We start from the raw sequence: 57,671 nt of genomic DNA on the forward strand, positions 1-57,671 counted from the left end.
GGCCGGCTTCACTTCACAGGCATAGTTGCTGTGGAAGTCGGTTGCGTCGAAGCGGGTGATGGTGGCGGGGCCAGACTTGCTGGCGATGATGTTCTTCCAGGCCGTTTCGACATCGGCACCCAGCGGGGTGACGAGGCCGAGCCCGGTCACGACTACGCGGCGCATGGCAACTCTCCGTCTGTGCTCTCAAATGCGAACGGCCCCCCGCCCCTCGCTTGTCGCGGCGGGACGGAGGGCCGTTCCTGATCGGCGTCAGCCGCGGCCCTGTCGCATCACTGCGACCGGACCGGCAGGGCTCAGCCCTTGTGCTCGTCGATGTAGGCGATCGCGTCCTTGACGGTCGTGATCTTCTCGGCGGCATCGTCCGGAATCTCGACACCGAACTCTTCCTCGAACGCCATGACCAGCTCGACGATGTCGAGGCTGTCCGCGCCCAGGTCGTCGATGAAGCTGGCGTCCTCGGTCACCTTCTCGGCTTCGACGCCCAGATGCTCGACGACGATCTTCTTCACGCGATCGGCGGTCTCGCTCATTCCCTGTTCCTCTTTCAAAATGCTGTAACGCGTATTCCTGAACGCACCTAGAACGGCGTCCGTTCGCTTGCAAGGGCCCCGGCGCGCCGGAGCGTGCTGGACGTCAGATCATCGCCATGCCGCCGTTGACGTGCAGGGTCTGGCCCGTGACGTAGCCCGCTTCCCGGCTGGCGAGATAGACGACGGCCGCACCGATGTCCTCGCCGGTGCCGAGGTCGCCCGCCGGGATCTTGCCCAGCAGCCCCTGCTTCTGAGCCTCGGGCAGCACGTCCGTCATGGCCGAACGGATGAAGCCCGGAGCCACGCAGTTGACGGTGATCCCGCGGCTCGCCAGTTCTTGTGCCAGCGCCTTCGACATGCCGACCAAGCCCGCCTTGGACGCGGCGTAGTTTACCTGGCCCGGGTTGCCGGTCTGCCCCACCACCGACGTGATCGAGACGATGCGTCCAAAACGGGCCTTCATCATCGGCTTCGCGGCAGCGCGCGCGAGGCGGAATGCCGCCTCCAGGTTGACGCGGATCACCTGATCCCACTCGTCGTCCTTCATCCGCATCGCCAGATTGTCACGGGTGACGCCGGCATTGTTGACGAGAATGTCGAGCTTGCCGAGCGCCTGCACCGCCTGCGGCACCAGTTGGTCCACCGCGGCGCCATCGGAGAGATTGCACGGCAGCGCCACGTGATCGCCACCCAGCTCCGCCTTGAACGCCTCGAGCTTGTCGAGGTTGGAGCCCGAGAGCGCGAGGCGCGCACCCTGCCCCGCCAGGGCCTTGGCGATTGCGGAACCGATGCCGCCCGACGCGCCGGTCACCAGCGCGGTCATGCCTGTAAGATCGAACATATTCTGATCCCTGTTCAAAGGCGCGCTACGAGCGCCTCGATATCGTCCATCGTCACGACGCTGGTCGTGGTAGCGTCGGGTGCGATCCGCTTGACCATCGGCCCCAGCACCTTGCCGCCAAGCTCCACGAAGTCGCTCACGCCGGCATCCTGCATCGCCAGCACGGATTCGCGCCAGCGCACCATGCCGGTAACCTGCTGTACCAGCGCCACGCGGATCGCACCCGGATCGGCGATCGCCACCGCATCGACATTGGCATAGACCGGCACCAGCGGTGCCCGCAGGTCGGCGTCGAGCAGCGCATTCTCCATCGCCTCTGCTGCCGGCTGCATCAGCGGGCAGTGGAACGGCGCCGAGACCGGCAGCAGCAACGCACGCTTGGCGCCCATTTCCTTGGCGAGCGCCACCGCGCGCTCGATCGCTTGGCGGTGGCCGGAGATCACCACCTGGCTCGGGTCGTTGTCGTTCGCGACGGTGGAGACGAGCTGCGGCCCACCCTCGGCCAGGATCGAATCGGCGGCAGCGCCGGCAATCGTCTGCGCCTTCTCCAGATCCACACCCAACAGCGCAGCCATGGCGCCTTCGCCCACCGGCACCGCCGCCTGCATCGCCTGTCCACGCAGCTTGAGAAGCCGGGCGGTGGTTGGGAGGTCGAACGCGCCGGCTGCACAAAGGGCGGTGTATTCGCCGAGCGAATGGCCGGCGACGAAGTCGGCCTTCTCGGCCAGGCGGACGCCGCCTTCCTTTTCCAGCACGCGCAACACCGCGATCGCGTTCGCCATGATCGCCGGCTGCGCGTTCTCGGTCAGCGTCAGTTCGTCGGCCGGGCCTTCGCTCATCAGCCGGAAGAGGTTCTGGCCGAGCGCGTCGTCGACCTCCCCGAACACCTCGCGGGCATGGGGCGAGGCGGCGGCGATCGCCGCCCCCATGCCGACAGACTGGCTCCCCTGGCCAGGAAAGATGAAAGCGCGCACGTGCCTCTCCTTGAAACGTGAGGCGCCGTTAGGCCGAGCACGAAGATGAACGCAAGCCCATGGGCCGCGACAGGTTGCGACCATTTTGCCGCACCAACGACAAACGCTTGCGACAGCCAACCCCCAGATTGCCTTCATCGCCACTGAGGGTGATGAAGGAGTAGGTTCCCATGAAGAAGTTCGTTCTCGCCGCCGTCGCTGCTTCGCTGCTCGCGACGCCCGCCATGGCCGCGCCGCAGCGTTCGGACCATGGACCGCACCGGACCGTGGAGCGGACCACCGTCGTCAACAAGCAGGTGACCCGCACGCCTCAGCGCTATTATCAGCAGCCCAGCCGCCAGCAGTATCAGAACGTCCGCAACTGGCAGCGCGGCGAACGGTTCGACAGCCGCTATGCCCGCAACTATCGCCAGATCGACTATCGCGGCAGCAGCCGGCTCTATGCTCCGCCCCGCGGCTACCAGTGGGTGCAGTCGGGCAACGATGCGGTGCTGGTCGCATTGACGAGCGGGTTGATCGGAGCCGTGATCGGCGGCGTACTTGCCAACTGATCGCAGGCGGGTTCGCCAACTAAACACCTTGCCTTTCGCCGCTTTTGCGGTACAGGCACGGGTCCTCGGGGGTGGAAGGCACGTCCTTCCGCCCTCGTTTGATTTTGGGACGACAGCCGGAGGGGCGCCGCACGGGGCGGCGTCAGCGATCGGCCAACATAGGTAAGCAGCATGGCTCTGTACGAGCATGTGTTCCTTGCGCGCCAGGATCTGGCACAGGCGCAGGTGGACCAGCTGGCGGAAACCGCCACGAAGATCATCGAAGACAACAACGGCAAGGTCGTGAAGACCGAGACCTGGGGGCTGCGTTCGCTGGCCTACCGGATCGCCAAGAACCGCAAGGCGCACTACGTCATGCTCGAGATCGACGCGCCCGCAGGCGTGGTCGCCGAGCTGGAGCGCCAGACCCAGATCAACGAGGACGTGATCCGCTTCATGACCGTCAAGGTCGACAAGCTGGAAGACGGCCCGACCGTGATGATGCGCAAGAGCGAGCGTTCGGAGCGTGGCGACCGTGGTGGTCGCGGCCGCGACCGCGACGATCGTGGTCCCCGCGAAGACCGCGGCCCGCGCCGCGAAGAAGCGTAAAGGAGCATCATCATGGCACGACCGTTTTTCCGCCGCCGCAAGAGCTGCCCCTTTTCGGGCAAGGACGCTCCCCGGATCGACTATAAGGACGTCCGTCTGCTCCAGGGCTTCGTGTCCGAGCGTGGCAAGATCGTCCCGTCGCGCATCACCTCGGTGAGCGCAAAGAAGCAGCGCGAGCTGGCCCAGGCCATCAAGCGCGCACGCCATCTGGGCCTGCTGCCCTACATCGTGAAGTAAGGAGCGCCCGACATGGACGTCATTCTGCTGGAGCGGGTCGAGAAGCTCGGCCACATCGGCGACGTGGTGAAGGTGAAGGACGGCTTTGCCCGTAACTTCCTCCTCCCGCGCAAGAAGGCGCTGCGCGCCAACGAAGCCAACCGCAAGGTCTTCGAGGCCAACCGTGAGCGCATCGAGGCCGAGAACGCCTCGCGTCGCACCGACGCACAGGCCGAAGCCAAGACGCTCGAGGGCGTTTCGGTGACCCTGATCCGCCAGGCGTCGAACACCGGCCAGCTGTACGGCTCGGTCGCGGTGCGCGACCTGGTCGAGGCGCTGGTCGCCGACGGCCACAAGGTCAACAAGGCACAGGTCGTGCTCGATCGCCCGATCAAGGCGATCGGTCTGCACGAAGTCCGCGTCGCGCTGCACCCGGAAGTCGCGGTGACCGTCAAGGTCAACGTCGCACGTTCGCCGGAAGAGGCCGACATGCAGGCGCAGGGCGTCGACGTGATGGCTGCGATGTTCGAGCAGGACACCGCCGGTTTCACCGAGGACTATGACCCCAACGCCGAGCCGGGCGAGATCGCGCGCGACGAAGCGCCGGTCGAGGGCGAAGAAGCCTAAGCCACTCGCGGCAACGCAAAACAGGAAGGGCCGCTGGGATCACCCCGGCGGCCCTTTCTTTTTGCCTTCTCCGCTGGAGCGAGCGGTCCAGGGCTCGATCAGTGCACCATCACATAGGCACTGACCACCGCCACCAGGGGCACCGAAGCGAAGACCACGGGAACGAACTTGAACATCACATCACCTACAAGGTTGTTGCTGCTTCAATGCGCGACCGAGGGAAAGGTTGCCAAAGGATGAACGGGGAGTCAGGGCTCCGCACCGGTGCAAGTTCGGCGGGACGGACCTACAAGTCACATTTTCCGCGGCCATCCCAAGTGGTTACGAAAAAGAGCTGGTGGAGCGAATTGGTTGCTTGACGTGCTCAGCCTCCGACCGTAAACGGCCACCTCACCAAGCGATTGGCCCCTTCGTCTAGCGGTTAGGACGTCGCCCTCTCACGGCGAAAACACGAGTTCGATTCTCGTAGGGGTCACCATCTTCGGCGCAAACGCCACTGCGGGTGACAAGTCTCACTAGAGGCACCAGCATCCAGCTCTCCTGACCGGATACGCGACACCCGCCGCACGGCAGGTGCCTACGGGATCATCCCATGGGCTAACGCGGACGGATTATACCCGGCACCTACCGCACCTATATCAAAGCTGGCAGACGGCGGTGGCCTGGCGAAGGTCGCGGCGCGATGAACACGCCTCTCGGCGGCCCCTGCTCAGGCGCTCACCCGCTTCCTGATCTCGCTGCGCACACGCCCTGCCCCGTCAGGCCTCTTTCTCCAGCAGCTGCTTCACTCCTGCTGCCAGGGTCTCTAGCTTGTAGGGCTTGCGGAGGATTGGAAACTCGCGCTCGTCGGCAGGGATGAACTGCTTGCTGCTGTAGCCGCTCGCGAGCAGCACCGGCAGCGAGTAGCCCAGTTCCCTGGCGCGTTGCGCCAGGTCGAGCCCGCTGAGCCTGGGCATCACGATGTCCGAGAAGATGATGTCGAACGTATCCGACTGGAGGAGCCCCAGTGCTTCCTCGCCATCGGACGCCTGGGTGACCACGCAGCCGAGGTCCTCGAGCAGCTGGCGGGCGAAATAGCGGACGTGCTCGCTGTCCTCGACCAGCAGAACCCGAAGCCCATGTGGGATCGAGATATCTCCGGCGTCACTGACGTCTTCGCGAGCGGCCTTCTCCGTACGCGGCAGAAGCATGTGCACCGCGGTTCCCACGCCCACCTGCGACTCGATGTCGACCGCGCCGCCGGACTGCGTGGCGAACCCGTGGATCTGCGAGAGGCCGAGGCCAGTCCCCTTGCCCGTAGGCTTGGTGGTGAAGAACGGCTCGAAGACGCGCTCCAACCGCTCGGGGGGAATACCCTCGCCCGTGTCGCTGATCGACAGCCGGACCATGTCGCCGCTGGGCGTCGACCAGTTGCGGGTCGAGATGGTGATGCGCCCGCCGTTCGGCATCGCGTCGCGCGCGTTCAGCACCGCGTTGAGAAGCGCCGTTTCGAGGCCCGTGGGATCGATCTCGACCCGCCAAAGCGCCGGAAACAGGTCCAGCTGCAGGTCGTACTGGCTCCCCAGCGTGCGCTGGAGCATCTCGCCCAGCGCATCCAGGCGCACGCTCAGGTCGATCACCTCCGGCTCCAGCGGCTGGCGCCGGGCAAAGGCAAGAAGCTGCGAGGTGAGGCTCGTCGCCCGCTCGGCGGTTTCCAGCATCACATGCAAATAGCGGCTGCGCTTTCCGACGGGCAGATCCGGCTGCCGCAAGAGGAAGTCGGCGGCGCCGCGCATGACGGTCATCAGATTGTTGAAGTCGTGCGCGATGCCCCCTGCCAGCTCCCCCAGCGCCTGAAGCTTCTGCGACTGGAGCAGGGCAGCCTGGGTCTGTCGCAGTTCGTCGCTTGCACGAACCTTCTCGCTGATGTCGCGCGTGATCTTCGCGAAGCCGACGTGCTGGCCGGCACCGTTGTAGATCGGATCGATCACCACGTGCGCCCAGAACAGCGAACCGTCCTTCCGGACCCGCTGCGCCTCGGCCTCGAACTTGCCTTCGCCCAGAGCGGTGGCCAAGGCTGCCGCCGGCGCACCGCGGGCGCGGTCCTCTTCGGTGTAGAAGCGTGAGAAATGCTGGCCCAGCACTTCCGCTTCCTCATACCCCTTGATCGCCCGTGCACCCGAATTCCAGCTCGTGATCCGGCCGCTGCGATCCAGCATGTAGATCGCATAGTCGCGCACGCCCTGGACGAGCAGGCGGAACTGGAGTTCACTGTCGTACGTCGCGCGCTCTAGCCGGCGCTTTTCGGTGATGTCGCGCGTGATCTTGGCATAGCCGAGCAACGTCCCGTTCTCGGCTCGGATCGGATCGAGCACGGCATGCGCCCAGAATTGCCCGCCGTCCTTGCGGACGCGCCATCCTTCGGCTTCGAACCGGCCTTCGCGGGCAGCGATCCGAAGCGCCCGCCCCGGCAGATCCGCCTTGCGATCCTCCGAGGTGAAGAAGCGCGAGAAATGCTGGCCGACGATCTCGTCGGGGGAATAGCCCTTGAAGCGTTCGGCACCGGCGTTCCAGGTGACGATATGGCCTTCCGGATCGAGCATGTAGATCGCGTAGTCGGTGACGGACTGTACCAGCAGCTCGAACCGGCGGTTCGCAACATGATCCTCAAACGCCGATGCGGCCATTCCAAATCCTAAGCATCACCACCGCCCCCGAACCCGAGTGCTTGCAGCCAAATCGGTCACGAAATCAAGCTCGTTACGCAGCCGCATGCATCCGTGGTTCGGCAGGATTTGCAAATGGCGTCGGACTACGCAGTCATGCGGCTTCTTCATTTTGCCAGCCCCCGCCCAGGGCGCGGAAGAGATCGACCTGGGCGTCGGCGATGAAGGCGTCGGCGTTCGCCAGCGCGGCTTCCGCATCGGCAAAGGTGCGTTCCGCATCGAGGAGTGCGAGAGAGTCGATGTCGCCCTCGCGCTGCCGCGCCCGCGCGATGTTTACGGCGGCTTCCGCTTCATTGCGCGCGGCCTGGAGTGCCGTCCGCCGGTCCAGCGCATTGGCGTAGGCCGAGAGCGCCGTCTCCGTCTCTTGCAGTGCCCGGAGGACGGAGCCGTCGAAGTCTGCTAGGGCCTCCCGGCTTTCCGCCTCGGCGGCCGCCACACGGGCCCGCGCGGGTCCCGGGTTCACCGCCCAGTTCAGCAAGCCTCCCACCAGCCACCGCAACGGCCCCGCACCGAAGACGTCGCCGATATCCGTGCCGGTCGAACCTCCGGACGCTCCGAGGGTGATCCGCGGATACAGGTCCGCGGTCGCCACGCCGATCCGCGCGGTCGCGGCGGCGAGCCTTCGCTCTGCTGCGCGGACGTCCGGACGCCTGGCGAGCAGTGCAGCTCCGTCGCCCACCGGGATCGGCTGGTTCAGCCGCAGCGTGGACGTCCGCGCCGCAGCCACCGGCGGAAGATCGGCGGGGGCGCGGCCAGTCAGCAGGGCCAGACGGAACAGCGCGGCGTCGCGCTCGGCACGGAGCGTGGGAACCTGCGCCTGACGCTCATTCCGCAGAGCGCCGATCCGCGCTGTGTCGAGCCGCGTTCCTTCGCCGACGCTGCGACGCCGTTCGGTCAGGTCGAGCGACTGGTCGAGCAGTCGCACGATGTGCTCGGCAACCTTCATCCGTTCCGCGGCAGACGCGGCATCGGCATAGGCACGGGTGGTCTCGGCAACCACCGCCACGCGGACCGCTTCTGCATCGGCAACTGCGGCGCCGACATCGCCTCTCGATGCCTCCACATTGCGCGAGAGGCGTCCGAACAAGTCGGCCTCATAGCTCACGTTCAGACCCGCATCGATTTGCCAGTTCTCGCGGGACATTCCGGGGACCCGCTGCATTTCGGGCGTCCGTCCGTAGTTCGCGCCCGCACCCAGGGTGGCCTGGGGAAGCTGGTTCGCGCGGGCCCCGCGCAAGAGCGCCCGCGCACGCTCCACGCGGGCGGCGGCGGCTCGAACATCCGTGTTGGCCGCCAGGGCGTCCGCGACGAGCTGGTCCAGCACGGGATCATCGTAGAGCCGCCACCAATCGCCCTTCACCGGCTCCGGCGTGACGACGGCGCTTGCGGCGACAAAGCTGCCGCCTGCACTTTGCGGATGATTGGGTGCCGCATGGTCGGGACCTGCGGCGCAGGCGGCAAGCGCCAGCGCCGAGGTGGTGATCAGGATCGAACGCATCGGGCCCTCCTTATTCAGCGGGCTGGAAGTGAGGTGCGGCGTCACGGTCGGCAGCCTTGCGAGAGCGAAGGCGGGCGATGCGATCGCCCAGCGCGCGGCACACGACGTAGAAGGTCGGGGTGAACAGCAGGCCGAAGGCAGTCACGCCCATCATCCCGAAGAACACCGCCGTCCCCAGCGCCTGGCGGAGCTCCGCGCCGGCCCCGCTCGCGATCAGCAACGGCACGGCTCCCAGGATGAAGGCGAACGAGGTCATCAGGATCGGCCGCAGGCGGTCATGTGCGGCGCGAACCGCTGCCTCCACGGTCGAGAGGCCGTCCTGCTCCTCCGCCTGCTTTGCGAACTCCACCACCAGGATGGCGTTCTTGGCGGCCAGCGCGATCAGCACCACCAACCCGATCTGGGTCAGGACGTTATTGTCCATTCCTCGCAGATTGACGCCCGCCATGGCGGCCAGAAGGCACATGGGCACGATCAGGATGATCGCCAGCGGCATCGTCAGGCTTTCATACTGCGCCGCGAGCGCCAGGAAGACGAACAGCACGGCCAGCGCAAACACCAGGCCTGCTGTGCTGCCGGCCATCTTCTGCTGGAACGCAATGCCGGTCCACTCGGCTTCGTAGCCCGGTGGCAACTCGCTCGCGAGCTTCTCCATCGTGAGCAGCGACCGGCCGGAACTGTATCCCGGTGCGGTGTCGCCATCGACCTCCACCGCGGGGAAGAGGTTGTAGCGCGTCACCCGATACGGGCCGGTCTTGTTCTCGAAGGTGGAGACGGAGCCGATCGGCACCATCGCCCCGGAGTTCGAGCGCGTCTTCAGGTTGGCGATGTCCGCTTCGGTGGTGCGGAACGGTGCATCGGCCTGAGCGGTGACGCGATATGTGCGACCCAACATGTTGAAGTCGTTGACGAAGGCCGAACCGAGATAGACGTTCAGCGCCTCGAACACCCGCTCCGGTGGCACGCCCAGCAGGTCCGCCTTCCGCCGATCAATATCGGCGAAAACGCGCGGGGTGGCCGTGTTGAAGAAGGTATAGACCTGCTGCAGGCCCTCGGTCTGATTCGCCTTGCCGATCAGATCGAACGCCGTCTTGCCCAGTTCGGCATAGCCGTGCTCGCCACGATCCTCGATCATCATGCGATAGCCACCGGCCGATCCGATACCCTGGATGAGCGGCGGCGGCACGACGAGCAGCATCGCCTCATTGATGTCGGCCGTACGCTTGCGCGCCTCGTCCATGATGCCGGCGTAGGTGACGCCCAGCTTCTTGCGCTCTTCGAAGGACTGCAGCGGGACATAGGCGGCCGCGCTGTTCGGCGCGAGCGTCTGCGACGGTCCATCGAATCCGGCGAGCATCACCGATCCCTTCACGCCCTTGATGGGCAGGATGCGGGCCACGACCTTGCGCATCACCTCATCCGTGCGCTCAAGCGAGGAGCCCGGCGGCAGCTGGATGACCGTCAGGAAGTAGCCCTGGTCCTGCGCCGGGATGAAGCCGACCGGCGTCACCCAGAACATGGCGACCGTTGCCGCGATCAGTCCCGCATAGGTCACCATCATGCGCTTCGGACGCGTGACCAGCACCCGGGTCAGGCGGCTGTAGCCGTGGCTCAAGCGATCGAAGCCCCGGTTGAAGGCGTCCGCCGCGCGGCTGGTGATCCGCCCGATGCGACCCTTGGGCTCTCCCTCATGCCCGGTCAGCAGCACCGCGGCGAGGGCGGGTGAAAGGGTGAGCGACACCAGCAGCGAGATTGCCGTCGCGACGGAGATCGTGACCGCGAACTGCTTGTAGAAGGCACCCGAAAGCCCGTTGAGGAACAGCGTCGGCAGGAACACCGCCAGCAGCACCAGCACGATGGCAACCAGCGCGCCGGACACTTCGTCCATGGACGTGCGCGCCGCCTCGAGCGGGGACATGCCGCGCGACAGGTTGCGCTCGACATTCTCCACGACGACGATCGCGTCGTCCACGACGATGCCGATCGCCAGCACCAGGCCGAACAGCGAAAGATTGTTGAGCGAGTAGCCGAGCGGCAGCAGCACCGCCATCGTGCCGATCAGCGACACGGGGATGGCAACCACCGGGATGATCGCCGCGCGCCACTTCTGCAGGAACACGATCACGACCAGCACGACCAGCAACACCGCCTCGCCGAGCGTGTGGTAGACCGCGTCGATCGACTGGGAGATGAACTCAGTCGGATTGTAGATGACGCGGTATTCCAAACCCTTGGGGAAGTCCTTTGACATCGCCTCGAGCTCGTCCTGCACCGCCGTTGCGGCGGCAAGGGCGTTCGATCCCGGACGCTGGAACACGCCGAGAATGACGGTCGGCTGGTTCGACAGGTAGGTGTTGGACGAATAGTCGGCGGCGCCGAGCTCGACCCGCGCCACGTCGCTCACGCGCACCTGGCGCCCATCGTTGTCGGTGCGGATGACCACCCGCCCGAACTCTGCCGGGTCCTTCAGGCGACCCTGCGTCTCGATGTTGAGCTGGAACGCGTTGCCAGTGGGAGTAGAGCCGGGCTGACCAAGCGTCCCGGCGGCGACCTGGATGTTCTGCGCGCGCAACGCCTGGACGATGTCGCCCGCCGTCAGGTTCAGCGCCGCGGCCCGGCCCGGATCGATCCAGACGCGCATCGCGAAGTCGCGTGCGCCGAACATCCGCACATCGCCCACGCCCTCAATACGCGCCAGCCGGTCCTTGACCTGGGTAAGCGCGTAGTTGGAGATATAGCTGCGATCGACCGAATTGTCGGGGGAGATCAGGTTGACGACCATCAGGAAGTCCGGCGTGGTCTTCCGCGTCACGACACCAAGGCGCTGCACTTCTTCGGGCAGACGCGGCACGGCGACTGCGACGCGGTTCTGCACCAGCACCTGCGCGGCATCGAGGTTGGTGCCGGACTTGAAGGTGACGGTAATCGTCACATTGCCGTCGCCGGTCGACTGCGACGACTGGTACAGCATGTCGTCGACGCCGTTGATCTCCTGCTCGATGGGCGCAGCAACGGTTTCGGCGACGGTCTCGGCCGAGGCGCCAGGATAGCTCGCCGTGACCGTGACGGTCGGCGGCACGATGTCCGGGTACTGGGAAATCGGAAGCGCCAGATAGGCGATCGCACCGATGATCGTGATCACGATCGCGATGACGGCCGCGAAGATCGGGCGCGTGATGAAGAACCGCGAGAGGCGCATGGGGCCACTCCTCGTGCAAGAGATCAGAAACTGGGGGTGTCAGCCGCCGGGTGTTGGGGGCGTCCCGGCGGCTGACGGGTCACCGGGCGAAGGTTGCCTCGCCCGTGACCGGTGCCGTGAAGGTGGGTTGCTGCGCGGATGCATCGGGCGCGATCCTGCCGGGCTTCGGCTGAACCTTGGCACCAGGCATGGCCATTTGCGTGCCTGCGATCACCACCTTGTCCTGAGGCGTGAGGCCGGAGCGGATGATGCGCAGGCCGTCGACCACCGGTCCGAGCACAACCGGCTTGGGAGCAACCGTTCCGTCCGCGCCCACGGTGAGCACGAGCTTGCGCGCCTGGTCGGTCTGGATCGCCGCATCCGGGACCATCAACGCGCGCGTCGTTCCGCCGGCAGACAGCCGCATGTTGCCGAACATCCCAGGCGTCAGGAACAGCCCCGGGTTGCTCAGAACCGCACGCCCCCGGATCGTGCCCGATCGTGGATCGAGCCCGTTGTCGGTGAAGTCCAGCCGCCCCTTCCACTTATAGTCCGCCTCGTCCTGAAGCCGGATCTCGACCGGCGACGCGGCCGCACCCGCCTCCCGTGCGCGTTTGGTCTTGAGGAACAGCGCCTCGGAACCGTCAAACGTGAAGTAGATCGGGTCCAGCGCGTTGATCGTCGTCAGAAGCGAGCCGCCCTGCCCCTCTCCGGCCGCGACCAGATTACCCGGATCGACGCGGCGGTCCGAAATGCGACCTGAGATCGGGGCTCGTACCTGCGTGAATTCCACGTCCAGAGCGCGGCTTCGCACCCGAGCCTGTCCTGCGGCGACGGCGGCAGTCGCAGCGCGAACGCGCGCCTGCAACCGCTCGAGATCGCTTCTGGAGACGGCGTCCACGGTGACCAGCCGCTCTGCGCGGCCGAGATCCGCACGCGCGAGCGCAAGGTCGCTCTCCGCACTGGCGAGGCCGGCGCGTGCCTCCGCAAGCGCGGCGGTGAAGGGCCGAGGATCGATGGTGAAGAGCAGTTGCCCCTTGTGAACGACGGCCCCATCCGTGAAGTGCACGCCCGTGATCGCCCCGGCGACGCGCGGCCGGACCTCGACCGCGCGGCTCGCCTCGAACCGGCCGACGTAGTCGTCCCACTCGTTGATGTCGCGGACCAACGGCGCGGCCACGGTGACCACCGGCGGCGGTGGAGCAGCGGGCGCGGCAGGCGCGCCCTTGAAGGCGATGCCGGTGCTGCCGACCACCAGCGCGATCGGAAGGGCTATGACGCCCGCGCGCTGCCAGAAGGGCAAGCGGCGGAAGCGCTTCGCGAGACCTGCTCGCGAAGCTTCTTCGGTCTCAACTCGGGAAATCATGTTCATCGGGTACGCCTTCCCTGGTTCAGGGCTGAGCGGCCGCGGCTGATGCTGTCGAGCAGGGTTTCGTACTGCTCGTGCGTGAAGCCGGCCTGGTGGAATGCACGAATTTCATGGCGGGGAACGGCATCGCCGTGATGCCACGCAAGTACGGACATCCGACGCAGCGCCTCCAGGCGCGGATCCGCGAGCCGGGCGCTTCCGCTCTGGTTGCCGAAGACGGTGCCGAAGGCGATCGACAGCCGGCCCGGTGTCGCCAGGCTGGACAATCGGTCCTTCTGCGCGATCGCCACGACCGACCACTCGAGTGCCGAGAAGCCGACGTCGCCCACGACGGCGGGCACATCGACCGGCGCAGCAACGGGAGCACCCTGCAATTCGGTGAAGTTCATATACGCCATCACTCGTCTCCTCCTGCCGGACCGAGCTAGGGCGCACGCCCTCGCGCCGCGCGGAACGCCTCCGCCGGCCTGCCGGTCTTTGTCATTCAAGGGCACGACCCGGCCTGTCGCGCAGGAGGGGTCCTGCGGCGTCGCGTCCGGTTCGTTGGTTTAATTTGCTGAAGTCGCCGTCGGGGTTGGTCCCCGCTCGACGCTGCCTTTATCTTCTATACCGCCCAGTATAGAAACGCGGAGGCGACGGTCAAGAGCCTTTTCATACCGTACGGTATTTTTTGCAAGCGCGTAATGAGAACTCGACCGGCTTACGCCTCCGGCCACATCGCGAGACTGGTATCGATCAGCGCCTTCAGGTCCTGGCACGAGGCACCAGCCCCGCCCTGAACCGCCAATCCCTGCATGATCGCGGTGAGATAGCTGGTCAGCCCGACGGCATCGGTATCCGGTGGCAAGTCGCCTTCTGCCTTCGCCCGCTCGAACCGATCGATCAGTCCCTGTTTGGCGACTCGGCCGCGATGGATCACCTCCGCCCGGATCGACTCGGCCTCCGCACCGCAGGCGACGGCGTTGATCACGCCCATGCAGCCCTTCGGATCGGAATTGCTCATCTGCATTTCCAACGCACTGCGCAGCAGATGCTCGGCCACCTTCCGAGCCGTCGGCTCCTTCAGCGCCTCGCCGATGTAGTCGAGCTTCTCGCGTTCGTAGAGGTCGAGCGCCATCTTGAAGAGCGCTTCCTTGTTGCCAAACGCCGCGTACAGGCTGGGACGCGTGATCCCCATCGCCTCGGTGAGGTCGGTAAGCGACGCGCCCTCGTAGCCCTTGCTCCAGAACACCCGCAGCGCGGCGGCGAGCGCCGTGTCGGCACAGAACTCGCGCGGACGACCCTTTGCGGAACAGCAAGCTTTCATAATGGTCGGTACATAATGGGTGCGCCGGAGAAATCCAGCGCCTTCCGCGGAAAAGCCCTTCGCGGCCATAAAGGGGAACCGATACGGACCTGCCGCCTTTGACCTGAAGAGGCCGCCAGCAAGTCGGAGAGGACAATGGACGAAGCTCGTGGACTCGTATTTGCGGCCGGCTATGCGGAGCCGGGCGCACGCGGGCTCTATCCGCTCACGATCACGGGCGAAGGCCTGACGGCAGGCCCGGCGCTTGCCGCGTACGTCAACGTCTCCGCAGGCATACGTCGGCCGGGCTCCGGGCTTTGGTATCTCGTCGACGAGAAGGCGGGCCGGGTGGTGCTTGCGGACGCCGATGCAGACTGGCGTGAGGTCGCCTCCGTATCGTCGGGCGGCGATGGTCCGTGTCACCTGGCGCTCGACGCTTCCGGTCGGCTGCTCGCGATCGCCAACTACGCGAGCGGGACGGTTGCGATGTACCGCCTCGATCCGGAGGGCCTGCCTTCCGGCCCGCCGGCCATCCACCAGAACGAGGGTCAGGGGCCGAATGTCGAGCGCCAGGAAGGGCCACATGCCCATTGGGTCGGCTTCGCCGCCGACGGACGGCTCTATGTCGCAGACTTGGGGACCGACCAGGTCCTTGCGTTCCCGACCCATGGCGCGACAGGCGCTTTGGGCGAGCCCAGCATCGCCCATGTCGCGCCACCGGGTTCGGGTCCGCGCCAGCTGGCGTTCCACCCCACCCTGCCGATTGCGTTCCTGGTGAGCGAACTCACGTCGACCTTGACCGTTCTCGGGATGAAAGAAAGCGGCGCACTTTCAGCGCAGCGCATCCTCTCCACTCTGCCGGCGGACGCAGCACCGGGCAGTCTCGGCGGCGCCGTTGCGCTCGACGCGGCGGGAACGCGCCTCTACGTCAGCAATCGCGGCCACGACAGCGTGGCAAGCTTCGCCATTGATCCAGAGGGTGAGGTCACGCTACTCGGGCACACCCCCAGCGGCGGCGCCTCCCCCCGCTTCCTGCTGCTACTCGAAGACCAGCTGCTCGTGGCGCATGAAAAGACCGGCGGCGTTACGATCCTCCCGCTCGACGGGACCGGACGTCCGAAGCTCGCGGTTGGCCGGGCGGACGTGCCCGGCGCAGCATTCCTCGGCGTGTGGCGCCCGTAGAGCGGCCAGCGCCCTACTGCGCGGGCAGGCGCGGACGGAACAACTGCCCGCCTTCGATCACATAGATGATCGCAATCAGGGCGAGGCCAATCCCAAGATAGCCGACTGCCAGCGGCAGGGTCGTCCCGCTGTACGACTGGCCGATCACCAGGCTCACGACGACCGCCCCCAGGCTCGTGATGAAGCCCTGCAGCGACGACGCCGTGCCGGCGATGTGGCCGACCGGCTCCATCGCCATCGCGCCGAAGTTGGAGCCGCACAGGCCGATGCAGGTCATGCTCAAAGCCTGGAACACGATGTAGCTCGTCAGTGTCTCCAGCCCGGCCTCGATCACGACGACATGGATGACGGACAGGGTAATGAGCGCGAGCACGGCGGATTGAGAGATGAGCCGCGTGCCCAGCCGCTCCACCAGCCGGCTGTTCGCAAAGGAAGCGACGCCCATGGCGAAGGCGCACAGCGCGAACAGCAGCGTGAAACGATCGCCTGCGCCGAACTCATCGACGAAGATCTGCTGGGCCGAGGATACGAACGCAAGGATGCCACCAAAGGTCAGCGAAGCGGCGATCGCATAGCCGATCGAGAAACGGTTGGTGAGGGTCAGCCGGTAGCTCTCGCGGAGAGCGGCGAGCGAAATCGGTACCCGCCGCGCGAGCGGCAGCGTCTCCGGCAGCCGGACCAGCGTCCAGGCGAGCACCACCGCGGCAAAGGCGCCCAGCGCGTAGAAGATGAAGCGCCAGGGCCCGAAGGCGAGCAGCGCCTGCCCCAGCGTGGGTGCCAGGATGGGCACCAGGAAGAAGATCATCTGGGCGATCGACATGGTGCGCGCCATCTGGCGCCCGGATGCCCCGTCGCGAACAATGGCGACTGCCAGCACGCGGGTGGAGGCGGACATCAGCCCCTGAAGCAAGCGCGCCCCAAGCAGGCCCACAAAGGTCACCGAGCCTGCGGCGAAGATGGCCGCGGCGACAAAGCCCGCCAAGGTGCCCACCAGGATGGGCTTGCGTCCGAAGCGGTCGGCAAGCGGGCCATAGACCAGCTGCCCGGCGCCGAAGCCCAGCATATAGGCGGTGACGATCCACTGGCGATGGTTCGGCGTGCTCACCGACAGGTCGCGGCCGATGTCTGCAAGCGCGGGCAGCATCAGGTCGACGCCCAGCGCGTTGACCGCCATGACCGCCGCGATGAAGGCGACGAACTCTCGCGGGTGCATGCCGGCGGGTGCGGGATGAGGCTTCATGCGGGTGCCTATCGACGAGGCGAACGCGAAGAACAAGCGACGACGGGCAACTCCAGTGTGCAAGGCCCCCTTTCCCCCGCTGCGTATCCATGTCGCACGATCCGGTCCCTCAGCCGTCTTGGCGGGAAGAGAGTTGTATGCACGTCATCCCCCGGAACGCACGACCGGATTTGGCCACCCTCGTCCTGTACCCCGCGGGACATGTCGGACGCCCGTGACATGGGCAGTTCCAAGTGAGGACCCGATCATCGGTGACGCACGAGCGCCGGCACACGTCCGAAGGCGAGCACGGTCATCCTGCAACCCGACCGGCCATGTTCAAGCCGCAGTACGTCCCAATGGAGCGACAACCGCATGCTCCGGTGGCTGCTGCACCTTCCGCGCCCCGGTGAGGCGCCGGTAGGTTGCCAGCGCCTGACCGACGACCTGGTCCATGTTGTAGTAGCGGTAGGTTGCCAGCCGCCCGACGAAGCTGACCGAGGGCTCCGCCAGGGCCAGTGCCTCGTACCGTTTGTAGAGCGCCTGGTTCTCCTCGCAGGGGATCGGGTAATACGGATCGCCCGTCGCGCTCGGATACTCGAAGGTGACGCTGGTGCGGTCTGCCTCCTGTCCCGTCAGGTGCTTGTATTCGGTCACCCGCGTGTAGGGTGTCGCCTCGTTCGGATAATTCACGACGGCAACCGGCTGGTGCCAGGGTTTGTCGAGCGTCTGGTGCTCGAACTGCAGGGACCGGTATGGAAGCCTGCCGTAGCGATAGCCGAAATACTCGTCCACGGGGCCGGTGAACACCAGATGGTCGTGCGGATAGGCGTCGCGGACCTCACGGTAATCGACGCCCAGCAGCAGGTCGATGTTTGGATGGTCCAGCATGCGCTCGAACATCCGGGTATAGCCTTCAAGCGGCATCGCCTGGAACTGGTCGGTGAAGTAGCGATCGTCGGTGCCGGTCCGGGTGGGCACCCGCGCGGTGACCGACTTGTCGAGCTCCGACGGGTCCCGTCCCCATTGCTTGCGCGTGTAGCCGCGGAAGAAAGTCTCGTAGAGCTCCCGTCCTACCTGCGAGACGACCACGTCCGCGGAAGTCCGGATCGGCACCACGGGCTCCGCGCGCTCGGCGAGGAACGCCGCGACCTCCTCGTCACTCTGCATGTCGAGGCCATAGAGCGCGTTCAGCGTCGTACGGTTGATCGGCATAGGCACCAGTTGCCCGTCGACGGACGCGAGCACCCGATGCTCGTAGGGACGCCATTCCGTGAACCGCGAAAGATAGTCGAAGATCTCTTGCGAGTTGGTGTGGAAGATGTGCGGCCCATATTGGTGGATCAGAATGCCGGCGTCGTCCTTGTGGTCGAAGGCGTTCCCTCCCACGTGTGGCCTGCGGTCCACCACCAAAACCCGCTTGCCACCATCGGCGGCGAGCCGCTCCGCCATGACGGCTCCCGCGAAGCCGGCACCCACCACCATCACGTCGTAACGATCCTGCGACGCGGGCCAGACCGTCGGAGACACCACGGGCTCGATCCGCCCCCGCGCCGCGATCTCTGCCGAGATCAACGCCGCCATCTCGAAGGCCGTGCTGTTCCAGGAAGTGCGGGCGAGGACCGCGTCGGCTTCCTCCAGCCACGCCCGGTCTCCCGCGCGCAACTGCATGGCCGCCTCGCACGCGGCGATGAACGCGTCGGGACTGTCGGCGATCTGCACTGCCGAAAGCGAGCCGTAATGGCGCACGACATCCGTGATCGGCGTGGACACCACCGGACAGCCGGCGGCCAGATACTCCGGCGTCTTCGTCGGGCTGATGAACCGCGTCGCCTCGTTGATCGCGAACGGCATCAGGGCCACGTCCCAGCCGGACATATGGTCCGGCAGCGCGGTGTACGGCTGGGAACCCAAATAGTGGATGTTCGGACGACGCGGCAGCTCGTGCTCGCCGATCTTCACCACGGGGCCGATCACCACCAGAGACCAATCGGGACGCGCGTCCGCAACGGCCTCCAGAAGCTCCAGATCCATTCGCTCGTCGATCACGCCGCTGAAGCCGAGCCGCGGACCCGCAATCGCCGCCTGCTCCGCCGGGATCGCGCCGCCTTTTCGCGCCCGAGCGAAGTGAGGAACGTCGATGCTGGAGGGAAATGCGTGGACGTTCGAGTGGCGGTCGCGCTTGGCCTCATACAGGCTGGTGCCACCGGTAAAGACGAGGTCGGCTGCTTCGAGCAGCAAGCGCTCGCGGTCGAGCAACTCAGGGGGAGCCCCCCGGAACGCGGACAGTTCGTCCATGCAGTCGTACACGACGCAGTCCGCCTGCACATGCTGCGAAAAGGGCAGCATCATGGGCGTGTAGTACCAGCGGATGATGCTGCCGCGGGTGCCGATCAGGGCAGCGTTCAGCAGCACCGCCAGCTCGGCGTCTTCGTCCCGGCCGCGCAGCGACTCGTCGAGTTCGGGCGTCAGCACCTCCACGCCGCTGCCCTCGCAGACGCTCCGACGGAGGCGCGCGGTCCCGATGCCGGCCACATACTCCGGCTCCTCCCAGAACAGCACATGATGCGTGGCGGCAAAGCGCGTCATCAAATGCTGCGGACGCTGGAAGACGAACGCCCATCGCAGATGGCTGAAGCAGATCAACGTCGGACGATCACTGGGCCCAGAGGAAAGTCCCGGAAGGCTGGTTTCCGACGGCACCTGCTTGTTCACGCGCGCCCCCTTCAGATGTTCTCTGGGTAACCTTACTGAAACCTGTGCGCGCAAGAAATGTTCCGCTAAGTCTTTGCCGACCAACATAGATCAACATGCTTGTGCGGAACGATGCGCGCTCGCAGCCGTTGCAGGCCCACAGATCGAGAGGTGTCGGATGCCGGACATCGAGCTCTGGGGTGGTGTCGAATGCACGGTAAACCGCACGCGCGACGGGTACCTCGACCAGTGCCGCCTGAGCGGCCACCACGATCGAATATCGGACCTGGACCGCTTTGCCGAACTCGGTCTCAAAGCGATACGCTACCCCGTGCTTTGGGAGCGGGTGGCACCTGACGGGCTTGCGACGGCCGACTGGAGCTGGCCTGACGAGCGGCTGGAACGGCTTCGAGAACTCGGCATCCGCCCCATTGTCGGACTGGTCCATCACGGCAGCGGCCCCAGCCACACCAACCTGCTCGACCCGGGGTTTGCGCCGGGATTGGCCGATTTTGCTGCCCAGGTTGCGCAACGCTACCCCTGGATCGAGGCCTGGACGCCGGTCAACGAGCCGCTGACCACCGCCCGCTTCTCTGCTCTCTACGGCCATTGGTACCCGCACAGCGCGGACGAGGGCTCCTTCTGGCTGGCATTGCTCAACCAGGTGGATGGCGTCCGATTGGCGATGCAGGCCGTGCGTCGGGTGACCCCGGCCGCGCAGCTGATCCAGACGGACGATCTCGGCCGCGCCTATGCGACCACGCGCCTGGCCGAACAGGCAGCGTTCGACAACCTTCGTCGGTGGGCCGGGTGGGATCTGCTGTTCGGCCGGGTCACGCGGCAGCACCCGCTGTGGGAGCGGATCGCCGCCTTCGGCCTCGGTGATCGGATGCGGGCGATCGCCGATGCCCCCTGCCCGCCCGATATCGTGGGCGTAAACCACTATCTCACGAGCGATCGGTTCCTGGACCATCGGCTGCAGCGCTATCCGCCCTCCACGCACGGCGGAAACGGACGGTTCGCCTACGCCGACACCGAAGCCATCCGAGTTCTCGACCCGCCCCCCGCCGGGCTGGGCGGCGTCGTGCGCGAGGCGTGGCAACGCTACCGAACGCCGATCGCGATCACTGAGGTGCACAATGGCTGCACCCGCGAGGAACAGTTGCGCTGGGCAGCCGAGGCCTGGGAGACGGCCTGCGCTGCGCAAGCATCGGGCGTTGACCTGCGCGCGGTCACCGCCTGGTCGCTGCTGGGGAGCCATGGCTGGGACACGCTGCTGACCGGATCCGGAAGCTACGAACCGGGGGTGTTCGACGTATCGAGTGGCACCCCGCGGCCCACGGCGCTGGCAGAGCTCTGGCGCGGCCTGCCGAAGCGCGCAGCCCGCCATCCGCTCGCGCAGGAACCCGGCTGGTGGCAGCGCCCCGACCGGTTGCTCTACTCCCCCATGCCGCACCCGGGAGCACGACGGCCACAGGACGCGAGCCCGTCTACGCCCCCGCTGCTGATACTCGGCGCCACGGGTACGCTCGGCCAAGCGATCGCGCGCGCCTGTACGATCCGGCACATCCCCCATGTTCTGTCGGATCGCACGAGGATTGATCTTGCTAGGCCGCACGGCTTCGGCCGCTCGATCGAGGCCATCGGCCCGTGGGCGGTGGTCAACGCGGCTGGCTGGGGCGACGTCGATGCTGCCGAAGCGGAAGAAGAGGCCTGCCGCCGGACCGATGCAGAAGGCGCGGTGGCACTTGCAGAAGCGTGCGCCGAGCGCGGGATCGCATATCTGGGCTTTTCCAGCGACATGGTGTTCGGCGCGGACGACGGCCGGCTTCATGTCGAGACAGACGCCGTGCAGCCCCTCAACGCCTATGGCCGCAGCAAGGCGGAGATGGAGGCGGGCTGCACCCGTCTGGACAACACGCTGATCGCCCGCACCGGCGCCTTCTTCTCGCCGACCGGCCGCTTCGACTTCGCGCATGCGGTGGTGGACAGCCTGGAAGCAGGTCGCCCGTTCCAGGCCACGTCCGACTACCTCGTCTCCCCCAGCTATGTACCCCAAGTGGCGGAAGCTGCACTCGACCTGCTGATCGATTGCGCAACCGGTGTGTGGCACCTCACGAACGGTGAGACCCTGAGCTGGGCCGAGTTCGCGCGGCGGATCGCGCATCGTGCAGGCTTCGACGCCGGCCTGATCGAGGAAATCCCGGGCCCCCTTCCCGACTGGCGCGCGCCACGACCGCGCGGTGCGCGCCTCGCCACGGAACGGGGCGCGCCGCTCGGTGGCCTCGATGCTGCCATCCTCCGTTTCTTGCGCGAAAGGGCGGCAGCGAAAACCACTCAACCGCGAGCACTGCGAGCCGCCACCTGAACCCGTCAGCCCGAGACGGCGCAACCTTCCGGTCGCGCCGCAGAGTTCCGTTCAGCGGCCCTGATGAGGATCCACGCCGACGCCCGTGAGCGGGACCGCGATCCGCGCGAGGTCCTCGGCGGGAGCCTTTGCTTCAGCCCGATCGTAGGTGAGGAGGCCGTTGATCTCGTCCTCCACGTCGGTCGTCTGGGTGTAGACGGCCGCGCTCAGTCCCTCCTCGCGCGCCTGGCGGATGATCTCGTCGAACTTGACGCGGTAGCGCTTGAGATAATCCTGGCCGTCGGCGGCCACCTGATATCCCCAGTTGCGCTTGCCGGCCCGCCAGATGTGGCCGCGCATCGGAAGGCCGATGCCGCCATATTCGCCGATGACGATGGCGCGGGTGCTGGAGCGCGGCGGGACGTTCGGCTTGTCCTCATAGGTGTGGATGTCGACCATGTCCGACGCGTCCGGCGCAACGTCGAGCCAGCCGCTGTCGGCGTTGACGACCCGGCTTGGGTCCATCCCCTTCACCAGCTTGGCGAGCGTTGATGAGTCATACTGCCCCCAACCCTCGTTGTTCACGACCCAGGTCACGATCGAGGGAAAGGACCGGAGATCCCCGATCATCGCGGCAAGTTCCTGCTGGAACTCCGTCATCGCGATCGAGGACAGCACCGCCTGGCTTTTGCTCGATCCGGTGACGAACTGGTCCTCGTCGCCGCCGGAGGGCATGTCCTGCCAGATCAGCATCCCGAGCCGATCCGCGTCGTAATAGTATCGCGCGGGCTCAACCTTGATGTGCTTGCGCAACATGTTGAACCCGGCCTTCTTCAGGAAGACAATGTCGCTCACCATGGCCTCTTCCGAAGGCGGGGTGAGCAGGCCGTCGGGCCACCAGCCCTGGTCCAGCGTCCCGTTCTGGAAGAGCGGCTTGTTGTTGAGCAGAATTGCGGGTTGCCCCTCTACCGCGCCTGGTCCAATCGAGACCTTGCGCATGGCGAAATATCCTTTCACCCGATCCACTGGCGTGCCGACCACCTGAGCCTGAGCGTAGGTCGCGCTCTCACGTTCCGTGAACCGTGCGTCATAGGCCGTACGCGTCCGCTCCTTCGCTCCTGCATAGGGGTCCTTGATCGTCACCAGCTCGGCGGAAAGATCGTAGAGGAACGGGTCGTCCGGTGACCAGAGATGCGCGTTCGGGATCGGCAGGCTACCGTGCCGGTTGGCGCGCACGATGGTGCTCGCAATGACCTGTCCGTCCTTGCTCGCGGTAAGGCGCACCGCATCGGTATCGTTGGCAGAACGGTTGAGCGCGACATCCACTTCCAAACGGCCGCGATCGATGTCCGGTGTGGCGCGCACGTCCGCGATGTGCAGTTCGGACACCGGCTCCAGCCATACGGTCTGCCAGATGCCGCTGACGGGCGTGTACCAGATGCCCTGCGGCGCCAGCGTCTGCTTGCCGCGCGGCTGCACGCCATCGGAAGTGGGATCGGCGACCTGGACCACCAGCTCGTTGTCTCCGCTCCGCAGGTGCGCGGTGATATCGAAGCTGAAGGTGGCGGAACCGCCCTTGTGCGCTCCCACATAGGCGCCATTCACCCAGACGGCCGCTTCATAGTCGACCGCGCCGAAGTTCAGAAGCACGTGCTGCCCGGCCCAATCGACAGGCACAGCGAAACTGCGCCGATACCAGATGCGGTCGTCCGGAAGAACGGGGCGCTGCACGCCCGAGAGCTTCGATTCCACCGCGAAAGGAACGAGGATCTTCCCCTGCATCTGCGCGGGCCGGGGTGTGCCCGCTTTCGCGATCGCATAGTCCCATTGGCCGTTGAGGTTGAGCCAACGGTCCCGCACCCGCTGCGGACGCGGATAGCTGCGCCACGCGTTCTCCGGCGTGACCTCCCGGCCCCACTTCGTCGTCAGCGCAGTCTTGTAGACGATCGCGTCCGGCGCGGCGGGAACCGTGCGCTGAGCCAACGCCGGAACGCCGCCGGCAAAGCTGAGCGTGCTCCCCAGCAACAAGGCCGTGCGGAAAAATGCCATCAGATCCTCCCTTTTTCTTTCCAGCCTAACGGCAAGGAACGAAGGAGGCGACCGTAATTATCTTATCTTTCGACCGGACCTTTCAGGCTCAAGCCTCTGCCGCAGCGGAGGTCTGCCATCCGCCTCCCAGCGCCAGGAACAAGCGGACCTGATCTGCGGCGATGCGGCTTTCCTGCGCCGCCAGCGCCTGTTCGGCGGAAATCAGAACCCGGTCCGCATCCAGTACCGGCAGGAATCCCTGGCGCCCGGCGCGAAATAGCGTCTGCGCATCCCGTGCCGCCTGCGCTGCATGAGACCGCGCCTCCTCCAGCTCGCGGCGGCGATCGAGATCGCGTGCATAGACCGTGAGCGCCGTCTCCACCTCGCGAAGGGCGGTGAGCACCACCCCGTCGAAGCGCGCGTACGCCGCATCCGCCTCGGCCTCGGCCATGCCGATGCGGGCGCGCACGCGCTTGCGGTTCGGAAACTCCCAGCTGATCAGCGGCCCCAGCCCGAACTTGAACGTGTCCGATGCCAGGAAGGACTCTGCGAGCCCCGCTGAGCCGACGGACGCGCCGAGACGGATCTTCGGATACAGGTCCGCGGTTGCGACCCCGATCCGGGCAGTTGCCGCGCGCAAGAGCAGTTCCGCCTGCCGGACGTCCGGTCTGCGCCGCAGCAGTGCGGCCCCGTCACCGATCGGGACGGGCCGATCCAGCTGTGGCTCCCGCCCGCAGCCCGCCACCCGCCGGTCGAACTCGGCAGGCGGCTTGCCGGTAAGGGTCGCAAGACGAAACAGCGCCGTCTGCTTCTGGGCGATCAGGGTCGGCAGATTGGCACGAACCTGCGCCTCCTGCGCGGTGGAGCGGGTCACGTCGAGCGTGCTGCCGCGTCCCCCACGAACCAGCCGCCGTGTCAGCTCGGTGCTGCGTCGCTGCAGATCGAGCGCTTGCTGCACGACGCCGATCTCATGCCCCGCAGCACAGGCCTCGACATAGGCGGCGGTGGTCTGGGCGACGACGGTCACGCGGGTCGCGTCATACGCCGCCTGCGTCGCTGCCACATCGGCATCCGCCGCCTCGATCGCGCGGCGGATCTGACCCGCCAGATCAAGCTGGTAGCTCGCCGATGCCTCCAGCGAATAGACCCAGAAGGACGGGAACGCCTCGCCCGGCATCAACTCTTCCTGTGCCGAGGGCATGGCGCGCGAGATGCTTGCGCCGAGCTCCGTCTGCGGCTCTCGCGCATCCTCGGTGATGGTGCGCTGCGCCTGGGCTCGCGCGATGTTGGCCGCTGCCACGCGCAAGTCGGTATTCGCGGCGATGGCCTCCGCCACGAGGCTGTCGAGCACCGGGTCGCGGTACAAACGCCACCAGTCCTGGGGAACGGCAGTCTCGGTGAAGGCAGGCTCGTTGCCGCTCAAGAACGGCGCCTTGGCAGAAGGGCGCTCGGCGATCGCCGCCTCCGGACGGTGGTAGTCGGGCCCGACCGGCGCGCAAGCGGCTGCCGCCACAGTGGCAAGCAGGGGAACGACTTTCCGCAGCATCGACGATCTCATGCCGTCTTCTCCGGGTTAGCGCGGGCTTCGAGCCCCCCTGCCACCGTACCGGGGCGCGGTGCAGAAGACGGCTCGCGATGGACGACGTTGACCGTCGCGGTGCGGCCGACGACCAGAGACAAGCCCGCCGGGACGCGGTCCAGCACGATCCGCACCGGGACACGCTGGGCAAGGCGCACCCAGTTGAAGGTCGGGTTGACGTTGGGGAGCATCTTTTCACCCGCGGTGCGATCGCGATCGTCCACGCCGCTGGCGATGCTCTGGACATGACCCTCGATCACCCGCTGCTCCCCCATCAGATGGACTTGCACCCGGTCTCCCGGCGCGATCCGAGGCAGCTTGGTTTCCTCGAAGTAGCCCACGGCATGGATCGACTTGCGATCGATGATCGCGAACTCGGCGCGGCCGGCAGTGGCATAGTCGCCGGGGCGAAGGTCGAAGTTGGTGATGGTGCCATCCACGCCCGACCGCACCTCCGTACGCGCGAGGTTGAGCCGCGCCGTCTCCAGCTGCACCTGCAGGCGGGCGAGTTCGGCCTGAAGCTGCTCGACCTTGGCGTCTCCCTGCTCGCGTTCCTCGGCCGGGACCAGGTCCCCTAGGGTACGGTTACGCCGCGCCTCGCGGCGGGCCTGCGCGATCAGGACCCGCTGCGCCGCGATCCCCGCCTGCGCCTGCTTGACCGCGAGTTGGTAGCGCGGCCGGTCGATGATGAACAATGGGGTGCCAGCGCGCACCTCCTGGTTATCGTGCACCAGCACTTCGGTCACCAGCCCCGACACGTCCGGCGCAACCTGCACCACGTCCGCACTGATGCGACCGTCGCGGGTCCAGGGATCCTCCTCATAATGCCGCCACAGGGATTCGGCGACGAAATAGCCGGCGAGGACGATGGCGAAGGTGATCAGGACGCGAATGATGATGACGGGTTTCATGACGGTCTCAGAAGGAAAGCGCGAAAGGAGTGCCGGTGGACAGGGCGGCCGCGACCAGCCCCCACAGGACGACTACCAGGGCGAAGTCGAACAAGCCCCGGTGGAAGACGAAGCGGTAGAACCCCACACGGGCGAGTGCCCATTCGATCGGGAGCGACACCGCATAGGCGACGATCGCCGCGATCAGCAGCGGGTGGACATAGATGCCGTTGATGTCGATCTGGCCGTTCATGCGGCAAGGGCCTCCGGTTGCCAGGCGCTGGCGTCGGGAAAGAGATTGCGGCGCAGGCCGACGAGTGCGTGCAGCGTCGGCTCACGGCCAGGGAAGTCCGCCGGCGTGTCCAGGGTCAGCGCCAATGCGACGTCGATCTCGTCGAGCAGCATCAACGGCGCACGTTCGCTCGCTCCGTTTCCGAGCCGGCGGAAGTGGCGTCCGAGGGTTGCGACAAGCCGCTCCAACGCGACCCGTGCGACGCCCGACGGGGTCGTTCGCGCCGCTTCGCGGACCTGAAGCACGCCCAGGCCGACGCGAAGATCGCGAAGGGCGTCGGTTCCAGCGAGCCTGAGGTCCGCGGCTGCGCGCGGGAGGCGGGGAAGGATAAGCCCCACCCGGTCCAGCATGCGACTGGTCCAGGCCGCCGGACTGCGGATCGAACGCCCCTCGGCCGCGTCGGCGAGATCGCGCCAGCCGGCCCGCAGGACCCGCAGCACCGCAGCCGCGGGATCCAGCACGCGCACCAGACGGGTCGCGAAGATCGCGGCCAGAACCCCCGCGCACAACGCGAAATTGCTGTTCACGAAGGTGGCGAAATCGGACGGACCATAGTTGTTGTTGAGCGCCAGCCCGCCCGCGATCCCTACCACCAGCGGCATCGTCGCACCGGCGAGTGCCGGGAAGGCGACTGCCACGCCGAGCGGCAGGAAAAGGGGCGCGAGTACCAGCGCCAGCAGCGGAAAGCCGCTGATCATCGGCAGGATGGCGAACAGGTACAAGCCGACGAGCGGAATGCCGGCCGCGGTGCCGTAGAGGAAACCACGCTGCGCGACGGTGGGATCGTCCATGGCCGCGAAGAAGCAGCACATGACGGCGGCGATCATCGTCGCAGTGGCGCCGTCCGGCCAACCGCTGAAGATCCAGAACGCGGCGCATCCCCCGGTCGCCAGCACTGCGGCAAAGGCCGAGCGTAGCGCGAGCCCATAGTCGAGGTGGAACTTGCGCGGGCGCGCCGCCCGGATCGTCTGCCGCAACGCTTGGGGCAGCTTCTCCTCAGGGAAGCGGATCGCGCGTGCGAGCGACCGGATGGTCCCGAGCAAGACAATCAGTTCCGCCAGCCGACCTGCAAGGTTCACCTGGAGAAGCGCATTCCAGTCGTGTCGGCTCGCCGCCTCCCGCGAAAGCGCTTCGGCCCGCTCGCGGAGCATGTCCGGATCTGCGGCAGCGGGATCCTCGATCCAGCTGCGGACGTCCTCGATCAGCCGATCGAGGTGCTCCGGTAGCGCCCCTGCCGCCCGCAGCGTGACGATGCGATCCTCGATCGCGGAGGCCATCGGCAGCAACAGCACCAATCGGTCCTGAAGCGCGGCCAACGTCCTGCGCTCCGGACGAATCCGCGCGGTGTCATAAGGCAGATGCGTGCCCAGCAGATGGAGCTCGGTCGTGTCGTTCGCGAGGCGGCGGCGCTCCATCTCCGTCTCTGGGGAGGAGGCGCCGGACAGGGCGTCCGCGGTCCAGCGCTCGGCATCCGCCAGAATGTCGCGCAGCCGATCGCGTACCGCATCGCCCACGCTCAGCGGGAAGATGATCGAGTGGAACAGCATCGCGCAGAACACGCCGAGCCCGATTTCCTGGGCGCGGAGCACCGCGGTGCCGAACACCAGCTCCGGGTGACCTGCGGAGGGGAACCCGACGAAGGCGGCCGTATAGCCGGCCAGCATGAAGAGGTAGGAGCGCGGGGTACGGTCCATCAGCGAGACGAACAGGCAGCCGCCGACCCACAGGGCCATCACGAGCGTCAGCAACACCGGCGCGTTCACGAATGCCGGCACCATGAGCACTGCGGCGCCCGCGCCGACCACGGTCCCGATGAGGCGGAACACGCCCTTGGAAACCGACGCGCCGGACAGGGGCTGGCTCGCGATATAAACGGTCACCATTGCCCAGAAGGGACGTTCCAGGCCGATCTCAAAGGAGAGGAACAACGCCAGCAAGGCGCCGGCAAAGGCGTTGGCCGAGAACACCAGATGACGCACGCCGATCGTCACGCGGCCGGCGTCCCATCTGCACATTCCTGGAGGACAACCGCCAGGCGGTCCATCACCCGCAACGCGGCGGCAACATCTTCGTCCGGGATGCCCGCGAAGACGCGCGCGCGCAACGTCGCCGAACGCTCTTCGACCTCCGCCGCAAGGCTCCGGCCGGCGTCGGTGAGGTGGAGGGTCTTGGCGCGGCCGTCCTCGGGATCGGGACGACGATCGAGGAGACCCGCCTGCAGCAGCTGCTGGATCAGCGGCACCAGCGATGCCCCTTCCAGCCCCAGCTCTTCTGCCAGCGTGCCTTGGCGAAGCCCGTCTCCCATCCGGCCGATCAGCATCACGGCAAGCGCCGTGGTGTGGGACAGCTCGAGCGAGGAGAGCCCCTTGTCGATGTAGCGCCGATAGGCGCGCGCGAGCGGCATCAGGCGGTGCGTGAACCCGCGTTGCAGCTGTTGATCCGGCATGGCGACGCCAGATAGTTAGGAAGCTAACTAAATGGAACCCCACTCAGCAACATTTTGTTGCAAACCATGGCCAGGTCTCCACAGGGGACGCCCCCGGAGGCGCATCGCACAAGGTCGTCATGGCATTGACGCGATCCCCGCCCATCGGGAAATGACCAGCAAGAAGAATTGGGGAGAATGAATGATGTCGATCCTGCGCCGGAGCATAGGGCTGTTCCTCGTCGCCACAGTGGCAGCCTGCGCGCCGGCCTCTTCACTGCGGGTGATGACCTTCAACGTCCGCCTTTCCTACGATGAGGGTCCGACCCGGTGGGACGTGCGGCGCCCCGTGATGGTAGCGACGATCCGCGACACCCAGCCGGATGTGATCGGCACGCAGGAACTGCACCAGCGGCAGGGCGACGATCTGCTCCGCGCGCTGCCGCAATATCGCTGGTTCGGCCGCGACCGACGGGGCGGTCACGCGGATGAGCACATGGGCATCCTGTATCGCACCGACCGGCTCCGGCTGGTGACCGAGGGCGATTTCTGGCTGTCGGACACGCCCGAGCAGCCTGGCAGCATGAGCTGGGGTACCGATCTGCCGCGCATGGCGACCTGGGGCGTGTTCGAGACTCTCGGCCGCAACCCGCGCCGCTTCGTCTTCGTCGACACCCATCTGCCGCACCGGGATCAGGACGCGAAGGCTCGCGAGCAGGGCGGCGCCCTGATCCTGTCGCGCCTGCCGGCGATTGCCAAGGACCTGCCGCTCGTCGTCGCTGGCGACTTCAACGCCGAACCGGACAGCGGAGTCTACGCTGAATTCTCCAAGGCACTCACCGACGCCTGGACGGCGGCTCCGCGAAAGCAGGGTCCCGAACTCACCTTCCACGATTTCACGGGCGTCGGCAAAAAGCGCATCGATTATCTGTTCGTCCGCGGCTTCCAGATCAAGGAGGCGACGGTCGACACGCACCACGAGGGCACGACCTACGCCTCGGATCACTTCCCCGTGATGGCGACGGTAGCCTTCGAGAAATAGGGGTAAGGAAGAGCCCCGCATGATCAAGACCCTGATGGTAGCCGCCCGCGATCGCGGGCGGCTTGCAGAAATCCTGCAGATCGCCTCGCGCTTCGGCCTCGGGGTCTTGCTTGCCCGACTGGGGCTGGAGCGGAACGACGGCGAAGTCGACAACCCGCAGACCCTTCCGCGCCGCACGCGACTGGCGCTGGAGGCCTTGGGACCGACGTTCGTGAAGCTGGGCCAGATCCTGGCCACGCGCGGCGACCTGCTGCCCCCGGAATGGATCGCGGAACTGGAGCAACTGCACAGCGGCGCTCCTACCCTACCCTTCGGCGCCCTCCGTCCCGCGGTGGAAGAAGCGCTGGGCCAATCACCCGAGTCCGCATTCGGGAGCTTCGATCCGGAACCCCTGGCCGCCGCCTCCATGGCACAGGTCCACCGCGCGACCCTGAAAGACGGCACGCCCGTCGTTCTCAAGATCCGGCGACCGGACATCCGGCCGCGCATGGAAGCCGACCTGCGGCTGATCGCCCAACTGGCCTCGGTGGCGGAAGCCGCGAGCGCCGAGGCTAGGCGCTTCGCGCCCGCCGCGATGACGCGCCAACTCGCCGAAGCCGTGCTGGAGGAACTCGACTTCACCGGGGAAGGTCGCAACGCCGACCGGCTTCGCGCCGACTTCGCAGGCGATCCGCGCGTGGTGGTGCCGGAGATCCACTGGGCCTGGACCTCCGAAGCGCTGCTGGTGATGGATTACATCGCGGGAACCCCGCCCCGAGACGGCGAGCGTCTTCGTGCGGCGGGTATCGATCCGTCGGAAATCGCGTCGCTTGGCGCCGACATCGTGCTCGACATGGTGTTGGTGAACGGGCGCTTCCATGCAGATCCGCACCCAGGCAACCTGCTGTGCCTACCCGGCAACCGTATCGCCTTGCTCGACCTCGGCATGATCGGTCATGTCTCTCCGCGACGCCGCGAGGAGTTCATCGCCTTCACCCAATCGCTGAACGCCGGTGATCCGGCTGCTCTGGCCGACGTCCTCGCGACCTGGTCCGCCGGAAGCGCCGTGCCGCGCGACCGCGTCCAGGCCGCAGCGGAGCGGTTGATCGTGCGCCATGGTGGCGGCCGTGTCGTCCTGAGCGCCATGGTTGCGGACTTCCTGCCATTGATGCGCGACGAGGGCATGACGATGCCCCCCGACCTGCTGTTGATCTTCAAGGCGCTGGCGACGATCGACGGGGTGCTCACGGCGATCCAGCCCGACTTCGACCTGTCTTCGGCGATGCAGCGTTCGTCGCTGCGGATCGCACAGGCCCGGCTCTCGCCCGATCATTGGCTGCCGACGCTTCAGGCGCTCGCGTGGGAACTCAGCAAGATCGGAAGCGACGCGCCGCGGCTGCTCCGCGCCGCAATCCGGCGTCTCGAAAGCGAACCTGCCCAGCCACCACCGGATGCCGGAGCAGCGATCATCACCGGATCGCGCTGGATCGGCGGTGCGATCGTCGCGGGCGCAATGCTGATCGGTGGCGCGATCCTGCTGGCCTAGCCGGCGATCTTCTCACTCGCCGGGGGCGGTTCGAACCCGAAGACGCTGCGCCCCCCATATCCGTGGCTTGAACGGCGTTCCTGCGCGATTAGTGCTTTCACCGAGGGACCGGTGGCATCCCGCTCCAGCCGTCGCGCCTGCGCGTCCAGCCGGCGGATCGCCGCGAGTTCCTCCGTCTCGCCGAGTTTCGCCTTGATCACTGCCCGCTTCATGACCGCGATGCTCTGGTCGTAGACGCGGGTGGGCACCGGAAAGGGGTGACGGTCCTTGCCGCCATGCGCGAGCGAGAAGCGCGCGGGATCGGTGAACCGGCAAGGGGAGCCGTGCACCACCTCCGCTACCATCGCGAGCGCCTGCACCGTCCGCGCGCCGACCCGCGGCGACAGCAGCAGGTCGGCGAAATCGACCGGCGCGCGATCCGCCGCGGCGGCGAGGTTGCCGTGGAGGCGACGCGCCACGATGTTCTCGGGCCGCACGTCGTGATGATCTGGCATCACCAGGTGCGGCAGCAGGCCCTGTGCCGGCGCAGCTGGCTCAACGGGCTGCATTCGAGCAAACTCCCGCACGATCCCGTCCGGACCGAGTGTCGCCAGCACCTCCAGTTGGCGCTCCCGGGAGGGCGCCGCGCGACGGTCGGCCAGATTGACGATCATTCCCTGCCCGCGGCCCTCGATGGCGGCGTGGGGAGCATCGACGAAGCTGGTGATCCCCTCCGACAGCCAATGATAGCGGCGCGCCTGCCTGCGATCCCCGTTCATCCCCTGCTGCACGACCACCCAGCGCCCCTCATCCGTGACGATGAAGCCGTGGAGATAGAGGTCGAACCCGTCCTGCACCGCGGCACTGTCGACCTTCGCGACAAGCCGGCTGGCCTTGCCAAGCGCCGCGCCATCCAGGCCCACTCGGTCACCCACTGCCGCGAGTTCCGACGGCGTCGCCCGCGAATGACGCCCTCGACCGCCGCACACGTGGATACCGAGTTCGCCCGAGAGCGGTGCCAGCCCCCTCTTGAGCGCTCCGAGGACACTCGTGGTGATGCCGGAGGAATGCCAGTCCATCCCCATCACTGCACCGAACGACTGGAACCAGAAAGGGTGCGCCAGCCGCCGGAGCAACTCGTCGCGGCCATATTCGTGGACGATCGCCTCGACGATGACCGCGCCAAGCTTCGTCATCCGCTGGCCGAGCCAAGCCGGCACCCTGCCGCCGTGCAGCGGCAGATCGGCGCTTCCGGCACGGCGCGTCACCGGCAGATACTCGTAAGAGGCGAGACGTGAGCGAGCATGGACATCGCCGTAGCACGTCAAGAACGAACACGGAACAGCTCGCCTCCCGCGGGTACTACAGGCCCTCCCCGCCGACCCAATGTGCGTTCGACAGCCGCCGCGCCACGTCCCAGGTCTGGCGGCGAATATCCGGCACGGCGACGATCTCCCAGAAAGCGCCGCGTGTCATGGGGCCGAGTGCGAACAGCCGTTCGCTTGCCGAGCCGTCCGTCCGCACCACCTGGCCGCTGACCGTGACGTCGAGACCTAGATGCTCCGGGTCCGGACGCACTGCGCCGCGATCGACCAGCCTGTGCAGCAGCGGCTCACTGGTGCGCAGCAGGTCACCTTGGGGTCCGGTGCAGTTGATGATCCGGTGGACATGCAGCCGCTGTTCCGCCTCGTCGCCACGCGGCCGATAGCGGACGGTAACGCCGTCGCCGACCTCCTCGAACCCGAGCGTCTTCCCGGCAACCACGTTCAACCGCCCGCTCGCCTGCAGATCGGCAAGCCGGTTGGCGACCGCTGGAGCAAGCCGGTGGCGGTGCACGTCCCACCACGGGCGCAGGTGCCGCAGGAACCGTGCGCGGTCCGCCTCGGTCGCCTGTGCCCACAGCGCCTGCGTGTAGGGGCGTAGCTCATCGACGGCGTTCCGCCAGCCCACCTCCTGGGCACGCGCGCGTACGCGCTGCACCAGCTTCGCCCCAGACTCCGAAGGCTTCTCCACGATCTTGTCCCACGCGGCGGGAGCTTCGTGCCGCCGGGGCAGCAGCCCTCGCCGGGACAGTGCAACAATGCGGCCCCTGAAACCGCGCGCGTCGAGCATCAGCACGACGTCAACCATGGTCAGGCCGGTACCAATGACCAGGACGGTATCCTCGCCGGAAAGCCCCTCCCCGACCCCAGGGTCCCAGGGATCGCCCTTGTAGCGCTCCGTTGAAAGCGCAGCCGGATCCAGACCGGGCGGCGAATGGGGCGGAAGGTTGCCCACCGCAAGCACCGCTGCATCGGCAACGATCTCGGGACCATTCGCCAGCTGCACGCGAACGTCTCCGTTCTCGACGACGTCGAGCGCGTCGCCCTGAACAATGCGCAGCCGATCGCCGGCGCGTGCCTGCGCCTCGTCGAGCAGCTCGCGCAGGTACGTGCCATAGGTCACCCGCGGCACGAACGCAGCGGGCGCATCCGGTACCCCGCGCTTCTCCAGCCAGCGCACGAAATGGTCCGGCTCGTCGGGAAAGGCGCTCATGTTCGAAGCGCGGACGTTGAGGACATGGCTCGGATGCGCAGCGCCATAGGCCAGCCCAAGGCCGGGACGCGGCGCACGCTCGATCAGGGTCGCGCGGGGCCCCCCGTGGCGCAGCAGGTTGATCGCCTGCAGCGTGCCTGAAAAACCCGCGCCGACGATCGCGACATGACGGATCACGCGCTCAGATCTCGTAGACCAGCGCGGATCCCTCGGCCACCGCCGCGGCGTTGCGGCGGGTCATCTCAGCGTGCAGCTGCCGCACCGTGTTGCTTCCGGTGCGGGTGAACCATGCGGGAACCACGGCATGCACGAGGCACGCCGCGCCCCCTTTCAGCATCGCGAAGCCGAAATGCGCCGCCGTGCGCGCATGTTCGGCATAGCTTTCCCCGACGCTACGGGGATGATCCGTGAACAGCTGCACGATCATGAACTACTCCCACTTCGTTGATGGGAGAAGCGCATAGGGCGGCTGTACGGTTCCGCCAAGCCGGGCGTACAGCCCGGCCTGGCAGGGGTTCACCAGTTGAAACCGGCGCGCGCGTAGAGATAGCGGCCGTTGAACCCGAACGGCGAGTAGTAGGGGAAGCCCAGCACGCCGGTGCTGTTGTTCGCCGGGATGATGCGATCCGGATAGACGTCGAACAGGTTGTTCACGCCCAGGGCAAACTGCGCACCCTTTGTCGCCTGATACCGCAGCTCCAGGTCCGTGATCGCGTGCCGCCCGGTGTGGACATCTGCCGCTTCCGTGGTCCCCGGCTGCGTCACGTCGCCGTAGTAGGTGACGCGAGCAAGCGCGCCGAGCTGATCGAGCGACCAGTCGATCGTACCGGTCACCTTTTCCCGCGGCGTGCCCTCTTCCAGCGACAGGATGCGGGTGCGGGCAAACAGCGTCGGTGCCGGGTTCAGCGTCGACGTGGTGGTCGGTACGCGCGTGACCTTGATGTCGTTGATGTTGCCCGCGAGTGTGAAGTCGAAACTGCCGGCGGTCGCAGTCCGCAGGCGATAATGCGCGACGGCATCAATGCCCTTCGTGGTCGAGGCCAGACCGTTGATGAAGAAGCGGGCAGCCTGCACGCCGCTCGGCAGCAACTCGGCAACTGCCGGGTTGTAGCTGGGCGTCCCGGGCGTCCCGGCGCTCAGGTTCTCGGACAGGCCGATCTGGTCGCGAATATGGATGCGGTAGGCGTCCACCGTCAGGTCGAAACCGCCGGCGCGAACCACGAAGCCGGCCGAGAGGTTGGTCGACTTCTCGGCATCGAGCGGCAGTCCGCCCAGCGCCCGGGCAACCGGGTCCACCGACGGATAGGTTCCGGTCTGCACCGGCACGCCGTTCTGCACCACCTGTGCGATCTGCGTGAAATACTGCTGCTGCAGCGACGGTGCGCGGAAGCCTGTCGAAGCGGTGCCGCGCAGCGCGAGCCAGTCCGCCAGGTCATAGCGCGCCGACAGCTTGCCGTTCACGGTCGAGCCGAAGTCCGAATACTTCTCTGCACGCCCGGCGATGCCAAGCAGCAGCTTGTCGGTCACCTGCGCTTCCACATCGGCATAGATGCTGCCGTTGCGGCGGCTGCGCTCGATCTCGTTCCGAGGCGAGAAGCCGCCGAAGCCCTGCGCTCCCGGGGCAGCACCGCCCGCATAGTCCGGCGTAGGATAACCGTAGGAGGCAAGCTCGCCCGCCTCGATCTTATAGCCCTCGCGGCGCCCCTCGATGCCGAAGGCGACGTTGAGCGACTGAAAGACGTCGAAGCTGCGCGCGACATCCAAGCCGGCGACCCACTGATCGTAGACCAGTGCGCCATCGTAAAAGTCGGTCGGCGTCTCGGCACCGTAGGAGAAGTTGGCCGAGTTGCGCGTGCGGAACTCGATCTTGTTGCGCCCGTAGCTGACGTTCAGGTCCAGGTTCCAGCCGCCAACGTCACCCTTCACGCCGACCGCGGAGTTCAGGTCGCGCGACTTGCTGTTGATCAGCGGAAGAAAGCCGTCGGGATAGATGGAGGCGGCGTTGCTGTACCCGGACGTGACGCCCGGCAGTCGCGGAAAGGCCGCGCTCTCGGATTCTCGGTTTTGATAGCCGGCCCAGCCGTAGAGCTGGAAAGTCTCGCCGAGTGAGGTCCCTGCATTGGCGAAGATGGAATATTGATCCACCTCGGGATCCCCGTAGCGGCCGGTGATGCGGCTCGGCGTCACGCGCGGATCATAGTCGGCGCGGTTGGTCGGCTCGCGCTTGGTATATTCGCCCGACAGGGTGAGGAAGCCGTCGCTGCCGAAGCCGATGCCCTGCCACAGCGAAGCCGTCACGGTCGGCTCGCCATTGGTGTGGCGGCTGCCTCGGGCGGTGTCGATCTGGGTGTTGTAGAAGCCGTAGGTCACCGACGCGCCGCCACCTTCGCGGGCCTCTCGCAGGCGCAGGTTGACGACGCCCGCGATCGCATCGGAGCCATATTGTGCCGATGCGCCGTCGCGCAGCACTTCGATGCGATCCAGCGCCGTGACCGGGATGGTGTTGAGATCCACGGCCGCTGAGCCGCGGCCCACAGTGCCGTTGGTGTTCAGGAGCGCGGACGTATGGCCGCGCACGCCGTTGATCAGCACCAGGGTCTGGTCGGGCGAGAGCCCGCGCAGCGTCGCCGGGCGGATGGCGTCGGTTCCGTCGTTCGCCGCGGGACGCGGGAAGTCGATCGAAGGCGCAACTGCGGCAAGCGCCGCACCGAGCTCGGTCGTTCCCTGGCGCTGCAGGCTGGCGGCGCTCAGCACGTCCACGGGCGACGCGCTGTCGAGCCGCGTGCGGCCCTCCGCACGGGTACCGGTGACGATGATCTCGTTTCCTTCGTCCGCGGGCGACGAGGCGCCCGCAACCGGTGCGTTTTCCGCCTCCTCGCCCGGCGCGGCGGCTTGCTGCGCGCTCGCCGGCGTGGACGCGAGCGCAAGAAGGGAAACGGTGAGCAGACCTGCTGCGCGAAGACGAGCCATGGGAACCCCTTTGTTGATCACCGCGCACACAGGCTGGCGGCACGATGCGGAGGCGCCTCTCGTGGAGGAGAAAGCACCCGCCGAGCGCCTCTCCGTCTGGCGACACTCGGTATGGTTTTTCCTAGACTCATCTGGCCGCGAGGTGGCGCGATACCTGCTTTCGAACCCGCAAGCTTTTCTTTGAATTCCCAGGGCATGGAGAGGAATTCAGATGCAGACCGCAATCCCAGTTATTTGACAATATGATTTATTTAAACGACCCTCCTCCTGTCGGGCCTATTGAAGCCGAACACGGCCGCCCGACCACGAGAATGTTGAAACGGGGAGGTGTCTGTGCGCATCCAAACTTCGCCATGCGTCTGGCGCACGAGACTCGGCCGCAGCCTGGTTGCGACCGCCGCGGTGCTGATCGGCAGCCACGTGTCTGCGATTGCGCAGTCGAACGGGCGCGAGCCGGTCGACGAAGCCAATCCCCTGGTCGGCACTGCGCCGCTGGATCGAAAGGAGTTGATCGGCAACGCTCCGCCCCCCGGTGAGCCGCTGTATTCGGGGATCACCTCCCCAGGTGCGCGCCTTCCGCACGGCGCAGTCGAGGCGGCGCCGGTCAACGTCAACATCGAACAGACCTATCCCACCGGTGTGGCCACGCCCTACTATTATCCGAACCCCACCATGATCGGGTTCACCGGCGGCGGCGGCGCCACCTATGGCGGCGGCGCTCAACCGATCCTGATGCCGATCGTCGGCGACTGGACCGTTCCGCCGGTCTACACCCAGTCCTACTATGACAAGGCCAAGGAAGTCGCTGCGCCGGGCTACTACTCGGTCTACCTCGACAGCTTCCGAACGCGCGCGGAGTTGACCGCCAGCCGGTGGACCAGCTTGATGCGGTTCACCTTTCCGACGAGCGATCGGGCCCACATCGTCCTCAACCTTCCCTTGCAAGGTGGGGAGGTGGAGATCGTCGGTGACCGCATGGTTCGAGGCGTTGCTGCCCGGCGCGGGGATCACGACGCGCCGGACGGCCGCTACTTCGTCGCGGAGTTTTCGCACCCCTTCTCGCGTTTCGGCACCTTTCGGAAGTCCGGGGGGAATAATCGGGGCTACGGGATCGGCGACAAGGACGTGGTCCCCGACGCCCGCCGGATCGACGGCAGCTATGTCGGCAGCTACCTTGATTTCACGACGCGGGCGGACGCGCCGATCCTGGTGCGAATGGCCCATGGGCCGAGCTACGCCGACGCCGAGCGGCGCCTGCGCGCCGAAAGCGTCGGCTGGGACTTCGACAGCATGCGTGCGCAGGCGCGGCAAGCCTGGGCCCGACTGCTTGACAAGGTCCAGGTGACCGGCGGCACTCCCAAGCAGCGGATGCTCTTCTACTCCACGCTGTTCCAGTCCTTTGCGAGCCCGCGCCTGGTCGCGCGCAAGGGCGAGAACTTCGCCGACAGCAAAGGCAGGATGCAGACGGCCACCTACGATCGCTATGGTCCGGTGCCATTCTGGGACACGGGCAGAAACCAGATCGTGCTGCTGGAGCTGCTCGAGCCGGACGTCGTTCGCGACATCATGCAGTCCGAGCTCGACATGGCGCGCGAGCGCGGGTTCATGAACACGTCCTTCCACGGCGACAATGCCGTGTTCCTGTACCTGGGTGCCGCCCGGCGGGGCATCCCGTTCGACTATGCGGCCGCCTATGAGTTCCTCCGCCGCAACGCTACGGATCCCAAGGGCCCACGGGGGTATCTGGCCGAATATCAGAAGAACGGCTGGATCTCCGACGTCTTGCCGGACGAGGATCCCAGCCCTCCTTATGCGGGCGGCAAGGCAGGTACCGCCAAGACCCTGGAATATGCCTGGGACGATCACGCCATGGCCGAATTCGCGGAAATGCTCGGCCATCGGGAAGATGCGCGGCTGTTCCGCACGCGTGCCGCCAATTACCGCAACGTCTTCGATCGCAAGACAGGCTTCATGCGCGGCCGCACCGCCGACGGCGCATGGATCGCGCCGTTCGACCCGCAGGAGCCCTATTATAACTTCATGATGAAGGAGGCGTCGGGCTGGTCGACGCTGTGGCTGGTCCCGCATGACGTTCGGGGTCTCTCGACCCTGCTCGGCGGACGCGACGCGTTCAACGCCAAGCTCGATCAGTTCTTCAGCACCCCCTACACGCCGAAGGGGATCTGCCGCGACTGCACCGGCATGGTGGGCCAGTATGTCCACGGCAACCAGCCGGACCAGCACGCCCCGTTCCTATATGCCTGGAGCGGCCAACCGTGGAAGACGCAGGCGCTGACCCGGCGCATCCTCGACACGCTCTACGGCAGCGATGCCTCAGGCTATGGCTATGCCGGCATGGACGACCAGGGCGCGACATCCTCCTGGTACGCGCTGACGGCGATGGGCTTCTATCCGGTCGATCCGTCCAGCGACGTGTACGTGCTTTCGAGCCCGATCTTCGACAGGGTGAAGCTGCAAATGGGCAACGGCAAGGCGTTGGAGATCGTGGCGCGCAACAACTCGGCCACCAACCTCTACATCCAGTCGGCGACCCTGAACGGCCATCGCTGGACAAAGCCGTGGTTCCGCCATGCCGATGTAAAGGATGGCGCAACGCTCGTCCTCACCATGGGTGCACGGCCGAACCCGAACTGGGGCAGCGGCCCCGCCGACGTGCCCCCATCAATGAGTTCGGCTCCCTGAACGAGGTTCCGCTGGCCCCCCTCCCCTTGCCCAGCGGCAACATTGCCCCGGAAGATGCCCGCATCTTCCGGGGACTTTTTCTTTAGCGCGCGTTGCGTCCGAAGGAAGGCGGCCGGTCTTGCTTCGCGACCCCGAAGCGAGAGGGCTTGGGCCCCATTACGAACTCCAGCGTGCCGCCCCTCGCCAGGTCCGCATGCGAGATCCAGTTGCGGGTCCAGCGCCTGCCGTTCCAGCGCACCGATTGGACGTAGGGACTTCCCGGCCCGTTACCGATCGCCCGCACCCGTAGCGTTCGGCCCTCCCCGACCGAAACTTCCGCCTCTTCGAACAGCGGCGAGCCGAAGACGTAGAGGGCACTCACCGGGTCGACCGGATAGAAGCCGAGCGCACTGAACACGAACCACGCGCTCATCTGTCCGCAGTCGTCGTTGCCGATCACTCCGTCCGGATCGTCCTTGTACATTTCGGTCAGCAGCCGGCGCACCATCGCCTGGGTCTTCCACGGCGCGCCTGCAAAGGCGTAGAGATAGGCGGCATGGTGCGTAGGCTCGTTGCCATGGGCATATTGCCCGACCAGCCCCGAGATGTCGGGCGGCGCATTGTCCGGCAGGGTCGAAGGCGCGTTGAAGAAGCTGTCGAGCTTCTTCTCGAACGCAGCATCCCCACCGAAGTGCTCGATCAAGCCGTAGACGTCGTGCTGGTTCAGGAAGGTCGCCTGCCAGCCGTTCGCCTCGGTATAGTCCCGCCACCAGGGCTTGGGCATGTGCCCGATCTGGACGGGATCGTATGCCTCCCACCACTTCCCATCGGAGAACTTCGGCCGGGCAAAGCCGATCGAGGCGTCCAGCACGTTGCGGTAGTTGCGGCTCCGCGCACGCAGGGCCTTGGCGTCCTCCGCCGCACCCGCTGTCTCGGCGAGAACCGCCATCGCCCAGTCGTCGTACGCATATTCCTGCGTGCGGCTGACCGACTCCCACACCTTGTCGGCGGGAATGTAGCCGAGCTGGTAATAATGCTCGCGGCCGAGCGAAGCGTCACTGTCCTTGAAGCCGGGATCGAACGCCCGTCGACGGATGTTCGGCCACCCGCGCAAGACTCGTATTGTCCATCCCGATGGCCGGCCGTGGAGCGGCACCCAGCCGGTCGGCATAGCCTATTGGGAACGGTTGAACGAGATCCTCCAAATCGAGCCGGTGAAGGAGGAGGATCGGCTGTTCATGGCGATGCTGAAGCCGCTGGGCATCGAAAAGGGCAAACCGTTCCGCCCCGATGCCGGGCAGGCACGGGCGCTGGAGGAAGGCGCGCGGATCGGCCAGTTGATGGCGATCGCCAACTCCTTCGACAAGCGCTTCGACACGGCCGCCTATGGCGGTCATTGGGATCGGGCGGTCAATGTCGCCATGAGCCAGCAGAGCGAGCATTATTCCCAGCTCGATGAGCGCGCGTCCTGGTTCTACGAGGCGGTGGGTTTGTCGGAAGGGATGACCACCCACACGCCGGGTCAGGGCCAAGCCTATCTTTCCGCCTATCGGGACGCGCAGGGCCAGTGGTTCGACGGCGGCAGGCGCTACCGGCTCCACGTCCCGGCCGATGTGCCGGCGGCGCAATGGTGGTCGGTCGCGGTCTACGACATCGAGACCCGCTGTTTCATCGACACCCCGTACGACAAGGCGGAGATCGGCTCCCGGAGCGAACTGGTTACCAACCCGGACGGTTCGGTCGACCTGGTGTTCGGGCCGGAGCCGCCCACCGATGCGCCGGAGGCCAATTGGCTGCCGACCGTAGCCGGCCGGGCCTGGTTCACCTACTTCAGGCTCTACGCACCCTTGGCGCCGTATTTCGACGCCAGCTGGCATCTGCCGGACATCGAAATGCTGGATTGAGCCGGCCGAACGCCAGGCTGGCGGAAGCCACGCGGGCGTTCGGAAGGCGGAGTCTCCCACCGGATTGCCGCTGCGTCTGGTGCGCAGGGCGGCAGAATGGCATGGCGTCGCGCCAGATCAGCGCGACGCCTACCGGCATCTGGTCGCGCGGGTCCGGACGGCGGGCGGCACCGTTGCGGGAACGTCCTGCCGATCGTCGCGCTTTGACGGTGTCCCTTTCAGCTTTCTCCGAGGATCCGCATGCCCCATTTCGCTCCCCCCGGCCCGCTCGGCTTCGGCGGCGCTCCGCTCGGCAACATGTTTGACGTCGTGGACGAGGCGACGGCCGAGGCGGCACTGGTCGCCGCCTGGGACAGCGGTGTCCGCTATTTCGACACCGCGCCCCACTACGGAAGCGGGCTCTCCGAACATCGGTTCGGCGCGGTCCTCCGCCGCTATCCCCGCGAGCAGTTCGTGCTTTCGACCAAGGTCGGACGGCTGCTGCGTCCGGACGTCAGCCGCCCCGAAAACCCGCCGTTCAAGGAGGGCCTGCCGTTCCGCGTCGACGTCGACTACACCTATGATGGTATCATGCGGTCGATTGAGGACAGCTATCAGCGGCTGGGCTTCGCCCAGATCGATATCGCCTTCGTGCATGACCTGGCTGCCGACCATCTGGGAGAAGCGTGGGAAGAGCAGTTCGAGATCGCCCGAACGGGCGCGTTCCGGGCGCTGGACGAACTACGCGATCAGGGCGTGATCAAGGGCTGGGGCCTGGGAGTGAACCGCACCGAGCCCTGCGTGCGGGCAATCGAGCAGGCCGATCCCGACGTGTTCCTGCTCGCCGGCCGCTACAGCCTGCTCAACCAGCCCGCACTCGATCGTCTCTTTCCGCTGTGCGCCGAACGCGGCGTGCATGTGGTGGTGGGCGGCCCCTACAACAGCGGCCTGCTCGCCGGCGGGCGGAACTTCGAATATCAGGAGGCGCCGGCCGACATGATCGCCAAGCGGGACCGGATCGCGGCCATCTGCGAGCGGCATGGCGCCGACATCCGCTCGGCCGCACTCCAGTTCTGCGCCGCGCATCCGGTCGTGGCAGCGATCATCCCGGGAGCCAAGCGGCCGGACAAGGTTCGCGAAAACGCGCGGCTGATGGCGGCGACCGTGCCGGTAGCCGTCTGGGAGGAACTGCGCGAGGAAGCGCTGATCCCCGCCGATGCCCCCGTGCCGATGGCGGACAACTAGGCGCGACGCGGCGCCCCGCTTGGGGCGCCGCGGTTCGGACTAGCGCTGTCCGGACGCGAGCAGTTCGAACTCGACCGGGTCGTGGGCACAGAAGATGCGGACCTCGTCCCCGCGATCCAGCGAGAGGCGGCGCAGGCGCTGCTGGTTATGTAGGCGCGCGGCGCGATCGACCTCCATCATCCGCTGGTAGCCGCGCAGCGCCGGCGTGCACGAATAGCGCTCCGACCCGACCTCACCACGATAGAAGTAGGCGTCGGCCGCGTGGAGCAGCCAGCGGCCGCTATCCTCACGAATCGCCACCCCGGCATGGCCCCAAGTGTGGCCGGCGAGCGGCACGAGCAGGATTTCCGGCGGCAGGCCGTGAAGGTCCCGCACGGCATCGAAGCCGAACCAGCGCTCGCCGCCGCCGAACGGATAGAGGCGCCAATCCTGCATCTCGTCCCATTGCTGGGGACGATAGCGGCGGGTGCCGACGAAGGCGCCCCCTGCCCGCTCGTCCGCAACTTCCTTCTCGCGCGCCGTCACATGGACGGCAGCGTTGGGGAAGTCCTCGAGGCCGCCGGCATGATCGAAGTCGAGGTGGGTAACGATGATGTGGCGGACGTCGGCGGGATCGAATCCCAGCCGGCGTACCTGGGCCACGGCCGTCTCCTCGCGACGCAGCTGGATGTTATTGAGCGTCAGGAAGAAGGGCGACAAGCGCCGAAGCGGATGCGCGACGTCTCGGGTCCCGAAGCCGGTGTCGACCAGGACCAGGCCCGCCTCCGTCTCGATCAGCAGGCAGTGGCAGACGAGATGACCGAAGGGGCTGTCGCTCTTGCCGTCGAAGAGCCGCCCTCCGACGGGGCAGCAGGTACCGCAGTTGAGGTGATGGATGCGCATGGGTTCAGTTCACCTCGGTTGGAGTGCGAAGACGTTCGGCGGTTCGCTCGCGAAGCGCTGCCTCATCCTTGCGGCTGCGGAACCAAGCCGCACCGACCAACGCCGCCAAAGCGCCGACCACCAGGACCCCGGCGGATCCGGGGACCGGTGAGCTCTTGCGGGACGAAGAGGCGAGCGCAGCGGCGCTCGGGATTTCCTGGGGCATGGCCATCAGATCCTTGGGCTCCTCTAGTGGACAACCGTTGGTGGCGCGGCGCCGGTTGCCGAGCACTTCATAGGCACGCAGCCGCGCGCGCATGATGCTGCCGAGCGGCCGATGCGCGGCCAGGCTGTGGGACGGACAGAACAGCAGTTGCTCGTCGACAAAGGCGCGTCGCACTGCGTTCCAGGCGGGCTGCGGCGGCAGCACGAGGCGTGCGACCGAACGATAGGGACTTTCTTCCTGCGGCCAGTCGACGCTGGCGTCCTCCACCGGCATCCGCTCCAGATCGGTGCACAGCTGCACCCGGACGTCGAACTCTGCCGCATTTTCGGTGAACCAGGCCACCATCGCCGTCCGAAGCGCGTCGGGATCTTGGAAGTCGATGCCCCTCGCCCGCACGGCCGCAAGCGTTTCGCTGTCGGGGAAGAACCCCAGCTTGGCTACATGGTCGCCGTACCGCAGCGGGCACTGGCTGAAATAGGCTTCCGCGAGCGGGGGCAGCCGCGGATGGCCGTAGAAGTCGAGGTTCGCGCTGTTGAGCCCGACCGCGTTCAGTGTGCGGTTCGTGACGCGGGCTGCTGTGGAGACGGCGGCCTTGACCGCCTGCGGCAGCGCAGTCGCGGTTTCGGTGGCGCTGATGGCGGCCAGAAAGGCGCTGGCGGTCGGCGCGTTGAAGACGGTGCCGGTATCGAGCACGAAGTCCTGCGTGTCGGCATCATGCCCGGGCAGCTTCTCGCCCTCGACCCCCAGCACCTTGATCGCCAGGCCCCGGGGGGTGGAGACGCGGCGATCGTCGAGCAGTTCGCCGGGCACCTGCGCCATGCGCACCACCACGGAATAGCGCCCAGGTTTCGCGAACAGGCCTTGGGCGAGCTCCGGGGGCAGATCGTCGCGGACATGCAACTCGCCGCGCAACAGCGCATGGGATTTCGCGTGGGAGACACGGACGTAGCGGCCGTACCGGCGGCAGGTCACCTCCCCGCCCTTCCCCATCGCCGCGATGATCGCGTCGATCGTCTCACCCTCATCGGGCGGGATCGTCTCCACGTCGGGCGTGTAGCGGACATAGGCCATGGCGGTCAGCACCCCGCCGCGGCAAGGGGCAAGCGACTGCCGAGGGGCTCGCGCGGAAGTCTCCGGACGTCCTGCATGCTTGCCATTCTCTTCCCTCTTCCTTGAGGTTCGAGGCGGCATCCGCCGGCGCTCGGTTCAGCCTCTCAAGCCTCGAAGGCAAGGCGCTGTTCCCGCGGCGGGCCAAAAAACCGATCGACGGCGGTCCGGAATAACCTGGATCAGTCCACCGGCTCCGGTGCGGTTCCGGAACGTGTCTCCAGCGCCGCCCCTCCGTCCCGCGGAGCACTTCGCCGAGTGGCTCGCGCCTCGTCACGCCGGGCGCGAGCGCGGCGGAGCCGCCGCCGCAATCGCGCGTCGCGCAGCAGCGACGCGGGCAGGTCGGTCGCTGCCCGCAACCCGGCGACGCTGGAGATGTTGCGGATGCCGCGCCGGGTCTCGGACAGCAGCTGGTTCACCATCTCGCGCCGCTCGATCTCGCCATGTTCCGCCACCAGCGAGAGCCGGTGGATGGCGTAGAGGCCCAGCAGACCCGCGATCAGGAAGTAGAAGTCCCAGTTGGTGAGGATGAGCGGCAGGCTGAGCGTTCCGCTGGGGCCGCTCCAGCGGAGCAGCAGCTCGAGTTCCCGCCTCGCGAAGAAGTCCGCGAGCAGGCCGCCGAGGATCGGCGCGAGGCCGGCGGCCACTGCTGTCACCATCGCGTTTGCCGCGACATAGGCGGTGGCGCTCCCCTTGGGCGACAGCTTGAGCGCGATGTTGGTCGAAGTGAGCGTCACGCCTGCGATGGCGGCCCCCATCAGCATGTGCAGCGCCACCAGCCACGCGGCGACCAGCGTTCGGTTCTCGAACTGCGACGCGCCGATCATGCCGACGATGGCGAAGATATAGGCCGGCGCACACACGGCCATCACCGACTTATTGGCGAAGCGATCGCTGAGCACGCCCCAGGACCGCAGCGCCAGCAGGTTCGCCACCTGGCTCACCACGCTCAGCACCATCACGAAGCTGACTTCGAAGCGGAGCTGGCGAACGATGAAGACGGTGAAGAAGGGCGTGGCCAGGTTGATCGCGAACTGCCAGCTGGCAACGAAACCCAGCAGCCGGGCGAAGTTGCGGTCGCGGAAGGGCTGCGTGAGCAGGCGCTTGAGGCGGACCGGGCCGTCGGTGGCCGGCATCTCCGGCTCCGGCATGGCCGCAACCACGCGCGCGCTGATCAGCCCGGTGACGCACCCGATCGTGAACATGCCGGCGAACACCAGGTTGCGCGACAGCGATCCGGCAGGCGTCAGATGCAGCGCAAGCGCCGCCGCGAGGCCGAGGATCAGGCTAATGGCGGTGAGCCACGCCGTACGCTTCGCGAACACCCGCCCTAGCCGGTCCTCCGGCGCCAGGTCGCGGAGCCAGGCGTTCCAGGCACAGGTCCCGATCGCGCCCAACCCGCATACGACCAACTGCGCGGCCAGGAACAACAGCAACGGCACCGTTCCGGTGAAAAAGGCGGTGACCGCCATCACCGCCAGCATCGCGCGGCCCACCAGGCTGGTGATGACGGCGATCCGCTTGCGCGTGCGCAGGCGCTCCACCAGCAGGATCGCGGGAAGCTGCAGGAGCTGCGCGAGGAAGGGCGCACTCGCAAGCACCCCGACCATCGTGTTGGAAGCCCCCAGGTGCAGCGCGAAGGCGGTGAGGATGACGCCGGTGGTGAGTGCGGCGGTACCGCCGGACAAGGCCGCTTCGCGCACCAGCAGGTGCAGGCCGTGTTCGCGTTCGGCCTCGCTGACATGCGCTTGGGGAAAGAGCGTTACCATCGGGTCTCCCGAACATCCCTGCGCCGCCCGAACGCCCCATCGCGCCGCGCGATCCGCAGTTCACGGGAACGGTCCGGGCCTTCGTTCGTCCCCTTTCCCGAACGCAAATCCACAGGAGCAGGCGAATGGCGATCTTCAACAAGGACATGGTGGACCTCGCGACCAAGAACAGCTTCTGGCAGAAGGAGGTGTATCGCGACCGCAAGGTGCAGATCGTGCTGATGAGCATCCCGGCGGGCGAGGAGATCGGCACCGAGACGCATCCGGCCGACCAGACGACCTTCATCGTCTCGGGCGAGGCGCAGGTCATCGTCGACGGTCACTCGACCAAGGCCGGCAAGAACCACATGGTGGTGGTGCCCAAGGGATCGGAGCACAACATCATCAACAAGGGCTCCGGCGACCTGAAGCTCTTCTCGGTCTATGCGCCGCCGGCCGAGCCGGAGGGGGCGGCCTTCAAGACCAAGGAAGAGGCCGAGGAGGCCGAGAAGGGCCTGCTCGCCAAGGCGGCCGAGAAGGTGAAGGAGGCGGTCGGCCGATGAGCCGCGCGCCCCTCCGCGTCGTCATCACCGGCGCGTCGAGCGGCATCGGCGCCGCCACTGCGGTCGCCTTCGCACGCCAGGGCGCCCGGCTGGTGCTCGGCGCGCGGGGCACGGCCGGGTTGGACGACATCGCCCTGCGCTGCCGCGGCGCGGGCGGCACGGCCGATGCCGTTCCCGTCGACGTGACCGATCCGGGCGCAGTCGCGGACTTCGCAGCGGAAGCGCGGGAGCGGCTGGGCGGCATCGACCTCTGGTTCAGCTGCGTGGGCGTGGGCGTGCTCGGCAAGTTCCAGGACGTTCCCCTCGCCGACCACCAGCGGGTGATCGAGTCGAACCTGCTCAGCCACATGAACGAAGCGCACGCCGTCCTGCCGATCTTCCTGGCGCAGGATCGCGGCACCTGGGTCAACATGATCTCGATCGGCGGCTTCTTTGCGACGCCGTTTGCCGCCGCCTATTCGGCGAGCAAGTTCGGGTTGCGGGGCTTCAGCCAGGCGCTGCGCGGCGAGCTTTCGAAGAACCCGCGGATCCACATCTGCGACGTGTATCCGACCTTCGTCGACACACCCGCGATCGGACACGCGGGCAACTATACGGGCGTCCGGCTTGCGATGCCGCCGGGGTCGCTGGCACCGGAGACCGTGGCGAAGGCCGTGGTGCGGCTTGCACGGCACCCCCGCAACACCACCGTGCTGGGCGCGCCCGCACTGGCCCTGAAGCTCGGCCAGTTCGCGGTGCCGAACCTGAGCGCGGCGATGATGAACGGCTTCATGGAGCGCTGGTCACGGAAGGCCGAGCGGGGCGAGGACGGCAGCGGCACGCTGTTCGATCCGCCGAGCGAGCCCAGCGGGATCGATGGCGGCCAGCGAAATCCCGAGCAGCGCCGTGCCGCAGCGGCCGCGGCCGGAGCCGCCGCGTTCGGCGTGGCGGCCATCGGCGCATGGCTGTGGCGGCGGCGGCGCTAAATCGACGCTGACCGGCGCGGGTGCATTGCAGCGTCCCTGCAATGCACCCTATCCAGCCGGTATGCGCTCCTTCCTCTCCCGCCGCAGCTTCGTCGGCGCAGCTCTCACCCTCCCGGCCCTCGCTTCCAGCGCGATCCTGCGTGCCGCGGAGCCGGACCTGTCGGAACTCCGCGACCTCACCACGGGTGCAAAGCCGATCGATGCGGCCGAGCGGCTGGCACGGATCGGGCGCGCGCAGGCCCTGATGCGTCGCCACGACATCGCCGCCGTGGTGGTCGAGCCGGGCGCGTCGCTCACCTATTTCACGGGCGTTCAGTGGGGCCGGAGCGAGCGCGTGACCGCGGCCGTCCTTCCGCGCGAAGGTGACGCGCTGGTGGTCACCCCCTTCTTCGAAGAACCCTCGGTCCGCGAGACCCTCGACGTCTCGGCAGAGGTGCGCGTGTGGCAGGAGGATGAAAGCCCGCTGGCACTGATCGCCGGCTGGCTGCAGGAGCGCGGCCTGGCCAAGGGGCGGCTGGGGATCGAGGAGACCGCCCGCTTCTTCGTGGCAGACGGGCTCGGCGCACGGCTGCCGGGCATGCGGCTCGTGTCGGCCGATCCGATCGTTCGCGGCCTGCGCATGATCAAGTCCCCCGCGGAGATCGCGCTGATGCAGATGGCGACCGACGTCACGCTTGCCGCCTATCGGTGGACCTGGGCGCGGGTCGAGGCTGGCATGACCGGCCGTGACGTGTCCGCGCTGATGAGCGCCGCAACCCGCATGCTCGGCGGCGAGCCGGAGTTCTCGATGGCGCTGGTGGGCGAGGCCTCCGCCTATCCGCACGGCAGCCGACGGGTGCACCGGATCGCGCCCGGGGAAGTGCTGCTGATGGACTGCGGCTGCTCGGTGCATGGCTATGAGTCCGACGTCTCGCGCACCTTCTCGTACCGTAGCGTCCGCCCGGAGGTTCGCCGGGTATGGGAAACGGTCGCGAAGGGGCAGCAGGTGGCGTTGGAAGCAGCGCGCATCGGCATCGCGGCCGGTACCATCGACGATGCCGTGCGCACCTTCTACGAGGCGCAGGGCTATGGCCCGCGCTATCGCCTGCCCGGCCTTTCCCACCGCACCGGCCACGGCATCGGCATGGACGGGCATGAACCGGTCAACCTCGTGCACGGAGAGACTACCCCGCTCGCGGCCGGCATGTGCTTCTCCAACGAGCCGGGCCTCTACTTGCCCGGCAAGTTCGGCGTCCGGCTGGAGGATTGCTTCTACATGACCCCGGCGGGGCCTCACTGGTTCAGCAAGCCACCCGCGTCCATTGACAGTCCGCTCTGATCGTCCCCGAGAGACGCTGCGGATCGAAACTTTAGGCTTTGGGTTCGTGACGAGATGAAGGGCTACACCGCGTGACCATCAGCACCGAATGGCAGCAGATCGCAATCTATGCAGTGCTTGCGGCGCTGGCGCTCGCATTCATCCAGCGCATCCCCTTCATCGGGCCGATCGTGCGCTTCGCTTTCTCGGTCGGGTTGCTCGCGCTGTGCCTGTTCATCCTGTTCCAGCAGGCGCCCTACGAACCTTCTTTGGCGCGCATCGCCGAGCGCCTCGGCGTGAACGGCCAGGAGGTGTCCGGCGGAGAGGTTCGCATCCGGATGTCGCCGGACGGGCATTTCTGGGCACGCGCGACGATCAACGGGGTGGAGCGCCGGATGCTGGTCGACAGCGGTGCGACGATCACCGCGATCTCCGAGGACACGGCAAAGGCGGCCGCCATAGGCTCCGGCACCAGCCTGGTTCCAGTGGTGCTTCAGACCGCGAACGGCCTGGCCCAGGCGCGCACCGGATCGGTGAAGCGGCTCGAGCTGGGATCGATCACGGCGCGCGATCTCAAGGTCGCGATCTCTCCGGCGCTCGGCGACATGAACGTGCTGGGGATGAACTTCCTCTCCGATCTCGCCTCGTGGCGGGTCGAGGGACGCACGCTGATCCTCGTCCCGAAGACCGGGGTAAAGGGCACGCGCAAACCCTGAGGAGGGGCACGGCTGCGCTGGCTCGCGCTTCGCAGCCATTTCGCCGCATCCAGCGCGCCTAGCCCAGAACCTCTGCGCGTGCCGATGCCTGCTCCCGCAGCGGGTCGGCCGCCGGGTGCTCGACATAGTGGAAATAGCGGAAGTCGGCCGGAAGGCCGGTGCCGGCCATGTCCTGGCACGCCATGCCGACGAAGGTGCCGGTGAAGTTCGGCAGGCCCGGCAGCGTCGCCTCGTCCGACAACAGGCTCGCGTCGAACGCCTCCGGGAGCCAGCACCACTCCAAGGCACCTGCCAGGCGATAGCCGAAGCGCAGCGCCTCATGGTCCACCTCCACGCGAAGCTCGACGGCACCCGGACCGATCGGGACCGGCGGCGTGAGGACACTGCTCCCCTCCCCCTGCGGCGTAACGGCCAGCACCTGGATCTGGCGCTCGCCGCCATCGTCGGCGGTCAGGTGGAGGAAGTAGAATTTGGTGCTGTTGTAATAGCAGACCAGGCCGGCCCCCTGCTGGAAATGCTCGGGCTCGAACTCGACGCAGCTCTGCGCATGGTAGCGGAACGCCTGTTGTCGCCGCGCGACCAGCGACTGGGTGAAGTGGCTGCCGATGGTCTCGCGCCCGTAGAGGCGCAGATAGCCCGGACGCGCCTCGAGGCTGAAGAGCTGCTCGGGATAGGGCGTCCGGAGCCATTGGAACGGCTCCGGCAGGGTCGAGCCGGTGAACTCGGTCTCCTCTTGCACAGGGTCGACGGCGGCGTGCGCCGGCCCTGCTACTTCCGCCACCGGTACCCCCGTCCCGTCGAGCGTGCGCAGCCATCCGTCGGCGCCCCAGCGCATCGGCTGGATCGCGCTTTCCCGCCCCAGCACGCAGCGGTTGCTTGCCGGCAAGGGACGCCCACAGAGGTAGGTCATCCATGTCTCGCCCGAGGGCGTTTCGACGAGGTCGCCGTGCCCGGCGCGCTGCAAGGGAGCCTCGGGCCGGCCGCGGGCCGTAAGCACGGGGCCGTCGGGATGCACCTCGTAAGGTCCGAACAGCGAACGCGAGCGGGCCATGACGACGGCGTGGTTCCGCTCGGTCCCCCCTTCCGCGACCAGGAGATGGTACCAGCCGTCCCGCTTGTAGAGGTGCGGCCCCTCGGTGAAGCCGAGCGGCGTTCCCTCGAAGATCACGCGGCGCTCCCCGAGCAGCCAGCCGCTGCGGAGATCCATCTCCTGCGCGACGATGCCGGCGAAGCGGCGCCGGCCCGGCCGATGATCCCACAGCATGTTGAGCAGCCAGCTGCGTCCGTCGTCGTCGTGAAACAGCGCCGGATCGAAGCCGCTGCTGTTGAGATGGACGGGATCGGACCAGTCACCATCGATCCGATCGCACCAGACCCAGTAATTGTGGAAGTCGCGCAGCGACGCCCCACGCGCACCATCCACCGTCGTGCGCCCATAGCGCTTCACATCGGTGAAGATCAGGTGGAACCGACCATCGGCGTAGCTGAGGTCCGGCGCCCACACCCCGCAGGAGTCGGGATTGCCGCGCATGTCGAGCTGGCTGGGGCGGCGAAGCGGACGTGCGACGAGACGCCAGGTGGCGAGATCACGCGAATGGTGGATCTGGACGCCTGGAAACCATTCGAAGGTGGAGGTGGCGATGTAATAATCGTCCTCCACGCGGACGATCGACGGATCGGGGTTGAAGCCCCGCAGGATGGGATTGCGGATGGTCATGCGGTTTTCCGAACCAGCGTCCAAAGCAGCGCAGCGCCGAGCAGGTCGAGCAGGCCGAGGAGGATGAAGAAGGGTTGGTAGCCAACCTGATCAACCAGCGAACCCAGCACGAGCGTGAAGATCAGGACGCCCAGGTTCGCAGCAGTCCCCGATACGCCGGTAGCGGTCGCCACCTGGTCCTGCGGAAACAGATCGGACGACATGGTGATCACCGTCACAGAAAGCGTCTGATGCGCGAAGCCGCCGAGGCAGAGGAGTGCGACCGCGGCGATGGGGCTCGTCACTGTTCCGACGAACATCATGCCCATCATCAGCACCGCACCTACCGTGAAGGCGCCGCGACGCGCATCCACCAGAGAGACACCGCGCCGCTGGAGCCAAGCCACCACGGCAGGACCGAACAGGCAGCCGAGGTCCGCCGCGAGAAAGGGCAGCCAGGCGAACATCGCGATCTGGGTGAGATCGAAGTGCCGCGCCTGGACGAGGTACAGCGGCATCCACAGCGACAGCATGCCCCAGACCGGATCGGCCAGGAAGCGCGCGCCTGCGATCGCCCAGAGGTTGCGCTGGCCAAGCAGTTCCCGAAGCGGCGGGCGACGGCGCCGCTTGGCAAGCGCTGCCTCCTGCCCTTCGACGATAAGCGTGCGCTCCCTCTCGGACAGGGCGCGATGTCGCCCGGGCGGCGCGTACCAGAACAGCCAGGCGATCACCCACAGGAGGCCGAGACCGCCGGCGACGAAGAACGCCGCACGCCAGCTGTGGTTGAGCACCGCCCAGGCCACGAGCGGCGGCGCGAACACCGCGCCGAAGGACGCCCCGATCTGGTAGATCCCTCCGGCAACGCCGCGCTCCCGCGCAGGAAACCACTCGGCGACCAGCTTCATGCCGGCCGGCTGGGCAGAGCCCTCGACCAGCCCCAGCGCGCCGCGCAGGCCTGCAAAGCCCATCCAGCCGGTCGCCAGGCCGTGGCCCATGGTGATCAACGACCACACCGCGACGAACAGGGTGAAGCCGATCTTCAGGCCGATCAGATCGAGCAGATAGCCCGCGACCGGCTGGAACATGATGCCGAGCTGGAACGCGCCCGTGATCCACGAATATTGGGCGGACGAGATATGCTGCTCGGCCATGATCGCCGGTGCGGCGACCCCAAGAATGCTGCGCGTGAGATAGTTGATGACCATCGCGCCTACGAAGAGGCCGATGATGGTCCACCGAACATACGGAAATCGTCTCACCGTGCGGCCCCTCCCGGTAACGTTACCATCTTCGTAGCCCGCTCGGCGGAGCGAAGGCAAGTCGCGGTGTTACGGGCTGCGCAGCAGAGGGACGTGCGCGACGCGCATTGACGAAGTCGCTTGCAGGGATGCACGTCCTCTGGTCGACGGTCGCAGGCGAAGTCCGCCGGCAGCAACGCAGAGAAGAGCTTGGCACAAACCGCCCGACGGACGCGTGGCGTCACCATCATCGACGTAGCCAAGCAGGCCGGCGTGTCGCCCATGACCGTCTCCCGCGTCATCAACGCCGATCCTGGCGTTCGCGATCAGACCCGAGAACGCGTGAACGAGGCCATTCGCGCGCTCAACTACAAGCCGAACATGATGGCGCGGAGCCTGGTGACGTCCCGCGAGATCCGGATCGGCGTCATCTACTCCAATCCAAGCGCCGCCTTCATGAGCGATTTCTTGGGCGGCGTGTTCGAAGAGGCGTCCGCCCGCGCGGCGCAGCTGATCCTTCTCAAGGGCAAGGATGGCAAAGCGCCCACGCCGGAGGCGATCGAAGGGCTGATCGCCTCCGGCGTCGGCGGCATCCTGCTGGCACCGCCGCTGGGCGAGGTGCCGCTCGTACGGCAGGTGCTTCGCGCGGCCAACCTGCCCGTCGCGGTCGTCGGGGGGACTGCACCCGATGCCATCTCGGTGGGCATCGACAATCGCCGGGCTGCCTATGACATGACCCGCCACCTGATCGAGCTGGGGCATCGCCGCCTCGGCTTCATCCTCGGCAATCCGGACCAGTCCGCGAGTGCGGAGCGGTTGAGCGGGTTCCAAGAGGCGGTGCGGGAAGCCGGGACGGTCGACGCCCAGATCGCCCAGGGTGATTTCAGCTATGCATCCGGCCTGGTCGCGGGCGAGCAGTTGCTGGACGCCTCCGCGCCGCCGACCGCCATTTTCGCGAGCAACGACGACATGGCCGCGGCCGTTGTTTCCGTCGCGCATCGCCGGCACCTGGACGTGCCGGCCGACCTTACCGTGACCGGCTTCGATGACACCACGGCGGCGGTGACGCTCTGGCCCCCGCTCACAACGATCCGGCAGCCGGTGCTGGAACTCGCGGCGGAAGCGCTGCAGCTCCTGATTCGGGAAATGCGCGCCGGCACCGTTGCGCCGGCGGGGGAGGAACGCTCCCGCGTGCTCCAGCATGTCCTGGTCGAACGCCAGTCGACGGGGCGGCCCGCGCGGAGCTGAAGGGCGCCTGCTGCGAGCCATGGCGGGTTGCCGGTTGGCCGGCTGCGTGACAGGTTTGCCGCAAGAACAGAAGATTTGGGAGAACGGAATGCGGCTGTCTACCTATGCGGCGTTGCCGGCGTGGCGGGGAAGCTGCGCCTTTCTTTGCCCGCCCGAGCTTCCAATCCAGCGACGAGCGTCCGTCCGCGTTGCTCCCCTCCGTCCGGGCGGCCGATGAGCGACGGCAGCGACATAGTACAGCGGGCAGCCGCGATCTCGGAAGGCCAGGATCTTCCGCAAGCGGTTGCCGACACGTCTCCGGCCACGACCGAGTCCCGGGAGTCCACGCGCAGGCCGGGCCGGCGCCTTCGCGGTGCCGTCGCCCACAAGCTGGGGGTCGCGATCCTTTCGGGGCAGTACAAGCCGGGAGACGTGCTGACCGGCGAGATCGCCGCGGCTGAAGCTCTGGACGTTTCCCGCGGCGCCTATCGGGAGGCAGTTCAGGTCTTGACCGCCAAGGGGCTGGTGGAGAGCCGTGTCAAAACCGGCACCCATGTCCTTCCGCGCGAGCGATGGAACCTGCTCGACCCGGACGTGCTCGCATGGGCATTCACGGGAGAACCGGACGCGCGGCTGGTGCGCAGTCTCTTTGAACTGAGGCTGGTGATCGAACCTGCCGCCGCCGCGTTTGCGGCCGAGCGGCGCACCCGAGCGGACTTGAAACGCATGGGGGATGCGTTGAAGGGCATGCGTCGCCACTCGCTTGCGACGCCAGCCGGCGTGGCGGCGGATCGCGACTTTCACGACGCGCTGCTGCACGCGACCGGCAACGATGCGATGGTGGTTCTAGGATCCTCGATCGGGGCCGCCGTCGCCTGGACCACGCAGTTCAAGCAACGCACCCGCGCTTTGATCCGCGACCCGATCCCCGATCATGCCCGCGTCTATGATGCCATCGTCGCGAAGGACGTGGCGGGCGCGAACGCCGCGATGCGGCTGCTGGTCGAGCTGGCGTTGACCGACACGCGTATCGCGATGCCGCCCCGTGCGGAGGATGAGCGCGCCGATCTGCTCTAGACCGCCGATGTAATTCGCCTCCCCCCTCAACGCTACTGATAGCGCTATCGACAGTAGCTACTCTCCTGGACGTTCTTCAACTTTCAACACAAGATGCAGCTAGCGGGCGAAGTTGTTAGCGCTATAGTCGAGTACAGGCGCCAAAGAGTGCCGGGACAATCAGGAGAGGATGGTCATGGCGGGAAGACCTGTGTTCTGTCTGCTGGCAGCACTGCTCGCGAGCGCTGCGCCCGTAGAAGCTCAAACCCTGCAGCCGACGGCATCGCCCGAGCTGAAGCTGGGGGAAGCGGGCTATTACGAGGCACCGGCGGTCAACGTGCTGGTCTTCTCCAACTGGTACGACGGCCTGTTCGCCGATTCGAAGATCAGCGGTGTCGAGATCATCCAGCAGGGCAAACGGATCGCCACCAACGGTGATGTCCGCCTGTCCTCCACTCCCGGCCAATGGGACGCGATCGGACGCCTGGTGGACCGACAGGTGGACGCCGCGACGGGTGCGATCACCGTGACGTTGGAGTATCCGGAGCACCAATGGCGCTACCGGATCCGCTCCGAAAAGCGCGGCGCGGCGGTCGCGGTGTCGGTGATCCTCGACCAGCCGGTGCCGGCGGCACTCGCGGGCAAGGCAGGCTTCAACCTGGAATTCCTGCCCTCCGCCTATTTCCACCACAGCTATATGGTCGACGGCCGCACCGGCAGCTTCCCGCTCTACCCCGCCGACGCCATGATCCGGACGCCCGAACGCAACGCGGCGAGTGGACGCGCCGAGGGCCCGGGCGCCGAACCGACGGCGATGGCGCGCGGCAACCGCTTCGTGCTTGCGCCGGAAGACCCGACGCGACGCGTGTCGATCCACTCGAATGTCGAGGTGCAGCTGTTCGACGGCCGCAACCAGGCGCAGAACGGCTGGTTCGTGTTTCGCTCGCTGTTGCCGGCAGGACGCACGGGAACCGTGGTCGAATGGACCATCCAGCCGAACAGCGTTCCCGGCTGGCTCCGCCCGCCCGTGATCGCCCACTCGCAGCTCGGCTACACGCCCGACGCGCGCAAGGTCGCCACGATCGAGCTCGACCGCAACGACCGCCGCACCCTGCCCGCGCGGCTGCTGCGCGTCGGCGAAGATGGCCGCATGACGCCCGTCGAGACCGGATCGCCGAAGCGATGGGGTGACTACCTGCGCTACAGTTACCTGCAATTGGACTTCAGCGGCGTGCGCCAGCCAGGCCTCTATGTCCTGGAATATGGCGACACCCGCACCGCGCCGTTCCGGATCGCCGCGGATGCCTATGCGGGCGCCTGGCACCCGACGATGGACGTCTACTTCCCCGTCGCGATGGACCATATGTTCGTCAACGAAGGCTATCGCGTCTGGCACGGCGAGGCCCACCGCGACGACGCGCGCCAGGCGCCGGTCAGCCATGAGCACATCGATCTCTATGCGCAGGGACCGACCACCGACACCCGCTTCAAGCCGGGCGAGCACATTCCCGGCCTGGCGGTCGGCGGCTGGTTCGACGCGGGCGACTTCGATATCCGCACCCAGTCGCAATATCAGGTGATCCGCTCCTTGGTGGACAGCTGGGAACGCTGGCGGCCGACCCGCGACACGACCGCCGTGGATTGGAGCCGCCGCCGCACGGAAATGCATGTCCCCGACGGCACCCCGGACCTGCTCCAGCAGATCCGCCACGGTACGCTGCAACTGGTCGCGCAGTTCGACGCGGTGGGGCACGCCATCCATGGCATCGTGGAGCCCGACGTCGCCCAATATACCCACCTCGGCGACGCATCGACCAAGACCGACGGGCTGATCTACGACCCGAGCCTGAAGCTGGGCGAGGAGCGGAACGGGCGCAGCGGTACGCCGGACGATCGCTGGGCGTTCACCACCAAGGCATCGGCGCTCAACTATGGCTCGATCGCCGGGCTGGCAGCAGCATCGCGGGCGCTGGCCGAAGTCGATCCGGAGCTTTCGAGGAAGGCGCTGGCGATCGCGACCCGCACCTGGGCGGAGGAGCAGTCCCATGCCCCCGATCTCTACCAATATGGCAACACCACCGGTGGCCCG

General features: G+C 67.0%; 45 protein-coding genes, 1 tRNA gene and 1 pseudogene (1 of these 47 running past the window's edge). 19 read left to right on the top strand and 28 right to left on the bottom strand.

Annotation, left to right across the window (positions count from 1 at the left end):
* The 4 genes from ABDZ92_RS07310 to fabD all read right to left on the bottom strand — a co-directional run.
* The coding region (locus ABDZ92_RS07310) for a beta-ketoacyl synthase N-terminal-like domain-containing protein (protein WP_343762255.1) at positions 1-165 on the bottom strand (165 nt) is incomplete at its 3' end.
* A gap of 131 nt (positions 166-296) precedes the next feature.
* On the bottom strand, positions 297-533 hold the full coding sequence (locus tag ABDZ92_RS07315; protein WP_125959575.1) for an acyl carrier protein: 237 nt from the start codon (positions 531-533) through the stop codon (positions 297-299).
* 103 nt (positions 534-636) lie between these two features.
* Complete coding sequence (gene fabG, locus ABDZ92_RS07320; RefSeq protein WP_125959574.1) at positions 637-1,374, bottom strand: 3-oxoacyl-[acyl-carrier-protein] reductase; 738 nt, start codon at positions 1,372-1,374, stop codon at positions 637-639.
* 14 nt (positions 1,375-1,388) lie between these two features.
* A complete protein-coding gene (gene fabD, locus ABDZ92_RS07325; RefSeq protein ID WP_125959573.1) occupies positions 1,389-2,348 on the bottom strand; it encodes an ACP S-malonyltransferase in 960 nt (319 codons plus the stop codon).
* A gap of 170 nt (positions 2,349-2,518) precedes the next feature.
* Between fabD and ABDZ92_RS07330 the strand changes: the two genes are divergently transcribed.
* The 5 genes from ABDZ92_RS07330 to ABDZ92_RS07350 all read left to right on the top strand — a co-directional run bounded on the left by ABDZ92_RS07330 (position 2,519) and on the right by ABDZ92_RS07350 (position 4,808).
* Entirely contained in the window at positions 2,519-2,899 is a 381-nt protein-coding gene (locus tag ABDZ92_RS07330; RefSeq protein ID WP_125959572.1) for an RcnB family protein, read from the top strand.
* Between the two features lie 171 nt (positions 2,900-3,070).
* Positions 3,071-3,487 (top strand): 30S ribosomal protein S6, encoded by a 417-nt coding sequence (gene rpsF / locus ABDZ92_RS07335; protein WP_125959571.1) that lies wholly within the window; start codon positions 3,071-3,073, stop codon positions 3,485-3,487.
* 12 nt (positions 3,488-3,499) lie between these two features.
* Positions 3,500-3,724, top strand: a complete 225-nt coding sequence (gene rpsR / locus ABDZ92_RS07340) for a 30S ribosomal protein S18 (protein WP_125959570.1) — start codon at positions 3,500-3,502, stop codon at positions 3,722-3,724.
* Positions 3,725-3,736: 12 nt separating this feature from the next.
* The gene (gene rplI / locus ABDZ92_RS07345; RefSeq protein WP_125959569.1) at positions 3,737-4,330 is read left to right on the top strand and encodes a 50S ribosomal protein L9; all 594 of its coding nucleotides are present in this window, start codon (positions 3,737-3,739) and stop codon (positions 4,328-4,330) included.
* 403 nt (positions 4,331-4,733) lie between these two features.
* Positions 4,734-4,808: transfer RNA gene (locus ABDZ92_RS07350), tRNA-Glu, on the top strand.
* 280 nt (positions 4,809-5,088) lie between these two features.
* Here ABDZ92_RS07350 and ABDZ92_RS07355 read toward each other — a convergent pair.
* The 6 genes from ABDZ92_RS07355 to ABDZ92_RS07380 all read right to left on the bottom strand — a co-directional run bounded on the left by ABDZ92_RS07355 (position 5,089) and on the right by ABDZ92_RS07380 (position 14,386).
* Complete coding sequence (locus tag ABDZ92_RS07355) at positions 5,089-6,996, bottom strand: hybrid sensor histidine kinase/response regulator (protein WP_125959568.1); 1,908 nt, start codon at positions 6,994-6,996, stop codon at positions 5,089-5,091.
* A 133-nt stretch (positions 6,997-7,129) separates the two neighbouring features.
* On the bottom strand, positions 7,130-8,533 hold the full coding sequence (locus ABDZ92_RS07360; protein WP_125959567.1) for an efflux transporter outer membrane subunit: 1,404 nt from the start codon (positions 8,531-8,533) through the stop codon (positions 7,130-7,132).
* A gap of 10 nt (positions 8,534-8,543) precedes the next feature.
* Positions 8,544-11,732 (bottom strand): efflux RND transporter permease subunit, encoded by a 3,189-nt coding sequence (locus ABDZ92_RS07365; protein ID WP_125959566.1) that lies wholly within the window; start codon positions 11,730-11,732, stop codon positions 8,544-8,546.
* A gap of 79 nt (positions 11,733-11,811) precedes the next feature.
* Positions 11,812-13,083 carry an efflux RND transporter periplasmic adaptor subunit gene (locus ABDZ92_RS07370; protein ID WP_125959565.1) on the bottom strand — a complete coding sequence of 424 codons (1,272 nt, stop codon included), beginning with the start codon at positions 13,081-13,083 and terminating at the stop codon, positions 11,812-11,814.
* The gene (locus ABDZ92_RS07375) at positions 13,080-13,469 is read right to left on the bottom strand and encodes a hypothetical protein (RefSeq protein WP_272695536.1); all 390 of its coding nucleotides are present in this window, start codon (positions 13,467-13,469) and stop codon (positions 13,080-13,082) included. Before ABDZ92_RS07375 ends, ABDZ92_RS07370 begins: the two co-directional genes overlap by 4 nt.
* A gap of 311 nt (positions 13,470-13,780) precedes the next feature.
* Complete coding sequence (locus ABDZ92_RS07380; protein ID WP_125959563.1) at positions 13,781-14,386, bottom strand: TetR/AcrR family transcriptional regulator; 606 nt, start codon at positions 14,384-14,386, stop codon at positions 13,781-13,783.
* Between the two features lie 135 nt (positions 14,387-14,521).
* Between ABDZ92_RS07380 and ABDZ92_RS07385 the strand changes: the two genes are divergently transcribed.
* Positions 14,522-15,547: a lactonase family protein gene (locus ABDZ92_RS07385; RefSeq protein WP_125959562.1), complete on the top strand. Its 1,026-nt coding sequence runs from the start codon at positions 14,522-14,524 to the stop codon at positions 15,545-15,547.
* A 13-nt stretch (positions 15,548-15,560) separates the two neighbouring features.
* Here ABDZ92_RS07385 and ABDZ92_RS07390 read toward each other — a convergent pair whose 3' ends face one another.
* On the bottom strand, positions 15,561-16,760 hold the full coding sequence (locus ABDZ92_RS07390) for a multidrug effflux MFS transporter (protein ID WP_125959723.1): 1,200 nt from the start codon (positions 16,758-16,760) through the stop codon (positions 15,561-15,563).
* Between the two features lie 345 nt (positions 16,761-17,105).
* Positions 17,106-19,355, bottom strand: a complete 2,250-nt coding sequence (gene glf, locus ABDZ92_RS07395; protein WP_125959722.1) for a UDP-galactopyranose mutase — start codon at positions 19,353-19,355, stop codon at positions 17,106-17,108.
* On the opposite strand from glf, the gene ABDZ92_RS07400 reads away from it, so the two are divergent.
* Positions 19,336-21,828, top strand: coding sequence for a family 1 glycosylhydrolase (locus ABDZ92_RS07400; RefSeq protein WP_343762201.1), 2,493 nt, complete (start codon positions 19,336-19,338; stop codon positions 21,826-21,828). The two genes, glf and ABDZ92_RS07400, sit on opposite strands and share 20 nt — an antisense overlap.
* Before the next feature lie 51 nt (positions 21,829-21,879).
* Here the strand turns inward: ABDZ92_RS07400 and ABDZ92_RS07405 are convergent, their stop codons facing one another.
* The 6 genes from ABDZ92_RS07405 to ABDZ92_RS07430 form a co-directional block, all read right to left on the bottom strand.
* Positions 21,880-23,856, bottom strand: a complete 1,977-nt coding sequence (locus ABDZ92_RS07405; protein WP_125959560.1) for a glycoside hydrolase family 2 protein — start codon at positions 23,854-23,856, stop codon at positions 21,880-21,882.
* 88 nt (positions 23,857-23,944) lie between these two features.
* The gene (locus tag ABDZ92_RS07410; protein ID WP_125959559.1) at positions 23,945-25,381 is read right to left on the bottom strand and encodes an efflux transporter outer membrane subunit; all 1,437 of its coding nucleotides are present in this window, start codon (positions 25,379-25,381) and stop codon (positions 23,945-23,947) included.
* An 8-nt stretch (positions 25,382-25,389) separates the two neighbouring features.
* Positions 25,390-26,325, bottom strand: a complete 936-nt coding sequence (locus ABDZ92_RS07415) for an efflux RND transporter periplasmic adaptor subunit (protein WP_125959558.1) — start codon at positions 26,323-26,325, stop codon at positions 25,390-25,392.
* Positions 26,326-26,332: 7 nt separating this feature from the next.
* Positions 26,333-26,557: a DUF1656 domain-containing protein gene (locus ABDZ92_RS07420; protein WP_125959557.1), complete on the bottom strand. Its 225-nt coding sequence runs from the start codon at positions 26,555-26,557 to the stop codon at positions 26,333-26,335.
* Positions 26,554-28,611, bottom strand: coding sequence for an FUSC family protein (locus ABDZ92_RS07425; RefSeq protein WP_125959556.1), 2,058 nt, complete (start codon positions 28,609-28,611; stop codon positions 26,554-26,556). Before ABDZ92_RS07425 ends, ABDZ92_RS07420 begins: the two co-directional genes overlap by 4 nt.
* Positions 28,584-29,042: a MarR family winged helix-turn-helix transcriptional regulator gene (locus ABDZ92_RS07430; protein WP_125959555.1), complete on the bottom strand. Its 459-nt coding sequence runs from the start codon at positions 29,040-29,042 to the stop codon at positions 28,584-28,586. The genes ABDZ92_RS07425 and ABDZ92_RS07430 overlap by 28 nt, the downstream gene beginning before the upstream one ends.
* A gap of 265 nt (positions 29,043-29,307) precedes the next feature.
* On the opposite strand from ABDZ92_RS07430, the gene ABDZ92_RS07435 reads away from it, so the two are divergent.
* Positions 29,308-30,063, top strand: a complete 756-nt coding sequence (locus ABDZ92_RS07435; protein ID WP_343762210.1) for an endonuclease/exonuclease/phosphatase family protein — start codon at positions 29,308-29,310, stop codon at positions 30,061-30,063.
* 19 nt (positions 30,064-30,082) lie between these two features.
* Positions 30,083-31,588, top strand: coding sequence for an ABC1 kinase family protein (locus ABDZ92_RS07440; protein WP_125959553.1), 1,506 nt, complete (start codon positions 30,083-30,085; stop codon positions 31,586-31,588).
* Here ABDZ92_RS07440 and ABDZ92_RS07445 read toward each other — a convergent pair.
* The 4 genes from ABDZ92_RS07445 to ABDZ92_RS07460 all read right to left on the bottom strand — a co-directional run bounded on the left by ABDZ92_RS07445 (position 31,585) and on the right by ABDZ92_RS07460 (position 37,072).
* On the bottom strand, positions 31,585-32,835 hold the full coding sequence (locus ABDZ92_RS07445) for a DUF763 domain-containing protein (RefSeq protein ID WP_125959552.1): 1,251 nt from the start codon (positions 32,833-32,835) through the stop codon (positions 31,585-31,587). The two genes, ABDZ92_RS07440 and ABDZ92_RS07445, sit on opposite strands and share 4 nt — an antisense overlap.
* A gap of 94 nt (positions 32,836-32,929) precedes the next feature.
* Positions 32,930-34,279, bottom strand: a complete 1,350-nt coding sequence (locus ABDZ92_RS07450; RefSeq protein WP_125959551.1) for an FAD/NAD(P)-binding protein — start codon at positions 34,277-34,279, stop codon at positions 32,930-32,932.
* Between the two features lie 4 nt (positions 34,280-34,283).
* A complete protein-coding gene (locus tag ABDZ92_RS07455; RefSeq protein WP_125959550.1) occupies positions 34,284-34,529 on the bottom strand; it encodes a DUF6356 family protein in 246 nt (81 codons plus the stop codon).
* An 89-nt stretch (positions 34,530-34,618) separates the two neighbouring features.
* Complete coding sequence (locus ABDZ92_RS07460) at positions 34,619-37,072, bottom strand: TonB-dependent receptor plug domain-containing protein (protein WP_125959549.1); 2,454 nt, start codon at positions 37,070-37,072, stop codon at positions 34,619-34,621.
* A 402-nt stretch (positions 37,073-37,474) separates the two neighbouring features.
* On the opposite strand from ABDZ92_RS07460, the gene ABDZ92_RS07465 reads away from it, so the two are divergent.
* Positions 37,475-39,775 (top strand): GH92 family glycosyl hydrolase, encoded by a 2,301-nt coding sequence (locus ABDZ92_RS07465; RefSeq protein WP_272695553.1) that lies wholly within the window; start codon positions 37,475-37,477, stop codon positions 39,773-39,775.
* A gap of 82 nt (positions 39,776-39,857) precedes the next feature.
* On the opposite strand, the pseudogene ABDZ92_RS07470 reads toward ABDZ92_RS07465, so the two are convergent.
* A pseudogene (locus ABDZ92_RS07470) lies at positions 39,858-40,859 on the bottom strand (GH92 family glycosyl hydrolase); the annotation flags it as partial.
* 397 nt (positions 40,860-41,256) lie between these two features.
* On the opposite strand from ABDZ92_RS07470, the gene ABDZ92_RS07475 reads away from it, so the two are divergent.
* Both ABDZ92_RS07475 and ABDZ92_RS07480 read left to right on the top strand, forming a co-directional pair.
* Positions 41,257-41,658: a DUF1214 domain-containing protein gene (locus ABDZ92_RS07475; RefSeq protein ID WP_343762260.1), complete on the top strand. Its 402-nt coding sequence runs from the start codon at positions 41,257-41,259 to the stop codon at positions 41,656-41,658.
* A gap of 240 nt (positions 41,659-41,898) precedes the next feature.
* Positions 41,899-42,882 carry an aldo/keto reductase gene (locus ABDZ92_RS07480; RefSeq protein ID WP_125961897.1) on the top strand — a complete coding sequence of 328 codons (984 nt, stop codon included), beginning with the start codon at positions 41,899-41,901 and terminating at the stop codon, positions 42,880-42,882.
* A gap of 39 nt (positions 42,883-42,921) precedes the next feature.
* On the opposite strand, the gene ABDZ92_RS07485 is transcribed toward ABDZ92_RS07480, so the two are convergent.
* From ABDZ92_RS07485 to ABDZ92_RS07495, 3 genes are all read right to left on the bottom strand, one after another.
* Positions 42,922-43,764, bottom strand: a complete 843-nt coding sequence (locus tag ABDZ92_RS07485; protein WP_125961898.1) for an MBL fold metallo-hydrolase — start codon at positions 43,762-43,764, stop codon at positions 42,922-42,924.
* 4 nt (positions 43,765-43,768) lie between these two features.
* Positions 43,769-45,052, bottom strand: a complete 1,284-nt coding sequence (locus tag ABDZ92_RS07490) for a catalase family protein (protein WP_206432241.1) — start codon at positions 45,050-45,052, stop codon at positions 43,769-43,771.
* Between the two features lie 206 nt (positions 45,053-45,258).
* Positions 45,259-46,845, bottom strand: a complete 1,587-nt coding sequence (locus ABDZ92_RS07495; protein ID WP_125961900.1) for an MFS transporter — start codon at positions 46,843-46,845, stop codon at positions 45,259-45,261.
* Positions 46,846-46,970: 125 nt separating this feature from the next.
* On the opposite strand from ABDZ92_RS07495, the gene ABDZ92_RS07500 reads away from it, so the two are divergent.
* The 4 genes from ABDZ92_RS07500 (at position 46,971) to ABDZ92_RS07515 (ending at position 50,365) form a co-directional block, all read left to right on the top strand.
* Positions 46,971-47,387: a cupin domain-containing protein gene (locus tag ABDZ92_RS07500; protein WP_125961901.1), complete on the top strand. Its 417-nt coding sequence runs from the start codon at positions 46,971-46,973 to the stop codon at positions 47,385-47,387.
* Positions 47,384-48,352, top strand: coding sequence for an SDR family oxidoreductase (locus ABDZ92_RS07505; RefSeq protein WP_125961903.1), 969 nt, complete (start codon positions 47,384-47,386; stop codon positions 48,350-48,352). Before ABDZ92_RS07500 ends, ABDZ92_RS07505 begins: the two co-directional genes overlap by 4 nt.
* Positions 48,353-48,413: 61 nt before the next feature.
* Positions 48,414-49,670, top strand: coding sequence for a M24 family metallopeptidase (locus ABDZ92_RS07510; RefSeq protein WP_125961904.1), 1,257 nt, complete (start codon positions 48,414-48,416; stop codon positions 49,668-49,670).
* 71 nt (positions 49,671-49,741) lie between these two features.
* Complete coding sequence (locus ABDZ92_RS07515) at positions 49,742-50,365, top strand: retropepsin-like aspartic protease family protein (protein ID WP_125961905.1); 624 nt, start codon at positions 49,742-49,744, stop codon at positions 50,363-50,365.
* 58 nt (positions 50,366-50,423) lie between these two features.
* Here the strand turns inward: ABDZ92_RS07515 and ABDZ92_RS07520 are convergent, their stop codons facing one another.
* Positions 50,424-52,082 (bottom strand): glycoside hydrolase family 43 protein, encoded by a 1,659-nt coding sequence (locus ABDZ92_RS07520; RefSeq protein WP_125961906.1) that lies wholly within the window; start codon positions 52,080-52,082, stop codon positions 50,424-50,426.
* Positions 52,079-53,320: an MFS transporter gene (locus tag ABDZ92_RS07525; protein WP_125961908.1), complete on the bottom strand. Its 1,242-nt coding sequence runs from the start codon at positions 53,318-53,320 to the stop codon at positions 52,079-52,081. The genes ABDZ92_RS07520 and ABDZ92_RS07525 overlap by 4 nt, the downstream gene beginning before the upstream one ends.
* 189 nt (positions 53,321-53,509) lie before the next feature.
* Between ABDZ92_RS07525 and ABDZ92_RS07530 the strand changes: the two genes are divergently transcribed.
* From ABDZ92_RS07530 to ABDZ92_RS07540, 3 genes are all read left to right on the top strand, one after another.
* The gene (locus ABDZ92_RS07530) at positions 53,510-54,547 is read left to right on the top strand and encodes a LacI family DNA-binding transcriptional regulator (protein WP_241211966.1); all 1,038 of its coding nucleotides are present in this window, start codon (positions 53,510-53,512) and stop codon (positions 54,545-54,547) included.
* Positions 54,548-54,760: 213 nt separating this feature from the next.
* Positions 54,761-55,603 (top strand): FadR/GntR family transcriptional regulator, encoded by an 843-nt coding sequence (locus tag ABDZ92_RS07535; protein ID WP_125961910.1) that lies wholly within the window; start codon positions 54,761-54,763, stop codon positions 55,601-55,603.
* A gap of 175 nt (positions 55,604-55,778) precedes the next feature.
* On the top strand, positions 55,779-57,671 hold the 5' portion of the coding sequence (locus tag ABDZ92_RS07540) for a glycoside hydrolase family 9 protein (protein WP_125961911.1). Its footprint extends 663 nt past the window's final position; 1,893 of the gene's 2,556 nt are visible here — the first part of the coding sequence; the start codon lies at positions 55,779-55,781; its stop codon lies beyond the right edge, outside the window.

Origin of the sequence: Sphingomonas molluscorum (assembly GCF_039522995.1) — a bacterium.
GTDB classification, from domain to species: Bacteria; Pseudomonadota; Alphaproteobacteria; order Sphingomonadales; family Sphingomonadaceae; genus Sphingomonas; species Sphingomonas molluscorum.

What these genes read in the sequence shown, in the direction of transcription:
- ABDZ92_RS07315 (WP_125959575.1), bottom strand. Translation starts at nt 533, where the DNA reads ATGAGCGAGACCGCCGATCGCGTGAAGAAGATCGTCGTCGAGCATCTG.
- fabG (WP_125959574.1), bottom strand. Translation starts at nt 1,374, where the DNA reads ATGTTCGATCTTACAGGCATGACCGCGCTGGTGACCGGCGCGTCGGGC.
- ABDZ92_RS07330 (WP_125959572.1), top strand. Translation starts at nt 2,519, where the DNA reads ATGAAGAAGTTCGTTCTCGCCGCCGTCGCTGCTTCGCTGCTCGCGACG.
- rpsF (WP_125959571.1), top strand. Translation starts at nt 3,071, where the DNA reads ATGGCTCTGTACGAGCATGTGTTCCTTGCGCGCCAGGATCTGGCACAG.
- rpsR (WP_125959570.1), top strand. Translation starts at nt 3,500, where the DNA reads ATGGCACGACCGTTTTTCCGCCGCCGCAAGAGCTGCCCCTTTTCGGGC.
- rplI (WP_125959569.1), top strand. Translation starts at nt 3,737, where the DNA reads ATGGACGTCATTCTGCTGGAGCGGGTCGAGAAGCTCGGCCACATCGGC.
- ABDZ92_RS07355 (WP_125959568.1), bottom strand. Translation starts at nt 6,996, where the DNA reads ATGGCCGCATCGGCGTTTGAGGATCATGTTGCGAACCGCCGGTTCGAG.
- ABDZ92_RS07360 (WP_125959567.1), bottom strand. Translation starts at nt 8,533, where the DNA reads ATGCGTTCGATCCTGATCACCACCTCGGCGCTGGCGCTTGCCGCCTGC.
- ABDZ92_RS07365 (WP_125959566.1), bottom strand. Translation starts at nt 11,732, where the DNA reads ATGCGCCTCTCGCGGTTCTTCATCACGCGCCCGATCTTCGCGGCCGTC.
- ABDZ92_RS07370 (WP_125959565.1), bottom strand. Translation starts at nt 13,083, where the DNA reads ATGAACATGATTTCCCGAGTTGAGACCGAAGAAGCTTCGCGAGCAGGT.
- ABDZ92_RS07375 (WP_272695536.1), bottom strand. Translation starts at nt 13,469, where the DNA reads ATGAACTTCACCGAATTGCAGGGTGCTCCCGTTGCTGCGCCGGTCGAT.
- ABDZ92_RS07380 (WP_125959563.1), bottom strand. Translation starts at nt 14,386, where the DNA reads ATGAAAGCTTGCTGTTCCGCAAAGGGTCGTCCGCGCGAGTTCTGTGCC.
- ABDZ92_RS07385 (WP_125959562.1), top strand. Translation starts at nt 14,522, where the DNA reads ATGGACGAAGCTCGTGGACTCGTATTTGCGGCCGGCTATGCGGAGCCG.
- ABDZ92_RS07390 (WP_125959723.1), bottom strand. Translation starts at nt 16,760, where the DNA reads ATGCACCCGCGAGAGTTCGTCGCCTTCATCGCGGCGGTCATGGCGGTC.
- glf (WP_125959722.1), bottom strand. Translation starts at nt 19,355, where the DNA reads ATGACGCGCTTTGCCGCCACGCATCATGTGCTGTTCTGGGAGGAGCCG.
- ABDZ92_RS07405 (WP_125959560.1), bottom strand. Translation starts at nt 23,856, where the DNA reads ATGGCATTTTTCCGCACGGCCTTGTTGCTGGGGAGCACGCTCAGCTTT.
- ABDZ92_RS07410 (WP_125959559.1), bottom strand. Translation starts at nt 25,381, where the DNA reads ATGCTGCGGAAAGTCGTTCCCCTGCTTGCCACTGTGGCGGCAGCCGCT.
- ABDZ92_RS07415 (WP_125959558.1), bottom strand. Translation starts at nt 26,325, where the DNA reads ATGAAACCCGTCATCATCATTCGCGTCCTGATCACCTTCGCCATCGTC.
- ABDZ92_RS07420 (WP_125959557.1), bottom strand. Translation starts at nt 26,557, where the DNA reads ATGAACGGCCAGATCGACATCAACGGCATCTATGTCCACCCGCTGCTG.
- ABDZ92_RS07425 (WP_125959556.1), bottom strand. Translation starts at nt 28,611, where the DNA reads ATGTGCAGATGGGACGCCGGCCGCGTGACGATCGGCGTGCGTCATCTG.
- ABDZ92_RS07430 (WP_125959555.1), bottom strand. Translation starts at nt 29,042, where the DNA reads ATGCCGGATCAACAGCTGCAACGCGGGTTCACGCACCGCCTGATGCCG.
- ABDZ92_RS07435 (WP_343762210.1), top strand. Translation starts at nt 29,308, where the DNA reads ATGACCTTCAACGTCCGCCTTTCCTACGATGAGGGTCCGACCCGGTGG.
- ABDZ92_RS07440 (WP_125959553.1), top strand. Translation starts at nt 30,083, where the DNA reads ATGATCAAGACCCTGATGGTAGCCGCCCGCGATCGCGGGCGGCTTGCA.
- ABDZ92_RS07455 (WP_125959550.1), bottom strand. Translation starts at nt 34,529, where the DNA reads ATGATCGTGCAGCTGTTCACGGATCATCCCCGTAGCGTCGGGGAAAGC.
- ABDZ92_RS07460 (WP_125959549.1), bottom strand. Translation starts at nt 37,072, where the DNA reads ATGGCTCGTCTTCGCGCAGCAGGTCTGCTCACCGTTTCCCTTCTTGCG.
- ABDZ92_RS07475 (WP_343762260.1), top strand. Translation starts at nt 41,257, where the DNA reads ATGACCACCCACACGCCGGGTCAGGGCCAAGCCTATCTTTCCGCCTAT.
- ABDZ92_RS07480 (WP_125961897.1), top strand. Translation starts at nt 41,899, where the DNA reads ATGCCCCATTTCGCTCCCCCCGGCCCGCTCGGCTTCGGCGGCGCTCCG.
- ABDZ92_RS07485 (WP_125961898.1), bottom strand. Translation starts at nt 43,764, where the DNA reads ATGCGCATCCATCACCTCAACTGCGGTACCTGCTGCCCCGTCGGAGGG.
- ABDZ92_RS07495 (WP_125961900.1), bottom strand. Translation starts at nt 46,845, where the DNA reads ATGGTAACGCTCTTTCCCCAAGCGCATGTCAGCGAGGCCGAACGCGAA.
- ABDZ92_RS07500 (WP_125961901.1), top strand. Translation starts at nt 46,971, where the DNA reads ATGGCGATCTTCAACAAGGACATGGTGGACCTCGCGACCAAGAACAGC.
- ABDZ92_RS07505 (WP_125961903.1), top strand. Translation starts at nt 47,384, where the DNA reads ATGAGCCGCGCGCCCCTCCGCGTCGTCATCACCGGCGCGTCGAGCGGC.
- ABDZ92_RS07510 (WP_125961904.1), top strand. Translation starts at nt 48,414, where the DNA reads ATGCGCTCCTTCCTCTCCCGCCGCAGCTTCGTCGGCGCAGCTCTCACC.
- ABDZ92_RS07520 (WP_125961906.1), bottom strand. Translation starts at nt 52,082, where the DNA reads ATGACCATCCGCAATCCCATCCTGCGGGGCTTCAACCCCGATCCGTCG.
- ABDZ92_RS07535 (WP_125961910.1), top strand. Translation starts at nt 54,761, where the DNA reads ATGAGCGACGGCAGCGACATAGTACAGCGGGCAGCCGCGATCTCGGAA.